At 67.2% G+C, this 41,383-nt stretch carries 37 protein-coding genes, 2 rRNA genes and 1 pseudogene (2 of these 40 cut by a window edge); 22 read left to right on the forward strand and 18 right to left on the reverse strand.

Features of this window, described 5'->3' with window-relative positions:
* The 3 genes in view from aceK to ACAM58_RS23485 are tightly spaced (at most 41 nt apart) and all read right to left on the reverse strand, a layout consistent with a single transcriptional unit that may run on beyond the window.
* Positions 1-1,121, reverse strand: the 5' portion of a protein-coding gene (gene aceK, locus ACAM58_RS23475) for a bifunctional isocitrate dehydrogenase kinase/phosphatase (protein ID WP_027730152.1). Its footprint begins 700 nt before the window's first position; only the first 1,121 of its 1,821 coding nucleotides appear in the window; the start codon lies at positions 1,119-1,121; the stop codon falls past the left edge of the window.
* 4 nt (positions 1,122-1,125) lie between these two features.
* Complete coding sequence (gene can, locus ACAM58_RS23480; RefSeq protein ID WP_278875245.1) at positions 1,126-1,893, reverse strand: carbonate dehydratase; 768 nt, start codon at positions 1,891-1,893, stop codon at positions 1,126-1,128.
* 41 nt (positions 1,894-1,934) lie between these two features.
* Positions 1,935-2,333, reverse strand: coding sequence for a MerR family DNA-binding transcriptional regulator (locus ACAM58_RS23485; RefSeq protein WP_015867496.1), 399 nt, complete (start codon positions 2,331-2,333; stop codon positions 1,935-1,937).
* 122 nt (positions 2,334-2,455) lie between these two features.
* Here ACAM58_RS23485 and ACAM58_RS23490 point away from each other — a divergent pair, with 122 nt between their 5' ends.
* The 4 genes from ACAM58_RS23490 (at position 2,456) to ACAM58_RS23505 (ending at position 6,607) form a co-directional block, all read left to right on the forward strand.
* Positions 2,456-3,535: an MBL fold metallo-hydrolase gene (locus ACAM58_RS23490; protein WP_018907067.1), complete on the forward strand. Its 1,080-nt coding sequence runs from the start codon at positions 2,456-2,458 to the stop codon at positions 3,533-3,535.
* A 9-nt stretch (positions 3,536-3,544) separates the two neighbouring features.
* Entirely contained in the window at positions 3,545-4,855 is a 1,311-nt protein-coding gene (locus ACAM58_RS23495) for a leucine-rich repeat-containing protein kinase family protein (protein WP_369663661.1), read from the forward strand.
* Positions 4,852-5,769, forward strand: a complete 918-nt coding sequence (locus ACAM58_RS23500; RefSeq protein WP_369663662.1) for a pseudouridine synthase — start codon at positions 4,852-4,854, stop codon at positions 5,767-5,769. Before ACAM58_RS23495 ends, ACAM58_RS23500 begins: the two co-directional genes overlap by 4 nt.
* Before the next feature lie 67 nt (positions 5,770-5,836).
* Positions 5,837-6,607: an SDR family oxidoreductase gene (locus ACAM58_RS23505; protein WP_015867500.1), complete on the forward strand. Its 771-nt coding sequence runs from the start codon at positions 5,837-5,839 to the stop codon at positions 6,605-6,607.
* Positions 6,608-7,209: 602 nt separating this feature from the next.
* On the opposite strand, the gene ACAM58_RS23510 is transcribed toward ACAM58_RS23505, so the two are convergent.
* From ACAM58_RS23510 to glyQ, 5 genes and pseudogenes are all read right to left on the reverse strand, one after another.
* Positions 7,210-8,166, reverse strand: a complete 957-nt coding sequence (locus ACAM58_RS23510) for a M48 family metallopeptidase (RefSeq protein WP_369664510.1) — start codon at positions 8,164-8,166, stop codon at positions 7,210-7,212.
* Positions 8,167-8,213: 47 nt separating this feature from the next.
* A complete protein-coding gene (locus tag ACAM58_RS23515; protein ID WP_369663663.1) occupies positions 8,214-8,990 on the reverse strand; it encodes a lysophospholipid acyltransferase family protein in 777 nt (258 codons plus the stop codon).
* The gene (gmhB, locus tag ACAM58_RS23520; protein ID WP_015867503.1) at positions 8,990-9,583 is read right to left on the reverse strand and encodes a D-glycero-beta-D-manno-heptose 1,7-bisphosphate 7-phosphatase; all 594 of its coding nucleotides are present in this window, start codon (positions 9,581-9,583) and stop codon (positions 8,990-8,992) included. The genes ACAM58_RS23515 and gmhB overlap by 1 nt, the downstream gene beginning before the upstream one ends.
* A gap of 22 nt (positions 9,584-9,605) precedes the next feature.
* Positions 9,606-11,743, reverse strand: a pseudogene (gene glyS / locus ACAM58_RS23525) (glycine--tRNA ligase subunit beta).
* A gap of 3 nt (positions 11,744-11,746) precedes the next feature.
* Positions 11,747-12,652 carry a glycine--tRNA ligase subunit alpha gene (glyQ, locus tag ACAM58_RS23530; RefSeq protein ID WP_018907073.1) on the reverse strand — a complete coding sequence of 302 codons (906 nt, stop codon included), beginning with the start codon at positions 12,650-12,652 and terminating at the stop codon, positions 11,747-11,749.
* A 249-nt stretch (positions 12,653-12,901) separates the two neighbouring features.
* Here glyQ and ACAM58_RS23535 point away from each other — a divergent pair, with 249 nt between their 5' ends.
* The 3 genes from ACAM58_RS23535 to ACAM58_RS23545 are packed head-to-tail and all read left to right on the forward strand — an operon-like array spanning position 12,902 to position 15,517.
* A complete protein-coding gene (locus ACAM58_RS23535) occupies positions 12,902-13,867 on the forward strand; it encodes a diacylglycerol kinase family protein (protein WP_278880988.1) in 966 nt (321 codons plus the stop codon).
* Positions 13,864-14,688 carry a metallophosphoesterase gene (locus ACAM58_RS23540; protein WP_369663664.1) on the forward strand — a complete coding sequence of 275 codons (825 nt, stop codon included), beginning with the start codon at positions 13,864-13,866 and terminating at the stop codon, positions 14,686-14,688. The genes ACAM58_RS23535 and ACAM58_RS23540 overlap by 4 nt, the downstream gene beginning before the upstream one ends.
* Positions 14,689-14,698: 10 nt before the next feature.
* Positions 14,699-15,517 carry a phosphatase PAP2 family protein gene (locus ACAM58_RS23545; RefSeq protein WP_278879997.1) on the forward strand — a complete coding sequence of 273 codons (819 nt, stop codon included), beginning with the start codon at positions 14,699-14,701 and terminating at the stop codon, positions 15,515-15,517.
* 6 nt (positions 15,518-15,523) lie between these two features.
* On the opposite strand, the gene ACAM58_RS23550 is transcribed toward ACAM58_RS23545, so the two are convergent.
* Positions 15,524-16,594 carry an asparaginase gene (locus tag ACAM58_RS23550; RefSeq protein ID WP_015867509.1) on the reverse strand — a complete coding sequence of 357 codons (1,071 nt, stop codon included), beginning with the start codon at positions 16,592-16,594 and terminating at the stop codon, positions 15,524-15,526.
* Positions 16,595-16,745: 151 nt separating this feature from the next.
* On the opposite strand from ACAM58_RS23550, the gene ACAM58_RS23555 reads away from it, so the two are divergent.
* Positions 16,746-17,429, forward strand: a complete 684-nt coding sequence (locus ACAM58_RS23555) for a TetR family transcriptional regulator C-terminal domain-containing protein (RefSeq protein ID WP_015867510.1) — start codon at positions 16,746-16,748, stop codon at positions 17,427-17,429.
* 13 nt (positions 17,430-17,442) lie between these two features.
* Here the strand turns inward: ACAM58_RS23555 and ACAM58_RS23560 are convergent, their stop codons facing one another.
* On the reverse strand, positions 17,443-18,162 hold the full coding sequence (locus ACAM58_RS23560) for a carbonic anhydrase (RefSeq protein ID WP_015867511.1): 720 nt from the start codon (positions 18,160-18,162) through the stop codon (positions 17,443-17,445).
* Positions 18,163-18,283: 121 nt separating this feature from the next.
* On the opposite strand from ACAM58_RS23560, the gene ACAM58_RS23565 reads away from it, so the two are divergent.
* Positions 18,284-19,141 carry a hypothetical protein gene (locus ACAM58_RS23565; RefSeq protein WP_369663665.1) on the forward strand — a complete coding sequence of 286 codons (858 nt, stop codon included), beginning with the start codon at positions 18,284-18,286 and terminating at the stop codon, positions 19,139-19,141.
* An 18-nt stretch (positions 19,142-19,159) separates the two neighbouring features.
* On the opposite strand, the gene ACAM58_RS23570 is transcribed toward ACAM58_RS23565, so the two are convergent.
* Complete coding sequence (locus ACAM58_RS23570) at positions 19,160-20,104, reverse strand: LysR family transcriptional regulator (RefSeq protein ID WP_369663666.1); 945 nt, start codon at positions 20,102-20,104, stop codon at positions 19,160-19,162.
* Positions 20,105-20,214: 110 nt separating this feature from the next.
* Between ACAM58_RS23570 and ACAM58_RS23575 the strand changes: the two genes are divergently transcribed.
* Entirely contained in the window at positions 20,215-21,438 is a 1,224-nt protein-coding gene (locus ACAM58_RS23575; protein WP_369663667.1) for an MFS transporter, read from the forward strand.
* A gap of 7 nt (positions 21,439-21,445) precedes the next feature.
* Here ACAM58_RS23575 and ACAM58_RS23580 read toward each other — a convergent pair whose 3' ends face one another.
* Positions 21,446-21,733 carry a hypothetical protein gene (locus ACAM58_RS23580; RefSeq protein ID WP_369663668.1) on the reverse strand — a complete coding sequence of 96 codons (288 nt, stop codon included), beginning with the start codon at positions 21,731-21,733 and terminating at the stop codon, positions 21,446-21,448.
* A 162-nt stretch (positions 21,734-21,895) separates the two neighbouring features.
* Between ACAM58_RS23580 and ACAM58_RS23585 the strand changes: the two genes are divergently transcribed.
* The 7 genes from ACAM58_RS23585 to ACAM58_RS23615 all read left to right on the forward strand — a co-directional run bounded on the left by ACAM58_RS23585 (position 21,896) and on the right by ACAM58_RS23615 (position 28,719).
* Positions 21,896-22,483 carry an NAD(P)H-dependent oxidoreductase gene (locus ACAM58_RS23585; protein WP_062367290.1) on the forward strand — a complete coding sequence of 196 codons (588 nt, stop codon included), beginning with the start codon at positions 21,896-21,898 and terminating at the stop codon, positions 22,481-22,483.
* Complete coding sequence (locus ACAM58_RS23590; RefSeq protein WP_369663669.1) at positions 22,480-23,754, forward strand: amidohydrolase family protein; 1,275 nt, start codon at positions 22,480-22,482, stop codon at positions 23,752-23,754. Before ACAM58_RS23585 ends, ACAM58_RS23590 begins: the two co-directional genes overlap by 4 nt.
* Before the next feature lie 16 nt (positions 23,755-23,770).
* Positions 23,771-24,634 (forward strand): creatininase family protein, encoded by an 864-nt coding sequence (locus ACAM58_RS23595; protein ID WP_015867518.1) that lies wholly within the window; start codon positions 23,771-23,773, stop codon positions 24,632-24,634.
* Between the two features lie 73 nt (positions 24,635-24,707).
* Positions 24,708-25,694 carry an ABC transporter substrate-binding protein gene (locus ACAM58_RS23600; protein ID WP_015867519.1) on the forward strand — a complete coding sequence of 329 codons (987 nt, stop codon included), beginning with the start codon at positions 24,708-24,710 and terminating at the stop codon, positions 25,692-25,694.
* An 11-nt stretch (positions 25,695-25,705) separates the two neighbouring features.
* Positions 25,706-26,536: an ABC transporter ATP-binding protein gene (locus ACAM58_RS23605; RefSeq protein WP_369663670.1), complete on the forward strand. Its 831-nt coding sequence runs from the start codon at positions 25,706-25,708 to the stop codon at positions 26,534-26,536.
* On the forward strand, positions 26,533-27,336 hold the full coding sequence (locus ACAM58_RS23610; protein ID WP_015867521.1) for an ABC transporter permease: 804 nt from the start codon (positions 26,533-26,535) through the stop codon (positions 27,334-27,336). The genes ACAM58_RS23605 and ACAM58_RS23610 overlap by 4 nt, the downstream gene beginning before the upstream one ends.
* Positions 27,337-27,345: 9 nt before the next feature.
* Positions 27,346-28,719: an FAD-binding oxidoreductase gene (locus ACAM58_RS23615; RefSeq protein ID WP_369663671.1), complete on the forward strand. Its 1,374-nt coding sequence runs from the start codon at positions 27,346-27,348 to the stop codon at positions 28,717-28,719.
* 20 nt (positions 28,720-28,739) lie between these two features.
* Here the strand turns inward: ACAM58_RS23615 and lnt are convergent, their stop codons facing one another.
* From lnt to ACAM58_RS23635, 4 genes are all read right to left on the reverse strand, one after another.
* Positions 28,740-30,329 (reverse strand): apolipoprotein N-acyltransferase, encoded by a 1,590-nt coding sequence (lnt, locus tag ACAM58_RS23620; protein ID WP_369663672.1) that lies wholly within the window; start codon positions 30,327-30,329, stop codon positions 28,740-28,742.
* Positions 30,329-31,207: an HlyC/CorC family transporter gene (locus tag ACAM58_RS23625; protein ID WP_015867524.1), complete on the reverse strand. Its 879-nt coding sequence runs from the start codon at positions 31,205-31,207 to the stop codon at positions 30,329-30,331. Before ACAM58_RS23625 ends, lnt begins: the two co-directional genes overlap by 1 nt.
* Before the next feature lie 89 nt (positions 31,208-31,296).
* Positions 31,297-32,025 (reverse strand): GNAT family N-acetyltransferase, encoded by a 729-nt coding sequence (locus ACAM58_RS23630; RefSeq protein ID WP_015867525.1) that lies wholly within the window; start codon positions 32,023-32,025, stop codon positions 31,297-31,299.
* 109 nt (positions 32,026-32,134) lie between these two features.
* Positions 32,135-32,608: an Lrp/AsnC family transcriptional regulator gene (locus ACAM58_RS23635; protein ID WP_015867526.1), complete on the reverse strand. Its 474-nt coding sequence runs from the start codon at positions 32,606-32,608 to the stop codon at positions 32,135-32,137.
* A gap of 154 nt (positions 32,609-32,762) precedes the next feature.
* Here ACAM58_RS23635 and hppD point away from each other — a divergent pair, with 154 nt between their 5' ends.
* From hppD to ACAM58_RS23660, 5 genes are all read left to right on the forward strand, one after another.
* The gene (hppD, locus tag ACAM58_RS23640; protein ID WP_369663673.1) at positions 32,763-33,890 is read left to right on the forward strand and encodes a 4-hydroxyphenylpyruvate dioxygenase; all 1,128 of its coding nucleotides are present in this window, start codon (positions 32,763-32,765) and stop codon (positions 33,888-33,890) included.
* A gap of 28 nt (positions 33,891-33,918) precedes the next feature.
* Complete coding sequence (locus tag ACAM58_RS23645) at positions 33,919-34,719, forward strand: transporter substrate-binding domain-containing protein (protein ID WP_015867528.1); 801 nt, start codon at positions 33,919-33,921, stop codon at positions 34,717-34,719.
* Positions 34,720-34,736: 17 nt separating this feature from the next.
* Positions 34,737-35,615, forward strand: a complete 879-nt coding sequence (gene phhA, locus ACAM58_RS23650) for a phenylalanine 4-monooxygenase (RefSeq protein ID WP_015867529.1) — start codon at positions 34,737-34,739, stop codon at positions 35,613-35,615.
* A gap of 143 nt (positions 35,616-35,758) precedes the next feature.
* A complete protein-coding gene (locus tag ACAM58_RS23655) occupies positions 35,759-37,450 on the forward strand; it encodes an AMP-binding protein (RefSeq protein ID WP_015867530.1) in 1,692 nt (563 codons plus the stop codon).
* Positions 37,451-38,380, forward strand: a complete 930-nt coding sequence (locus ACAM58_RS23660) for an MBL fold metallo-hydrolase (RefSeq protein ID WP_015867531.1) — start codon at positions 37,451-37,453, stop codon at positions 38,378-38,380.
* Positions 38,381-38,489: 109 nt separating this feature from the next.
* Here ACAM58_RS23660 and rrf read toward each other — a convergent pair.
* Positions 38,490-38,602 (reverse strand): 5S ribosomal RNA (rrf, locus tag ACAM58_RS23665).
* Positions 38,603-38,730: 128 nt separating this feature from the next.
* Positions 38,731-41,383, reverse strand: a 23S ribosomal RNA gene (locus ACAM58_RS23670) (it continues 220 nt past the right edge of the window).

Raw genomic sequence — 41,383 nt, forward strand, 5'->3', positions numbered from 1 at the left:
CCCACGCGGTCATGCTGCTTCACGAGCATGTACTTGCCCTTGATCTGCTCGCGCGTGGTGTCCTTCTGCGGCGGATAGAAGTCCTTGATGACCTTGAACACGAACGGGAACGACGGCAGGTCGAACACCAGCATGACCATGCCCTTGATGCCGGGCGCGATGCGGAAGCGGTCGCTCGAGTAGTTCAGGTGCGAGAGGAAGTCGCGGTAGAACAGCGTCTTGCCCTGCTTGGCAAGGCCCAGCGCGTTGTAGATTTCGGCGCGCGGCTTGCGCGGCATGAGCGAGCGCAGGAACTGCACGCAGGCCGAGGGCACTTCCATGTCGACCATGAAGTAGGCGCGCGCAAAGCTGAAGAGCATCTGCAGATCGTCCTCGCCGAAGAGCGCCGCGTCCACGTAGAACTTGCCATGGCTGTCGTGCAGGATCGGCAGCGAGAACGGGAGCTCGACGAAGCCGTTCATGATCTTGCCGACCACGTAGGCGCCCTTGTTGCGGTAGAACAGCCCCGAGAGCACCTGCAGCTGGAAGTTGGCGCGCAGCTTCACCTGGTGGAAGCGCCCCATGATGGCGTGCGCCACGCGCTCGGCATCGCGCCGCTTGTTGGCAAAGCCGCCCTGCAGGCCGTAGTCGTCCAGCATCTGCTCGATGGTGTCGGCCAGCGTGTCGTGCGAGGGGTAGTAGGGCCTGTACGTGGGCGCGCCGCGCGGCTCGATGTACTCGGTGCTGATGGCCGGGCGAACGAAGATGAAGTCGTTCTGGAAGTAGGCCCGGTGCAGGATCTTCGTGGTCACCGAATTGAAGAAGCTCTCGGCCAGTTCGGGCTGGTGGTGGTCCACCAGCAGGCCGATGAAGTGCAGCTTGACCTGGTGCCACACCTCCATCGGCTGGTCGCCGGCCTTGAACTCTTTCTCGAGCCGGGCCACGGCCTCGTTCACGCGCATGTCGTAGAACTCGATGCGCTCGCGCTGCGCGCGCTGCTGGCCATGCCAGTCGGCCGTTTCGAAGCGGTGCTTGGCACGCGCCGACTCGGCGCGGAACAGCGTGTAGTGGCGATTGAACCCGTCGATCATCGCCTTGGCGATGTCGTAGGCCAGCGGTGAGTCGAGACGCTGCGGGAACATGGGTTCAGCCGGTTTTCGTTCCGGTGCTCTCGATGGCCTGGGCAACGGCCGCGGCGGCATCGATGCCTTCGGTCCCGTCGGCCCCGGCCTGCGCCGACGGCGAGGCTCCCGCGGGCTTGCTCCACTTGTAGCGGATGCGCTGCACCGCGGCCTTGTAGACCGCGTCGAGCGGCCTGGCGCCATCGACGTTCAGGCCCAGGTCCTGCAGCAGGCCGTCGTGCACGCCGAAGGTCCAGCCGTGGATCTTGACCTTCTGGCCGCGGCCCCAGGCATCGACCATGACGGTGCTGACGGCCACGTTGACCACCTGCTCGGCCACGTTGAGCTCGCACAGCGCATCGACGCGCACGTCCTCGGGCAGGGAATCGAGCATCACGGCGTGGCGGTCGCGCACGTCCTGGATGTGGCGGATCCAGTTGTCGGCCAGGCCGATGCGCTTGCCGCTGAGCGCCGCCTTCACGCCGGCGCAGCCGTAGTGGCCCACCACCATGATGTGCTCGACCTTCAGGTGCTCGACCGCGAACTGGATCGCCGAGAGCGCGTTGAGGTCGGAGTGCACCACGATGTTGGCGACGTTGCGGTGCACGAACACCTCGCCCGGCTCCAGGCCGGTGATCTGGTTGGCGGGCACGCGGCTGTCGGAGCAGCCGATCCACATGTAGCGCGGCGTCTGCTGCTTCACCAGGCTGGTGAAGAAGCCGGGCCGGTCGCGTTCCATCTGTGCGGACCAGGCACGGTTGTGGGCAAACAGGTCATCAAGATTGTCGGACATGGGCGTGATTGTCGATGAGTCGTGGTGGTTCGGTCGGGATCTCAGGCCGCTCTGGCCGCTTTCTGCGCCTTGGCCAGGGCCGCGCGGCCCTTTTTCTCGTGCTCGCGCACTTCCGCCAGGTTGGCCTGCAGCTCGGCCAGCTGCGCCTCGAGCTGGGCGCGGTGCGCACCCAGCACGCCGAGGAACTTCTGCAGCTGCGGCACGGTGTCGCGCGGGCTGTCGTACATGTCGAGAATGTCCCTGGCCTCGGTCAGGCTCAGGCCCAGGCGCTTGGCACGCAGCGTGAGCGTGAGCCGCGCCCGGTCGCGCGCGCTGTAGACGCGCTGCACGCCGGCGCGCTCGGGCGTGAGCAGCCCCATGTCTTCATAGAAGCGGATGGCGCGCGTCGTGAGGTCGAATTCCTTCGCGAGCTGGCTGATGGTGAAGGTTTGCGCGGACATTGGACTGGGATCTGCCGAAAAAAGCCGTCTGGAGGGGCGTTGCCGTGGCGACAGCAGGATGGCCCCGCTCTGCCTACAATGATGCCCTCAACCCATGACGTTTACGTAAACGTCAATCTTACATGAACCTCCTCGAACGCGAACTCCACTACCCCCTGGGCGACACCCTGCCCGCCCCCGGCGAAGCACTGGAAGTCGCGCCGGGCGTGCGATGGATCCGCATGCGGCTGCCGTTCGCGCTCGACCACATCAACCTCTGGCTGCTGCGCGACAGCCTCGACGGCGTCGAGGGCTGGACCGTGGTCGACTGCTGCATCGCGCACGACGAAGCCCGCGCGCAGTGGGAGCAGGTGTTCGAAACGCAGCTGCAGGGCCTGCCGATACTGCGCGTGATCGTCACCCACATGCACCCCGACCACATCGGCCTGGCCGAATGGCTGTGCACGCGCTGGAACGCGCCGCTGTGGATCAGCTCGACCGACTACCACGTGGCGCGCGTGCTGAGCACCGCCGGCGACACGCTGGCGGGCGGCGACGCGGCGGCGCGCTTCTTCGCCTCGCACGGCCTCGTCGACCCCGAGGCGGTGGCCAAGATCCGCGCCCGCACCAACTACTACGCCAACATGGTGCCCTCCGTGCCCGACCGCTTCACGCGAATGATGGACGGCGACACCGTGGCCATCAACGGCCACGCCTGGCGCTGCATCAGCGGCTACGGCCATGCGCCCGAGCACATCGCGCTGTACTGCGACGATCTCAAGCTGCTGCTGGGCGGCGACATGATGCTGCCGCGCATCTCGACCAACGTGAGCGTGCATGCAGGCGAGCCCGAAGCCAATTCGCTGCGGCTCTTCCTGGACAGCATCGACAAGTTCAAGGCGCTGCCGGCCGACACGCTGGGCCTGCCCTCGCACGGCAAGCCGTTCACGGGCATTCACCGCCGCGTCGACCAGCTGCAGGAGCACCACCGCGACCGCCTGGCCGAACTGCTCGAAGCCTGCACCGCGCGCCCGCTGACCGCGGCCGAGGGCCTGCCGATCCTGTTCAAGCGCGAACTCGATCTGCACCAGATGACTTTCGCCATGGGCGAGACCGTGGCGCACCTGCACCTGCTGTGGTTCGCGGGCCAGGTCCGGCGCGAGCTCGGCGAGGACGGCATCTACCGCTTCGGACCCCGCAGCGCGACGGCCCGGGCACTTTAGACTCGGTGGATGGACACGCTGGCTGAGCTGCGCGCGGGCCGGCTGGCAGGCGCAAGACGAATCGATCTCTCGTGCGGACTCACCGAGTTTCCGCGCGAGATCTTCGACCTGGCCGATTCGCTCGAGACACTGAACCTCTCCGGCAATGCGCTCGACGCATTGCCCGACGACCTCGGCCGGCTGCACCGCCTGCGCGTGCTGTTCTGCTCCGACAACCGCTTCACGCAGCTGCCCGAATCCATCGGCCAGTGCCAGGCGCTGGAGATGGTCGGATTCAAGGCCAACCGCATCCGCACCGTGCCTGCCGCCGCGCTGCGGCTGCCGGCGCTGCGCTGGCTGATCCTCACGGACAACCAGATCGAGACCCTGCCCGAGGCGCTGGGCCAATGCACCGCCATGCAGAAGCTCATGCTGGCCGGCAACCGGCTGCGTGCGCTGCCGGAATCGCTGGCGGCCTGCGGCCGGCTCGAGCTGCTGCGCATTTCGGCCAACAACTTCGAGGCGCTGCCCGCATGGCTGCTGGCGCTGCCGCGCCTGTCGTGGCTCGCGGGTGCAGGCAACCCCTTTGACATGCAGGCCGAGCAGGCAGCCATCGCCGCGCAGTCGGTGCCGCATGTCGACTGGCGCGACCTGGCGCTGGGACAAAAGCTCGGCGAAGGCGCATCGGGCGTCATCCACCAGGCGGTGCTGGGCCCCGCGTCGCGGCCGGTGGCGGTCAAGCTGTTCAAGGGCGCGGTCACCAGCGACGGCTGGCCGCACAGCGAGATGGCCGCCAGCATCGCGGCCGGCGCGCATCCGACACTGATCGCCGCACAAGGCCGGATCGATGGACATCCGGATGGCACCCAGGGCCTGGTCATGGCGCTGGTGGATCCGTCTTTCCGCACGCTCGCCGGCCCGCCGAGCCTCGCGTCCTGCACGCGCGACGTCTATGCGGCCGATGCGCAGTGGACTTCCGCCGTGGCCTTGCGCATTGCCCGCGACATCGCGTCCGCCATGCGGCACCTGCATGCGCGCGGCATGCTGCACGGCGACCTCTACGCGCACAACATCCTCTGGAACGCGCAAGGCGGCGGACTGCTCGGCGATTTCGGTGCGGCCTGGATGACGGGCGCACTCGACGCGATGCAAGCGCTGGCACTGCAGCGGCTGGAGATGCGCGCCTTCGGCTGCCTGCTGGAAGAACTGCTCGAGCGCTGCAGCGATGCACTGCCGCAGGCCGTGGTCGTGCTGAAGGATCGCTGCCTGCAGGCCGATGCGTCCGCGCGGCCCTCGTTCGCCGAGGCCTTGGCGCTGCTCCAGGGCGAGCTCTCGCCATGACGGGCCAGCGCCAGCGCCTGCCCCTGCCCACGCGCGACGGCGTCGGCCCGAGCTGCGTCGGCCTTCCGCAAGGCGCATGGCCCACCATCGCCGAGTTCCTGATCGAACGCTTTCCGGCAATCACGCGCGAGGCCTGGCTGGCCCGCATGGAAGCCCGCGACGTGGTCGACGAGCACGGCGTCCCCGTGACCGCGCAGCGCCGCTACCAGGCGCCATTGCGCGTGTACTACTACCGCACGCTCGATGCCGAGGTGCGCATCCCCTTCGACGAGCAGGTGCTGTTCCAGGACGACCAGCTCGTTGTGGCGGACAAGCCTCCGTTCCTGCCCGTGACCCCCACCGGCAAGTACCTGCAGGAAAGCCTGCTGGTGCGGCTCAAGCGCAAGCTGAAGCTCGACGACCTGGTGCCGCTGCACCGCATCGACCGCAGCACCGCGGGGCTGGTGCTCTTTTCAGTGCGTCCCGAAACGCGCGGCGCCTACCAGGCCATGTTCCCCGAGCGCCGCATCGACAAGCACTACGAGGCCGTGGTGCCGTGGCAGCCGGGCGTGTCGTCGGTGCCCGGCACCTACCGCAGCCGGCTGGTCGACGACGACCACTTCATGCGTGTGAAGGAAGAGGCCGGCGAGCCCAATTCGGAAACGCGCATCGCGCTGCGGAAGACGGCGGGCGGGCACGCCCTGCTGGAGCTTTCGCCGGTCACCGGCCGCAAGCACCAGCTGCGGGTGCACTGCATGGCGCTGGGCATGCCGATCGTCAACGATCCGTTCTACCCTACGCTGCTGCCGCCCGACAGCGACGACTTCGACAAGCCATTGCAGCTGCTGGCCAAGTCGGTGGCGTTCCAGGACCCGGTGAGCGGCGAGCTGCGCAGCTTCACGAGCCCGCGCAGCCTGGCGCTGCCGCCAAGGTGACGCCCTGCGCGCACGCCGCGCACTAAGCTCGTTTCCTGAAATCTTTCATTCAGGAGACACCTGCACCATGGACACCACCCAACTCTTCTCGCTGAAGGGCCGCAGCGCCTTGATCACCGGCGGCTCGCGCGGCATCGGCCGCATGATTGCCGAGGGCTTCCTGGCCCAGGGCGCGCGCGTGTACATCTCCGCCCGCAAGGCCGCGGCCTGCGACCAGGCCGCCAAGGAGCTTTCGGCCTTCGGCCATTGCGTGTCGCTGCCGGCCGACGTGTCCACGCTGGAAGGCGCGCAGGCGCTGGTCGCTGCCTATGCGAAGCATGAAGACGCGCTCGACATTTTGGTCAACAACGCGGGCGCGGCCTGGGGTGCGCCGTACGACGAATTTCCCGAGAGCGGCTGGGACAAGGTGGTGGACCTGAACCTGAAGACGCCCTTCTTCCTGACCCAGGCGCTGACGCCGATGCTCAAGAAGGCGGCGACCGACCACCTCGCGAAGGTGATCAACATTGCGTCCATCGACGGCATCTCGGTGAATCCGCAGGAGACGTACTCCTATGCCGCAAGCAAGGCCGGCCTGATCCAGCTCACGCGGCGCATGGCGCTGCGGCTCGCGCAGGAGCGGATCGTGGTGAGCGCGATCGCGCCCGGAGCGTTTGCCTCGGACATGAACAAGCTCGCGCGCGACCATGGCGATGAAGTGAAGGAGCGGATTCCCGCGGGGCGCATCGGGGTGCCGGAGGACATGGCGGGGGCGGCCATTTATCTCGCCTCCCGGGCGGGGGACTATGTGATGGGGTCTACGCTGGTGGTGGATGGGGGGGTTACGCACGCTCGCTGATTTTTTTGAGGTGGGGGGCCGGGACTCGCCCCGGCGGGCGACTCACTTTCTTTTGCTTCGCCAAAAGAAAGTAAGCAAAGAAAAGGCGACCCTACTGTCTGCGTCCCTCCGCTTCGCTACGGGCAACCTGCGGTGCTCGATTACGGCGGGGGTCCGCAGAACTCGCTTCGCTCAAACAGCTGCGGCCCTGATCCCGCCTCCATCTGCGCTCCTCGGCGCATACAGAAGGGGTGGGAGCGGGCAGCCTTCGCTTCGCTCGGCCCCAATATCCAACAGCCAATAACAACAGCCCAACCACCGCGGCGCTGCGCGCCGCGGTGGCTTGGTGGCCGAGCGAAGCAAAGGCCCGTGTGGTTTGCTCTCCCCTCTGTATGCGCCGAGGAGCGCAGCGTTTCGCGGATCAGGGCTCGCAGCTGTTTGAGCCGAAGGCGAGTTCTGCGAGACCCCGCGAAACGCGAGCACCGCAGGTTGCCCCGTAGCGCAGCGAAGGGGTCGCAGACAGTGGGGTCGCCTTTTCTTTGCTTACTTTCTTTTGGCGAAGCAAAAGAAAGTGAGTCCGCCGCCGGGCGGAATCCCGGCCCCGGAAAACAAAAAAACAAACCTCAAGACCACCGAGGCACAGCCTCATCCTTGAGCTGCTGCCGCAGCAGGTCATAGTCCGGCACCACGCTCTCCACCGTATCCCAAAACCGCTGCGAGTGGTCCATCACCCGCAGGTGCGCCAGCTCATGCGCCACCACATAGTCGATCACCGGCAGGCGAAAGTGGATCAGCCGCCAGTTCAGCCGGATCGACCCATCCGCGCTCGCGCTTCCCCAGCGAGTCGCGGCATTCGACAGCGACAGCTTCTGCCACCGCACCCCGAGCCGGGGCGCGAAATGGTCGAGCCGCTCGATGAAAAGCCGGCGCGCCTGCCGCATGAGCCAGGCCTGGGCGGCATCGCGGATCTGCGAGGCCTCGGCGTTCTGCGCCACGGCCAGGCGCAAAGTGCGCGGGCCGGCGGCGTCATCGCTTGCATCGAGCGTGCCGCCGACGCTTGCAAAGCCGTGCTTCGGATCGAGGCGGATCACGACCGTCTCGCCCATGAAGGGAAACTCCGCGCCGTCCTTCCAGTCGATGCGCGTGGCCTCGACGCGTGCGTGGCGCTGCTGTGTCTCCAGCAGCTTGCGCAGGATCCAGCCGGCCTTCTCCTGGATGGCGGCATCGACGTCGCGCAGCGTGACCCAGCGCGGCGCGCGCACCGACAGGCCTTCGGCGCCGACCACGAAGCCGATGGTCTTGCGCTTGCCGCGCTTGAACTCGTAGGCCACGCGCGCCGACCCGAGCACCGCTTCGCGCGTGGCCTCAGGGTGCACGAAGCTTGCGAGCGCGAGCGTGTCGCGCAGCGGGACGGCGGGCTGCGCAGGACCAGCGTCCCCGGCCCTGCCTGTTGGCTGCGCATCGGCGACCGGGGGTGCGGGCACGGCCGGCGGCGCCGCCTTTTTCCGGACCTTCTTGCCGCGCGGCTCGCTCGGCTTGGCCGGCGCAAACTCGCTGCCCAACCCTTCGAACAGGTCCATCGTGAACTGAAGCAGTCCCCGCATCTCGGGTTCTTTCTTTTCTTCTACTACTTCAGCGCCTCTTGCGGCGCCTGCGGCAGCGGCAGGCTGTCGCGGTAGGCCTCGGGATCGAGCCGGCGCATCTCGGATTCGATCCAGGCCTCGACCTCGCGCATCAGCTCGTCGGGCTTGCGGCCCACGCTGGGAATGGCCGGGCCGATCGACACGTCGACCACGCCCGGGCGCTTGATGAAGGCCTTGCGCGGCCAGACCTTGGCCGAGGTGACGGCCACCGGGATCACCGGCACGCCGGTCTCGCATGCGAGGCGCGTGCCGCCGCTCTTGTAGGTGCCCTTCTGGCCGCGCGGAATGCGGGTGCCCTCGGGAAACATGATGATCCAGATGCCCTGCGCCAGCAGCTTGCGGCCCTGGTTCACGACCTTGTTGAAGGCCTGCGCGCGCTGGCTGCGGTCGATGTGGATCATGTCGAGCCGGGCCATCGCCCAGCCGAAGAAGGGCACGTAGATCAGTTCCTTCTTGAACACGAAGGCCAGCGGATGCGGCATCAGCGTGGGCATCAGGAAGGTCTCGAAGGTCGACTGGTGCTTCACCAGCAGGACCGCGCCGGCCAGCTTGTCGGCGGGCAGGTTTTCCATGCCGGTCACGCGCGTCTGGATGCCCAGCAGCACGCGCGCGCCGCGGATGGCCCAGCTGAGCCACTGCACCGCCATCCAGTAGAGCGGAATGCCGCGCTTCCAGAGCGAACTGACGCACATGATGATGCCCCAGGGCACCACGGTGACGAGCATCCACAGGGCATGGACAACGGAACGGATAAAAGCCATCAGACAGCCACCTGCAGTGCAGCCTGCGCTTCGCGCGCAAGCAAAAAGTCGACAAAGGCGGCGAGGTTCTCGTGAACCACGGTGTTCGCCGGGTATTCGGGAGGCAGCGGATCGACGCCGCGGCAGGCCGCGCCCATGCCGGTGAGCAGCAGGTGCGGCTCGCAGCCGGCGGCCGCGCCGGCCTGCAGGTCGCGCAGGCTGTCGCCCGCGGTGGGCACGTCCTTCAGGTCGATGCCGTAGCGGTCGGCAATCTGGCGGAACAGGCCCGGCGCGGGCTTGCGGCAATCGCAGCCCTCGTCGGGGCTGTGCGGGCAATAGAAGACCGCATCGACCCGCCCGCCCACGGCCGCGAGCATCTTGTGCATCTTGGCGTGCATGGCATTGAGCGAGGCCATGTCGAACAGCCCGCGGCCCAGGCCCGACTGGTTGGACGCGATCACCACATGCCAGCCCGCATGGTTGAGCCGGGCCACGGCCTCGAGCGCACCGGGCAGCGGCGTCCACTCGATGTCGCTCTTGACGAAGTCTTCGCGGTGCACGTTGATCGTGCCGTTGCGGTCGAGGATGACGAGTTTCATGGCAGTGCCGCCCATCGTGAGGTCGCCGGGGGGATGATCAAGCAGCCAGCCGCTCGAGCTGCGCCACGCGGTTCATCGCGGCGTGCAGCGACATCAGCAGGCCCAGCCGGTTCAGGCGCAGGTCGGCCTGCTCGGCATTGACCATCACGCCGTCGAAGAAGGCATCGACCGGCTCGCGCAGCGCGGCCAGGGTCTGCAGCGAGGCGGTGTAGTCGCCGGCATCGAACTGGGCGTTGGCCGCGGGCACGACCTCGGCCATGGCGGCATGCAGCGCCTTCTCGGCGGGCTCCTTCAGCAGCAGCTCGCTGACGTGCGCGTCGGCCTCGGGCGCCTTCTTGAGGATGTTGCCGATGCGCTTGTTGGCGGCGGCCAGCGCGGCGGCGGCGGGCAGTGCGGCAAAGGCGCGCACCGCCGCCAGCAGCTTGGGCACCTCGCCCAGGCGCTGCGGCCGCGGCGCCAGCACGGCGTCGACTTCCTGCGCGCTGGCGCCCTGCTCGCGCAGGCTGCCGGCCAGGCGGTCGAGGATGAAGTCCTGCAGCTCGGCCGTGGCCTTGCCGGTGTCGAAGCCGTCGATGTCCTTGAACTGCGCGGCGGCGTCCTGCAGCAGCGCGTCGAGCTTCAGCGGCAGGTCTTTCTCGATCAGCATGCGGATCACGCCGAGCGCATGGCGGCGCAGCGCGAAGGGATCGCGGTCGCCGGTGGGCAGGTTGCCGATGCCGAACATGCCGACCAGCGTCTCGAGCTTGTCGGCCAGCGCGACCACCAGGCCACGCTGTTGCGCGGCAGCTCGTCGCCGGCAAAGCGCGGCTTGTAGTGGTCTTCGATCGCGTCGGCCACTTCGGCAGCGAGGCCGTCGTGCAGCGCGTAGTAGCGGCCCATGGTGCCCTGCAGCTCCGGGAACTCGCCGACCATGTCGGTCACGAGGTCGGCCTTGGCCAGCTGCGCGGCCTGCACCGCATGCGCGACGAGCGCGGCGGCGCCGAGCTTTTCGGCGATGCCGCGCGCAATGCGCATCACGCGTTCGACGCGCTCGCCCTGGGTGCCGAGCTTGTTGTGATAGACCACCTTGCCCAGCGATTCGACGCGCGAGGCCAGCGACTTCTTGCGGTCCTGGTCGAAGAAGAACTTGGCGTCGGCCAGGCGCGGACGCACCACGCGCTCGTTGCCGCCGACCACCGCGCTCGCATCTTCCGGGCTGATGTTGCTGACCACCAGGAACTTGTTGGTGAGCCGGTTCGAGGCGTCGAGCAGCGGAAAGTACTTCTGGTTGGCCTTCATCGTGAGGATCAGGCACTCCTGCGGCACCTCGAGGAATTCGCGCTCGAAGCTGCAGACCAGCACGTTGGGCCGCTCGACCAGCGCGGTCACTTCGTCGAGCAGCGCGTCATCGTGGATGGGCACGGCAGCGCCGCCGACCCGCACGGCCGCGGCCGCGAGCTGGCGCGCGATCTCGGTGCGGCGCGCTTCGAAGCTCGCGATGACCGCGCCCTCGTCCTGCATCTGCAGCGCATAGCTGTTGGCGTCGCGCAGCACGACCGGATCGACGGCCGCCTCGAAGCGGTGGCCGTGGGTCTCGCGGCCGGCCTTCAGGCCGAGCGCCTCCACCGGCACCACGGCATCGCCATGCAGCGCCACCAAGCCATGCGCGGGGCGCACGAAGCTCACGCTGCTCCAGCCGGGCAGCTCGCAGCCGCTTTCGAGCTGGTAGCTCATCACCTTGGGAATCGGCAGCCTGGCAATGGCCTCGGCCAGCGCCTTCTGCAGGCCTTCGGCCAGCGTTGCGCCCTTGGCGGTGCTTTCGTAGAACAGCGCTTCGGCCTTGCCGTCCATCGCGCGCTTGAGGCCAGGCACGGCCGAGGCGTCGGCGCCCAGCGCGGCCAGGCGCTTCAGCAAGGCGGGCGTGGGCTGGCCCGAGGCGTCGAGCCCCACGGCCACGGGCATGAGCTTTTGCGAGACGGCCTTGTCGGCGGCGCGCTCGGCCACGTGCGTGAGGTGCGCAGCGAGGCGGCGCGGCGACGCGTAGGCCGTGAGCACCGAGGCGGGCTCGGCGAGCCCCTGGGCCACGAGCTGGTCGCGCAGCACGCCGGCGAAGGCATCGCCGAGTTTCTTCAACGCCTTGGGCGGCAGCTCTTCGACGAAGAGTTCGACCAACAGGTTCTTTTGCACGCTCGTCATCGCTCAGGCCGCCTTCTTCGTGATTTGTGCAACCCACTCGCGAGGCGCCATCGGAAAACCGAGCCGCTCGCGGCTCTCGTAGTAGCTCTGCGCCACGCTGCGCGCGAGGTTGCGGATGCGGCCGATGTAGGCCGCGCGCTCCGTTACGCTGATGGCGCCGCGCGCGTCGAGCAGGTTGAAGCTGTGCGCGGCCTTGAGCACCTGCTCGTAGGCCGGCAGCGCGAGCTGCTCGGTCATGAGGTGCTTGGCCTGCTTCTCGTGCGCCGCGAAGGCGGTGAACAAAAACTCGGCGTCGCTGTGCTCGAAGTTGTAGGTCGACTGCTCGACCTCGTTCTGCTTGTAGACGTCGCCGTAGCTCAGGCCGTCGGTCCAGGTGAGGTTGTAGACGTTGTCCACGCCCTGCAGGTACATGGCCAGGCGCTCCAGGCCGTAGGTGATCTCGCCGGTGATGGGCTTGCAGTCGATGCCGCCGACCTGCTGGAAATAGGTGAACTGCGTCACCTCCATGCCGTTGAGCCAGACCTCCCAGCCCAGGCCCCAGGCGCCGAGCGTGGGATTCTCCCAGTCGTCTTCGACGAAGCGGATGTCGTTTTTCTTCAAGTCGAAGCCCAGCGCCTCGAGGCTGCCGAGGTACAGCTCCAGGATGTTGCTGGGCGCCGGCTTGAGCACCACCTGGTACTGGTAGTAGTGCTGCAGGCGGTTGGGGTTCTCGCCGTAGCGGCCGTCCTTGGGGCGGCGGCTGGGCTGCACGTAGGCGGCCTTCCAGGGCTCGGGGCCGAGTGCGCGCAGGAAGGTGGCGGTGTGCGAGGTGCCCGCGCCCACTTCCATGTCGTAGGGTTGCAGCAGCGCACAGCCCTTGTCGGCCCAGTACGACTGCAGTTTGAGAATGATTTGCTGGAAGGTCAACATGAAGCAGGCCGGCGTGACCGGGCGTTGGACGGTAGCGCGATGAAGCACCGCGAAAGCAGACGATTTTACGGGCGGAGGGCCGCTCTCCCACAGCAAGCCGGCATGCCGGCCGCCTGCGCGGACCGGCCGGCCGTGCGACAACCGCGGGTCAGGGGCGCGCACCGCGCTTTTCCCGGGCTTCCTGCCCCCCGCGCCCGAACTTTCGCAGCCCGCCGGGCTCTTCCCCTCCTTTTTCCGATTTCCATCGACATGCAGCCGTCTCCCCTCGGTCCGAACTCCCCCTTGTTCGTCGTTCTCAACGCCGGCTCCGGCAGCGCGGACGCCGCCGAAACCCGCGAAATCATCGAGCAAGGCTGCGCCGCGGCCGGCCGCAGGCTGCGCATCTTCCTGGTCGACGAACGCACGACGGTGCAGGCGCTGGCGCGCGAGGCGGTGGAGCGCGCCCGCGCCGTGGACGGCGTGGTGGTGGCCGCGGGCGGCGACGGCACCCTCAACACGGTGGCGCGGGCCACGCTCGGCAGCGGGCTGGCCTTCGGCGTGCTGCCGCAGGGCACCTTCAACTATTTCAGCCGCGCCCACGGCATTCCGCGCGACACGGCGCAGGCGCTGCAGGTGCTGCTGGACGAGCAGCCGCGGCCGGTGCAGGTGGGGCTGGTCAACGACCGCATCTTCCTGGTGAATGCCAGCATGGGCCTGTATGCCGAACTGCTGGAGGAACGCGAAAGCTACAAGGTGCGCTACGGCCGCAGCCGCTGGGTCGCTTTCTTTGCCGGCCTGCTCACCGTGATGCGCGGCCACCGGCACTGGAACCTGCGCATCGCCTCGCACGGGGTGGAGCGCGACATCCGCACGACCACGCTTTTCGTGGGCAACAACCCGCTGCAGCTGCTGCAGGTGGGCATCGAGCATGCCGATGCACCCGAGAACGGCCAGCTGGCCGCCGTGGCGCTGAAGCCGATGGGCGTGCTGGCGATGCCCGGCCTGCTGGTGCGCGGCGCGCTCGGCCGGCTGGGGAACGCCGACGAGGTGCTGAGCTTTCCGTTCGAGTCGATGACGGTGAAGGCCGGCCGCCTGCATCCGCCGCGCCGCGTGAAGGTGGCCACCGACGGCGAGATCGCCTGGGCCGAGATGCCGCTGCTGTTCCGGGTCTCGCCCGAACCGCTGTGGCTGGTACGGCCCGACGTCGCGCCCGAGCTGGAGGCCGCCAAGCAATGAGCTGCCTGCTGCAGATCTCCGACACGCATTTCGGCACCGAGCAGCCCGAGGTGATGGCTGCGCTCGAGCGGCTCGCGCAGGCCCTGGCGCCGCAGGTGGTGGTGCTCTCGGGCGACATCACGCAGCGCGCCACGCGCAGGCAGTTCGCGGCCGCACGCACCTTCGTCGATCGTCTGGCCGCACCGGCCGTGGTGGCCATTCCGGGCAACCACGACATTCCGCTGTTCCAGCTGGGGGCGCGCCTGTTCTCGCCTTATGGGCGCTACGCCGGCGCCTTCGGCACCGACCTGGAGCCGGTGTTCGAGTCCGCCGACTGGCTGGTGGTGGCGGTCAACACCACGCGCTGGTGGCGGCATGCGGACGGCGAGGTCTCGCCGGCGCAGATCGAGCGGGTGGCAGCGCGGCTGGCGGGCGCCCTGCCTTCGCAACTGTGCGTGGTGGTCACGCACCAGCCCGTGATGGTGACGCGGCAGGAAGACATGCGAAACCGGCTGCACGGGCGCGAAGCCGCCGTCGCGCGCTGGTGCGCAGCCGGCGCGGACCTGATCCTGGGCGGCCACATCCACCTGCCGTTCGTGCGTTCGCTGCACGGTGCATACGCCGGCTGCCCGCGCACCGCATGGGCGGTGCAGGCCGGCACGGCGGTGTCTTCGCGCGTGCGCGCGGGCCATCCCAATTCGGTGAACGTGCTGCGCCTGGGCGCGCCGGAAGACGGCCGCGTGTGCCAGGCCGAGCGCTGGGACCATTCGGCCGCCGACAAGGCCTTCGTGTGCGCCAAGGTTTTGCAGCTTCCGCTTGCCAGCGCCAGGGCGCCCGCTTAGGGTGCGCCGCATGCCGATGGAAGCCCCTGCACTCGTCCTTCTCGCCCGCCAGCTGGGCGAGCATTCGCTGGCCTGGTTCGCCGGCGCCTTCGCCGTCTCGGTGCTCGGCGCCGGCCTGGCCTGCCAGGCGCTGCAGCGGCGGCGCCTCAGGAGATCGCCGGCCGATGAGCCCGACGAACCGCGGCTGGCCGCCGGGCTGGCCATCGGCTTCCTGTGGATCCTCGGGGCGGCCAGCCTGGTGGCATACATCGCATCGAAGCTCGGCGACGGGCGCCTGCTGGGCCTGGCCGACCAGGCGCTGGCCGATGCCATCGGCGAGCACCTGCCGTGGGCGGCGCTGGTGGCTTTCAGCTGGCTCACGCACCTGGGCGATGCCGAACTGCTGGCGCCGGTGTGCGTGGTGGTGGCGCTGCTGCTGTGGCGCCGCGCGCACCACGGCCTGGCGCTGGGCTGGGTCATGGCGCTCGGCGGCATCGTGCTGCTGAACCCGGCGCTCAAGCGCATCTTCGCGCGCGCGCGGCCGCTGCACGACCACGGGCTGGCGCTGGAGACGAGCTACAGCTTCCCGAGCGGCCACAGCGCGGGCGCGATCGTGAGCTACGGCATGCTGATGTACTTGGCGCTGCGCCTGCTACCGGCGCGCTGGCATGTGCCGGCGGCCATGGCGGCGGCCGCCGCCATCGTCACCATCGCGTGCAGCCGCGTGTTCTTGCAGGTGCATTTCGCAAGCGACGTGGCGGCCGGCCTGCTGACCGGCCTGGCCTGGCTGCTCGTGTGCGTGGGCAGCCTCGAATACGCGCGGCACCGCAAGCGCCGCGCCGCGCGCTAGGGCGGGTCAATACTCCCAGAAGATGCGCTGGAGCTCTTTGGTGTCGCTGGTCTTGGTCAGCGCCACCATCGCCAGGATGCGCGCCTTCTGCGGACGCAGGTCGTGCGCCACCACCCAGTCGTACTTGTCGTCGGGCTGCTCGGCATTGCGGATCACGAAGCCGTCGGGCACGCGCGAGCTGCGGATGATGATTGCGCCGTCGGTGCGCGCCTTCTGCAGGTTGGGCACGATGCGGTTGGCCACCGAGCCGTTGCCCGTGCCGCCGTGGATGATTGCCTTCACGCCGCTCTTGGCCAGCGCGTCGATGGCGATGGACGAGACGCCCTCGTAGCCCATCGCGATCTCGACCGGCGGCAGCGCGGTGATGGCGTCGATGTCGAACTCCGAACTCATGGTGTGGCGCTTGACCGGCGCGCGGAACCAGTAGTTCTTGCCCTCGACCACCATGCCGAGCGGGCCCCACTGGCTCGAGAAGGCGCTGGTCTTGATGTTGACGTTCTTGCTCACGTCGCGGCCGCTGTCGATGTTGTCGTTCATCGTCACGAGCACGCCCTTGCCCGCCGCGTCCTTGCTGCCGGCCACGCTGACGGCGTCGTACAGGTTGAGCGCACCGTCGGCGGAAAGGGCCGTGCCCGGGCGCATCGAGCCGACCACCACGATCGGCTTGCTGGTGTGCACGGTGAGCGTGAGGAAGTAGGCGGTTTCCTCGAGCGTGTCGGTGCCGTGGGTAATGACGATGCCGTCCACGTCCGCCTGCTTCGACAGCGCCGAGACGCGCTTGGCCAGCGTCAGCAGGTTGTCGTTGGTGAGGCTTTCGGAAGCGACCTGGAACACCTGCTCGCCGCGCACGTTGGCGATCTTGGAGAGCTCGGGCAGGCCGGCGATCAGCTTCTCGACGCCGACCTTGGCGGCCGCGTAGGTGGCGCTGTTGACGGCCGAGGCGCCGGCGCCCGCGATGGTGCCGCCGGTGGCCAGGATCACCACATTGGGCAACGCCTGCTGGGCTTGCGCCAGGGCGCTGGCCGCGAGCAGTGCGGCACCGGCCGCGAAGGCGCGGAAACGGGGGGAAAGGTACATGAAGGAACTCCTTTGTTGGGACGAAATTCTGGAAGCGGCGAGAAGATACATGAACCGTGCCCGCATGCCCTGCGCTTCCATGCCGGCATGGCATGCGGCCATGCGCCAAGGATTACCATCGCCGGGCGCACCGCCGCATATCCGCCATGCCATGAACGCCGATCCCGCCGCCCTGTCCCCCAGCACCGCCCAGGAAATGCCCGCCCCCGACGGCCCGCTGTCGCGCGCGCGGCCGGGGCGCGAACGCATCATGGCGGCGATCCGCACCGCGGCCGTGGCCGAGTTCAGCCTGCATGGCCTCAAGGGCACCTCCACCCAGGCCATTGCCGCGCGCGCCGGCCTCACCAAGCCCCAGCTGCACTACTACATCGCCGGCAAGGAAGAGCTCTACGAAGAGCTGCTGATGCAGGTGCTGCATGCCTGGAAGGTGGTGTTCTCGTTCGAGGACGCCAGCGACCCGGCCACCGTGCTGGGCGACTACATCCGCAAGAAGCTCGACCACGCCTTCGACAACCCCGAGATCTCGCGCATCTTCACGCGCGAAGTGCTCGACGGCGGCCGCAACCTCGACCGCTACTGGCCCAACGCGCAGGCCTGGACGCAGAAGAAGGTCGACATCATCAACGGCTGGATCGCGCGCGGGCAGATGCGTCCGCTCGATGCGCGCCTGCTCCTGATGCACATCTGGGCCATGACCCAGAGCTACGCCGACTACGCGATCCAGACGCGCGTGATGCTCGGCCTGCCGCCCGATGCGCCGATCGACCGCGAGCCGATCGCGCGCGAGCTGGTGGCCTTCGTGCTGGGCGGCTGCGGCATCGGCAGCCAAGCCTAGCCGCGGGCCTTCGTCAGACCATGCTGACCCGGCCGGTCGCCAGGTCGTAGATTCCGCCGACCACCTTGACCGCGCCGCTCGCGGCCATGCCGCCGAGGATGGGCGCCGACGTGGCCAGGCGCGCGACGCTCTGGCGCACGTTCTGCTCGGTCGCCGCCTGCAGCAGCGAGGCGGGCTCGCGGCGCGACGCGGCTTCCACGGCCGGGCGGATCGACGCGACCAGCCCCGGCAGGTGCCCGGGCAGCACGGCGTTTTCCTGCAGCACCTTGATGGTGGCCGAGATGGCGCCGCAGTTGCTGTGGCCGAGCACCATGATGAGCGGCACGTCGAGGAACTTGGCCGCGTATTCCATGCTGGCGATGCCATCGTCGTTGACGAAGTTGCCGGCCAGCCGCACCACGAAAAGATCGCCCGGGCCCTGGTCGAAGGCCAGTTCGGGCGCCACGCGCGAATCGGCGCAGGCAAGGATCGCCGCGAACGGCTTCTGGCCCGAGGTGCGCGCCACGCGGCCCACGCTGAAATCGCGCTGCGTCTGCCGGCCCTGCGAATAGCGCAGATTGCCCTGCACCAGCCGCTGGAGCGCGGCATCGCCGCCGATGCGGTTGTCGGGCAGCGGCGTGTCGGCCGCGAACGCATCGGCGCCGGACGCCAGGGCGGCCAAAGCGGCCGCGCCGCCCAGCAGCCGGCGGCGCGAGGTTGCCGGCAGCGCGGCGGAAGATTGGCAGTCACACATGAGGAACTCCGTTCTTGGTGGTTGTCGAGTTCGCCGGGTCTCCCGGCAGGAATGCCGGGCTTTCGCACTGGCGCGCGAATTGTTACGCTATGTATCGAGAACATCAAAGTCCAAACATTGCATGGATTTCCTGCCGCCGCCCGAGCTGGCGCTTTCGATCTCCTACGAAGCCCGCGCCCAAGCCGTGGCGCTCTATTGCGACGCGATCGTGCGCATGCACTGGGGCGAGCGGCTCATCAACAAGATCTTCGGCCGCGCGATGCAGTCGCACGCCGCGGGCCGCATCGTGGTGCAGCACTACCGCTGGAAGGAAGAGGGCGCCGAGCGCCCCACGCTGGCGCTGCTGCAGCGCCACGCGAGCCGCGGCACGCGCACGCTGGCCAGCTTCGTCGCCGTGCTGCGGCTCACGGGCATGGTGGCGGCCGAGGCCGATCCCGGCGACCGCCGCGTGCGCTACCTGGTGCCGCAGGAGCGGCTGATTGCCGGCCTGCGCGCCTGGATCGCCCACCACCTGCGCTGCTGCGAGGCGCTCGGCCTGCTGGGCGCCGGCCATGCCGACAGGCTGGCGGACGACGTCGCCTTTTTCTCGGCCTTCGTGAGCCGCGCCGGCACCATCCTGGACCAGGTGGCGCTGCACCGCGGCCGCTTCGGCGGCTGGAGCTGGTTCGACGAGCGCGACGGCGGCGGCCGGGTCGCGATGCTGCTGCTGCGCGACCACTTCAAGGCCAACCCGGTGGCAGGCTCGCCCCCGGCGGCCTTCCCGCTGCGCGCACGCGAACTCGCCGAGGGACTGGGCCTGTCGCACTCGCACGTGCGCGGCATGCTGAAGGAGGCGACGGAGGCGGGCCACCTGGCGCATGACGCGGGACGCGCGCAGCTGCGGCTCACGCCGCGCTTCCTGGACGAAGCGACGAGCTGGCTGCTGCACTTCCTGTCGTGGTTCGCCGATACCGCGCATGCGGCGCGGCGGGCCGGCTGAGGCCGCCGCCGGCCGCGCTCAGGCCGCGCCCGTCTCCCAGGTGCGGCCTGCCGGATCGGCCAGCGCGAGCCGCATGGTCTCGATGAAGCGGCGCAGGCGCGCCGGCTGGAAGCGCGACGGCGGATAGATCAGGTACACCGGCAGCGGCGCCACATGCCATTGCGGCACCAGCTGCACCAGCCGGCCGGCGGCAATGTCCTCGTTCACCAGCCAGGCCGAGGCCATGCAGGCACCCAGGCCCATGCGCGCCGCGCTTTGCAGCGCATAGAGGCTGTCGGTGCTCATGCGCGGGCGGATCGGCACGCGCGCGACCTCGCCGCTCGGGCGGTGCGTGAGCAGCACCTCATTGCGATAGAAGGTGCGCAGCGCGAGCCACGGCAGCTCGGCCAGCTCCGACGGATGCGCAGGCAGTGCGCGCCCAGCCAGCACCGAGGGCGCAGCGACCACCACGCGCGGCACTTCCGAGAGCTTGAGCGCCACCGCCAGGGTGTCGGTCACCTCGCCGACCTGGATCGCGCAGTCGACGCCTTCGGCGATGAAGTCGGGCCGGCGGTCGTTCAGCAGCCATTCGACCGACACGCGCGGATAGGCCCGGAGGTAGTCGGCCAGCGGACCGACCAGCAGCAACTGGCCGAGCGCATGCGGCGCCACCACGCGCAGCGTGCCCTCGGGCTCGTCGCCCACACCGCGCAGGTCGGCCTCGAAGGCGTGCCAGTCGGCGAGCAGCTCCCGGGCGCGCTCGTAGCAGCGCTCGCCATCCTCGGTGAGCTTCATGGCGTGCGTGGACCGGCGCAGGAGCCGCACGCCCAGCGAGCGCTCCAGCGCCTGCAGGCGGCGGCTCACGGTGGGCTGCGTCGCACCCATCTGGAGCGCGGCGGCCGAAAGGCTGCCGGCCTCGACGATATGGACGAAGGTCTGCATCAGTTCGATGCGGTCGGCGGCGGGAGAGGAGAGAGTCGACATGGCTTGCTTTATTCGCTTGGCGTATAGGCATTGTGCGATTCTCGAGACTACCAAGCTATACCGTGAGCGTGCACATTTCAGTCATCGCTCGATATTCAAGGGTTAACACCATGTCTTCCATTCAAAATATGCATGCAGCGGCTGGTGCCGTGCCGGAGGGGCGCAGCCTGCCGGGATCGCTGGTGCTGCTGCTGGCCACGGGTGCGGGCCTGTCGGTGGCGTCGCTCTACTACGCCCAGCCGATGCTCGGCGTGCTGGGCGCGGACATCGGCGCCTCGCCCCGCTCGGTGGGGCTCATTCCCACGCTCACGCAGCTGGGCTACGCACTCGGCATCCTGCTGCTGGCGCCGCTGGGCGACCGCTTCGACCGGCGCCGCATCGTGCTGGCGAAGGCGGCCGCGCTGTGCGCCGCGCTGCTGGTGGCCGGCGCCGCGCCGTCGATCGGCGTGCTGCTCGCGGCCAGCCTGGCGATCGGCCTGGCGGCGACCATGGCGCAGGACATCGTGCCCGCGGCCGCCACGCTGGCACCCGAGGCCTCGCGCGGCAAGACGGTGGGCACGGTGATGACCGGGCTGCTGCTCGGCATCCTGCTGTCGCGCGTGGTGAGCGGTTTCGTGGCCGAGCACTTCGGCTGGCGCGCGATGTTCATCGCGGCCGCGGCCAGCATCGCGCTGATCGGCGCGGCCGCCTGGCGCGGGCTGCCGCGCTTCCGGCCCACCACGCACCTGGCCTACGCCGCGCTGCTCGGCTCCCTGGGCACGCTGTGGTCGCGCCACCGCATGCTGCGCCGCGCCGCGCTGGCCCAGGCGCTGCTGGCGGTGGGATTCAGCGCGTTCTGGTCGACGCTGGCCGTGATGCTGCATGGCGCCCCCTTCCACCTGGGCAGCGCGGCGGCGGGCGCCTTCGGCCTGGCCGGCGCGGCCGGCGCGCTGGCGGCGCCGCTGGCCGGCCGGCTGGCCGACCGCCGCGGGCCCGAGCTGGTGACGCGGCTGGGCGCCGGGCTGGCGGTGCTGTCGTTCGCGGCCATGGGCCTGGCACCGCTGATGGCGCCGCAGGCGCAGCTCTGGCTGCTGGCGCTGGCCGCAGTCGGCTTCGACCTGGGCATGCAGGCGGCGCTGATCGCGCACCAGACCATCGTCTACGGCATCGAGCCCGGTGCGCGCAGCCGCCTCAATGCGGTGCTGTTCACCAGCATGTTCATCGGCATGGCGGCCGGCTCGGCGCTGGGCGCGCTGGCGCTCGCGCAATGGGGCTGGGCCGGCGTGACCGGGCTGGCGACCGCCACGGCCGCCGCGGCGCTGGCGGTGCGGCTCTGGCCGCGCAAGGCCAGGTAGCGGCGGCTCACCTTGAGCCCGCTGCGCAGCACGGCTTGAATTCGACGGTGGGGCCGAAGGCAGTGTCGATGACCCGGGTATGCGATTCCGCCTGCAGGTCTTCTCCGCCGCCGCCACCGGCCGCCGCGGCGCCGATGCGCCGCACTTCCTCGGACTGCGCCTCGTCGAGCGGCGCCTTGCCATGGGCGCGCGGCAGCATGACGTAGACGGCGAAGAGCGCGGCGTTCACGACGAGCGCCAGCGCGATCACCTTCTCGTAGACGGAAGAAATGCTCTGTGCATGGCGCGGTTGCATATGGCTCTCCTGCGCATCGGTGCGCACTGGCGGTAAACATAGGCGATCGGCGCCGCCGCGTCCTCCGAAGCAATGACGGCCCCCGAGCCCCACTCCGGTGCATTCGGACTGGCACGTCGCTTGCATAACCTGACCACTTGCTCTGATTAAGCGGTCAAATTCATGCGCGTGCTCGTCGTCTACTGCCATCCGGTCGAAACCAGCTTCCACGCCGCCCTGCACCAGGAGGTGCTGAAGAACCTGCGCGCGGCCGGGCACGAGGTGGACGACTGCGACCTGTACGCCGAGGGCTTCAACCCGGTGCTCTCGCGCGAGGAGCGGCTCGGCTACCACGAGGTGCCGGGCAACCAGCTGCCGCTCAAGCCCTATGTGGAGCGGCTGCGGTGGGCCGAGGGCATCGTGTTCTGCTTTCCGACCTGGTGCTTCGGCCTGCCGGCGATGCTCAAGGGCTACTTCGACCGGCTCTTCATGCCCGGCGTGGCCTTCGACATCAGCGATCCGGCCAACGTGAAGCCGATGCTCACGCACATCAAGCGCATCAGCGCCGTGGTCACCTACGGGCGGCCGCGCTGGATGGCCTGGTACATGGGCGACCCGCCGCGCAAGATCGTCACGCGCTACATGCTGCGGCTCACGGGCCGCCGCGCCCGCGTGGACTACCACGCCCACTACCACATGAACGTGGCGACCGAGCCCCAGCTCAAGCGCTTCATGGCACGGGTCGGCGCCGCGATGGCGCGTTTCGCATGAAGGCGCCCGCGCTGCTCGGCAATGCGCGCCTGCCGCGCTGGCTGCTGCCGGCCGGCTGGCCAGAGCGCGACGGCGTGCCGGTGCTGGCGCGCATCGCGCTCGAGGCCGGCCGCGTGCAGTCGGTGCGGCCCGCTTCCGGCCCGGACGAGCCCCACCCCGAAGCATGGGACCTGGCCGGCACGCTGGTGCTGCCGGGCTTCGTCGACGCCCACACGCACCTGGACAAGGCCTTCACGCTGCCGCGCATGAAAAAGGTGCAGCCCGGCCTGCTCGGCGCCATCGACGCGATGCTGGCCGACCGCGTGCACTGGAGCCCCGCCGACGTGCACGAGCGCGCCGCGCGCGGCCTGCAGTGGGCCTGGGAATGCGGCACCACGCATGTGCGCACGCATGTCGACTGGTGGGAGCCCGACACGGTGCCGCTGGCCTGGCCCGTGATGGCCGAGCTCGCGCAGGAATGGGCCGGCAAGGTGCGGCTGGAGCAGGTCAGCCTCATCAAGCTGCCGCTGTTCGAGGACGCCGCGCAGGCCCTGCGGCTTGCCAAGCAGGTGAAGGCCACCGGGCCGCATGCGCTGCTTGGCGGCTTCGTGCATTCCACCAACTGGAGCGAGAACGCGCTGCGCAACCTGCTGGTGGCGGCGCAGGCCTGCGACCTCGACGTCGACCTGCACGTCGATGAAGAACTGAATGCGTCGGCGGTCGGCCTGCAGGCCACCGCGCGCATCCTGCGCGAGATCGGCTTCGAAGGCCGCGTGGTCTGCGGCCACGTCTGTGCGCTGGCCGCGCAGCCCGAAGCCCAGGCCTTCGCTACGCTCGATGCCGTCGCACGCGCGCCGATCACCATCGTCTCGCTGCCCGCCACCAACCTGCTGCTGCAGGACGCGGTGACGGGCCGCACGCCGCGCCTGCGCGGCCTCACGCTGGTGAAGGAAGCGCGCGAACGCGGCATTCCGCTGCTGTTCGCGAGCGACAACGTGCAGGACCCGTTCTGCCGCCTCGGCAGCTTCGACCCGGTCGAGGCGCTGGGCACGGCCGCGCTCGTCGCCCAACTGCCCGATCCCTTCGACGACTGGTCGCAGGCGCTGTGCCGCGGCGACTGGCTGCAGCGCGCCCCCGCCACGGCGGCGCCCACGCTGGTGGGCGCCAAGGCCGACCTCGTGCTGTTCACCCAGGCCGACCGCCATGGCTGGCCTTCGCGCAGCGCCACCCGCGTGGTGCTGCGCGAGGGCCGCGTCACGCATGGCGATGCGGCGCCCTTCCTTCCCCGCTGACGAACAAAGGACCCCCATGCTCCACGGCTACATCCCGCCCCACCGCTTCCTGCCCTACCTGAGCTGGACCGAAATCGCGGCACTGCCCGACCGCGAGAACACCGTCATCGTGCTGCCCTGCGGCGCCATCGAGCAGCACGGCCCGCACCTGCCGTGCTCGGTCGACAGCGTGATCGCCTCGGGCGTGATGGGCAAGGCGCTCGAGAAGCTGCCGGCCGAGGTGCGCGCCTTCGCGCTGCCCACCATCACCTACGGCAAGTCGGAAGAGCATTTGCACTTTCCCGGCACCATGACGCTCACCGGCACCACGCTCTTGTCGACCGTGACCGAGATCGGCGAGTCGGTCTACCGCGCCGGCTTTCGCAAGCTGCTGTTCGCCAATGGCCATGGCGGCCAGCCGCAGGTGCTGGAGATGGCGGCGCGCGAGCTGCGGCTGCGCCATGGCGACTTCGTGGTGGTGCCGCATGGCGTGTCGCGCCTGCCGAACGCATCGAGCAGGCAGATCAGCGAGCAGGAAAAGAAGCTCTCGATGCACGCCGGCCATTCCGAGACCGCGCTGATGCTCGCGCTGGCGCCCGACACCGTGCACATGGAGCGCGCGGCCGCCAACTTTCCGCCGCCGTTCCCGATCAAGCTGCTGTCGGCCGATGGCCGCCCGGCCTGCGCCTGGACCGCGCGCGACTTCGGCCCGAGCGGCGTGATCGGCGACCCGACCAGCGCCACGCGCGAACAGGGCCAGGAGATCCTGGACACGCTGTCCGACAGCTGGGTGCAGGCGCTGACCGAGCTGCATGCGCTGCGCTGGGTGGTGCGCGAGGAAGCCACCTGGGAGCGCGGCCACCAGCAGGGCTTCATCCAGCAGTCCTTCGAGGCCGCCTGAGGCGCGCTACTTGCATCCGCTTCATCGCTTTTTTTCCAACCCTTCCTTCACCAGCCTTCGAGAGGTTCCCACCATGCGCTCCTTTGCTCTTTCCATGGCCGGCGCCGCCGCGCTCGCACTGTTCGCCGCGGCCGCACCGGCCCAGGCGCAAGACAAGTTCACCTACATGACCAACTGGTATGCGCAGGCCGAGCATGGCGGCTTCTACCAGGCGGTGGCGCTGGGCATCTACAAGAAGCACGGCCTGGACGTGACCATCAAGATGGGCGGCCCGCAGGTCAACATCACGCAGATGATGGCCGCGGGCCAGGCCGACTGCATCATGGGTTCGAGCGACATCCAGATGATGCAGGTGCGCGAAGGTGGCGTGCCGGTGGTCAACGTGGCGGCCTTCTTCCAGAAGGATCCGCAGGTGCTGATCGCGCACGACGACGTCAAGAAGTTCGAGGACCTCAAGGGCAAGACGCTGCTGATCGGCGCGCAGGCCAACCGCGGCTACTGGCCCTGGCTCAAGGCCAGGTTCGGCCTCAAGGACGAACAGACGCGCCCCTACACCTTCAACATCCAGCCCTTCGTGGCCGACCCGAACGCCGCGCAGCAGGGCTACCTGACCTCGGAGCCCTACGCGATCCAGAAGGCCGGCGTGAAGAGCACCGTGCTGATGTTCAGCGACCACGGCTTCCCGGCCTACGCCACCACGGTGTCGTGCATGGAAAAGACCGTGAAGGACCGCAGCAAGCAGGTGGAAGCCTTCGTGAAGGCCTCGGCCGAAGGCTGGAAGAGCTACCTCGCCGATCCGGCGCCCGCGAATGCGCTGATCAAGAAGGACAACCCCAACATGACCGACGACCAGCTGGCCTACAGCGTGGCCAAGCTCAAGGAAATGGGCATGGTCACCGGCGGCGATGCGGCCAAGCTCGGCATCGGCGTGATCACCGATGCGCGTTCCAAGGCGAGCTACGACTTCCTCGTGGGCGCCAAGCTGCTCGACCCGGCAAAGGTGGAACTCGCCAAGACCTACACCACCGAGTTCGTCAAGGACGCCAAGGTTTTGCCCTGAGCCATCCACCCATGAACCGCATCGAACCCCACACCCTCGCGCCGCCCGCGGCGCCTGCCGTGCCCGCGGTGGAAGTGCTCTCGGCCGAGAAGACCTACCCCAACGGCACGCAGGCGCTGCTGCCGGTGGACCTGTCGATCGCCGAAGGCGAATTCGTCACGCTGCTCGGGCCTTCGGGCTGCGGCAAGAGCACGCTGCTCAAGATGGTGGCGGGCATGCTCGAGCCGAGCGACGGGCGGCTGCTGGTGTGGCGCAAGCCGGTGGCGGAGATCCACAGCTGCCCGCACAAGCTGTCCTTCGTGTTCCAGTCGGCCACGCTGATGCCGTGGGCCAGCGTGCGCACCAACGTTCGGCTGCCGCTTGACCTGGCCGACGTGCCGCGCAAGGAGGCCGACGCGCGGGTGATGGAGTCGCTCGCACTGGTGGGGCTCGAGAAGTTTGCCGATGCACTGCCGCGCGCGCTCTCGGGCGGCATGCAGATGCGCGTGTCGATCGCGCGCGGCCTCGTCACGCAGCCCGACCTGCTGCTGATGGACGAGCCCTTCGGCGCGCTCGACGAGATCACGCGCCACAAGCTCGACGCCGACCTGCTCGACCTCTGGCGCAAGAAGAAGCTCACGGTGATCTTCGTGACGCATTCGATCCACGAGGCGGTGTTCCTGTCGACCCGCGTGGTGATGATGGCCGCGCGGCCGGGCCGCGTGGTGGAGCAGTTCCACATCGACGAGCCCTACCCGCGCACACCCGACTTCATGGTGACGCCGGAATTCGCGCGCCACGCCAGGCGCCTGCAGGACAGCCTGCTGCGCGCGAGCCAGGGCGACGAGGAGCACGCACGATGAAAAGCCCGCCCCTCCTGAGCCAGCCGCGCGTGCAGCGCGTGCTCTATCCCCTGCTCATCGGCGTGGTGCTGGTCGCGCTGTGGCAATGGATGGTGGTGGCCATGGAACTGCCACCCTACCTGGTGCCCTCGCCCTTCCTCATGGTGCAGACGCTCGTGACCGACTGGGCGCCGCTCGGCAGCGCGCTCCTGGTCACGCTCAAGATCACGCTGCTGTCGTTCCTGCTGGCCACCGTGGCCGGGGTGCTGATCTCGTTCCTGTTCGTGCAGAGCAAGCGCATCGAGACCGCGCTCTTTCCGTATGCGGTGCTGCTGCAGGTGACGCCCATCGTGGCGGTGGCGCCGCTCATCATCATCTGGGTGAAGAACCCGGTGGCGGCCATGACGGTGTGCGCCGCGCTGGTGGCGCTGTTCCCGATCATCAGCAACACCACGCTCGGCCTGCGCAGCATCGACCCCGACCTGCAGAGCTACTTCAAGCTCAACCGCGCGACGCGCTGGCAGCAGCTGGTGCGGCTGCGCATCCCGAGCGCGCTGCCGTACTTCTTTGGCGGGCTGCGCATCTCGAGCGGCCTGGCGCTGATCGGCGCGGTGGTGGCCGAATTCGTGGCCGGCACCGGCGGCTCCGGCGCGGGCCTGGCCTACCAGATCCTCCAGGCCGGCTTCCAGCTGAACATCCCGCGCATGTTCGCGGCCCTGCTCCTGATCTCCCTGACCGGCGTCGCGCTCTTCGTGCTGATGGCCTGGCTCACCAAGCTGGCGCTGGGCTCGTGGCACGCGAGCGAACTTTCCCAGGATTGAACCTTGACCATGACCGCCTCCATTTCCGCCATCGAAGAGCTGCGGCTCGAACTGCCCGGCCTCGACTGGATCACCGACGAGGGCCGCGTCACGCGCCTGTCGCAGGACTTCTCGTGGTTCAGCCCCGTGCTGAACCGACAGTTGAAGGACAAGCGCGCCGACGTGGCCGTGCGTCCGCGCACCGAGGACGAGATCCGCGCCGTGGTCGGTGCCTGCGCGCGCCGCGGCGTGCCGATCACGCTGCGCGGCAGCGGCACCGGCAACTACGGCCAGACCACGCCGCTCGCGGGTGGCGTGGTGCTCGACATGACCGGCTACAACGCCTTCCTGTGGATGCAGCCCGGCGTGGCCCGCGCGCAGGCCGGCATCCGCCTGGGCGAGCTCGAGAAGCAGACCAAGCCCTCGGGCCAGGAGATGCGCAGCATGCCTTCCACCTACCGCAGCGCCACGCTCGGCGGCCTGTTCGGCGGCGGCTTCGGCGGCGTGGGCTCCATCAACTACGGGCCGCTGGGCGCGCCCGGCAATGTGCTGGGCATCCGCGCGATGACCATCGAGCCCGAGCCGCAGGTGATCGAGTTGCGCGGCGCCGAGGCCATGCGCATGCACCACCTCTGGGGCACCAACGGGCTGGTGCTGGAGCTGGAAATCGCACTGGCGCCGGCGCATCCCTGGCTCGAGACGCTGGTGACTTTCGACAGCTTCGCGGATGCATTGCACTTCGCCGACAAGCTCGCGAATGCGCCCGGCATCGTGAAGCGGGAGATCGCCTTCTTCGCCGCGCCGATCTCGGACCACCTGGCACAACTCGCGGCGCACCTGCCCAAGGGCTGCCACACGGTGCTGTCGCTGGTGGCCGAGTCCTGCGAGCCGGCCATGCTGCAGCTGGCCGAGGCGCACGGCGGCACCGTGAGCTACCGCAGGACCGCGGCCGAGGTGCAAAAGAGCAACCGCACGCTGATGGAGTTCACCTGGAACCACACCACGCTGCATGCGCTCAAGGTCGATCCGACGCTCACCTACCTGCAGAGCGGCTTCGTGCCGGGCCGGCACGTCGAGCAGATCATCGAGATGGAGCAGCTGCTGGGCGGCGAGGTGATGATGCACACCGAGTTCATCCGCAACGTGGCCGGTCTCATGACCTGCAGCGGGCTGCAGCTGGTGCGCTTCAGCACCGAGGAGCGTCTCGCGGAGATCATCGGCATCCACCGCGCGCGCGGCGTGCACATCAACAACCCGCACGTGAACATCGTGGAGGACGGCAAGGCGGGCGGGCCGCTGCCGCCCGAGGTCATCGAGATGAAGAAGCGCTTCGACCCGATGGGCCTGCTGAACCCGGGCAAGCTGCGCGACTGGCCCGTGAAGGCGGTGCCGGCGGAGGTCTGACGACGACGGGCGCCGCCGGGTCAGCCCTGGCGGCGGCGCAGCACGAAGGCGATGGCCACGATGGCGATCGCCGCAATCCACAGCGGCCACAGCCCGAAGTGCGCGACCCAGCGCGCAAAGGGGGTGAGCCCCGTGCGGCCTTCGACCGAGGCTTCGAGCACGCCGCGCGTGAGCCGCGGCAGCTGGTGCGTGACGCGGCCTTCGGCATCGATGACCACCGTGGCGCCGGTGTTGGTGGCCCGCACCATCGGCCGCGCGAATTCGAGCGAGCGCATGCGCGAGATGGCCAGGTGCTGGTCGATGGCCACCGAGTCGCCGAACCACGCGATGTTGCTCACGTTGAGCAGGATGGTCGGCGCCGTGGCCTCGTCCTTGAAGTTGGCGCCGATCTCGTCGCCGAACAGGTCTTCGTAGCAGATGTTCGGCGCAATGCGCTGGCCCTGCCAGGCAAAGGGCGCCTGCGCCAGGCCGCCGCGCGCGAAGTCGCCGAGCGGGATGTTCATCATGCGGATGAACCAGCGAAAGCCCGGCGGAATGAATTCGCCGAACGGAACCAGGTGGTGCTTGCTGTAGCGGTAGGGCTGCGCCGCACCGGGCTGGAAGCCGAGCACCGCGTTGCTGTAGGTGCCCTGGCCGCCCAGCGGCAGGCCGACGATGGCCGCCTGCGTGCCCTGGCTGTAGCGCGCCTGGATCGCCTCCAGGTAGCCCTCGGGCAGTTGCTGCGGCAGCAGCGGCAGTGCGGTTTCGGGGGTCACCACGAGCGAGGCCTTGGCATCGCGCAGCTGCTCTCCGTACCAGCGCAGCGCCAGGTCGATGCCGCCGCCCGGAATGAATTTTTCGTCCTGCGGGATGTTGCCCTGCAGCAGCGCGAGCTGCAGCTTGCCGCTCGAACCCCTGGCGCCCTGCGCGTCGCCGGGCAGCGGTGCCACGAGGTGCGGCGCGGCGAATGCAGCGGCGACCAGCACCAGGGCCTGCGCGAGCGCGATGCTGCGCGCGGGCCGGGTCAGCGCCACCAGCGCGGCCACCAGCGCAGCCACTGCGCCGATGCCGTACACGCCGATCCACGGCGCCCAGGCCGCCAGTGGCCCCTCGACGTGCGCATAGCCGCCCGCGCCCCAGGGAAAGCCGGTGAACCAGCTGCCGCGCACGAGCTCGGCCAGCGTCCACAGCGCGGCGAACACCAGCGCGCCGGCCACCGGCCCGCGCGGCCCGCGAACGACGAACCAGGCGCAGGCCACCGCGTAATAGAGCCCGAGCGCGGCCGCGAGCGAGAGCACCGCAATGGCCGCGAGCGGCGCCGGCAGCCCGCCGTAGGTGTGCATCGAAATGAAGAGCCACCAGAAGCTGCCGGTGAGCCAGGCGGTCGAGAAAAGCCAGCCATGCAGCCCGGCGCGGCGCCAGCCCGCACCCTCGGCGCGCAGCCAGTCCAGCAGTCCGACGAGCACCGCCAGCGAAACAAGCTGCAGCCACCACAGCGGCCGGCCGTTCGCGGGCCAGGCAATGGCCGCGGCCTGCGCAAGGCCCGCGAAGGCAAAGGCCAGCAGGCGCAGCAGGCCCACGGCGGAAAAGGCGGGAGACGTGCGGAGCGTGGCCGCTGCCGGCAGCGGCATCAGTCGGCCGCGTCGCTGCCGCGGGCCGGGGACACCTTGAACCAGCGCACGGCCCCGCCCTTGGTGTGCAGCACCACGAAGTCGAAGCCGCCGATCGCGTGGTGCTCGCCGCGCTTGGGCACGTGCCCCATCTCGTGCGCGATGAGCCCGCCGATGGTGTCGAAGTCTTCGCTCAGCTGCTCCTCGTCGAAGACGATGCCGAAGGCCTCGGCCACGCGTTCGATCGGCGTGTCGCCCGAGACGCGGTAGGTGTGGTCGGCCAGGCCGAAGATGTCGCCCTCGTCCTCGGCGATGTCGAATTCGTCCTCGATCTCGCCGACGATCTGCTCGAGCACGTCCTCGATGGTGATGAGGCCGGCCACGCGGCCGAACTCGTCGATCACGATCGCCAGGTGGTTGCGGTTGCCGCGGAACTCGCGCAGCAGGTCGTTCAGTCCCTTGCTCTCGGGGATGAATGTCGCGGGCCGCAGCAGCGCGCGGATGTTGAGCCCCGGCGCGCGCTGCAGCTTGAGCAGGTCTTTCGCGAGCAGGATGCCGATGATGTTTTCCTTCTCGCCCTCGTACACCGGGAAGCGCGAGTGCGCGGTGTCGATGACCAGGTGCAGCAGCGCGTCGAAGGGCGCGTCGATGTTCACCAGGTCCATGCGCGGGGCCGCGACCATCACGTCGCCGGCCGTCATGTCGGCCATGCGCAGCACGCCCTCGAGCATGACGCGCGATTCGGCGCCGATCACCTCGTTGTCCTCGGCGTCCGCGAGGGTTTCGATCAACTCGTCGCGCGAGTCGGGACCGGGGTGGATGAATTCGGCCAGCTTCTGGAGAAAGCCGCGCTTGTCTTCCCGTTCGACGGGTGCGCGTTCAGGGTGAGGGTCGGCCACTGCGGGAGGCGTAGTTGAAGAGATACAAGGATACCGGATTGCGCGTGACAGGCTCTACCGCGTGGCCGCCAGGGGCGCTTTTCAGGTATTCAGGGGGCAGACTTGCTGCGCGCGTCCCGCATGCCGCTGCGCACTTCCTGCAGGCTGGCCAGGAAGGCCCAGAACTGCTTGGCGCGGGTCTTGAGGTGGTAGTCGACCGCTGCGTACTGCTCGAGCGCGATCTCGCTCATGCGGCTGTCGAAGGTGGCGCTCGGCAGCTGCAGGTGGGCTTCGGATTCCGAGCCGCTGCGCACCACGGTGGCGCCGGCGTTGCGGGCGATCTTCAGCATGGCGGCGTTTTCGCTCAGCGCATGGATGAAGAGCATGCCCACGCCTTCGTTGCGCGCCACGACCACGGCCCGCTCGAACAGCCGCGCGCCGTAGCCGCGGCCCCGCGCATGCGCCGCCACCGACACGCCGAATTCGGCGCAGTCGCTGTGCTGCGCGTCCGGCGCGAACGCGAGGTGGGCCATCGCGATCAGGTCGAGCCGGCGGTTGTAGATGCCGAAGAGCTCGTCGCGCTCGAAGTCGAGCCCGTCGACGTAGCGCTGCACCTGCTCGTCGCCCGCGGCGTAGCCGAAGCGCAGGTAGCGGTCGTGCGGCGTGAGCGCCAGCAGGTGCTGGGCGATGCGGTCGCGCTCGCGCGGGCCGATCGAGCGGATCGGCACCATGACGGGTTGCGGCGCAGAGGCTGCGCGCGGTTGCGCCTCAACCATCGGCGCCTTCAGGAAAGAGCCGAGGCCGAGAGACGCCTTCAGGAGGGTCTTGGCGGTAAGCATGGCTCAAATATAAGGGTTTTCCCTTAAACACCAAGCCTGCAGGGGTACTTTCGGGCGACATTTGTGAATCAATACCAGAGAGCGTGTCGTTCACGCAACCATCAGCTGGCTAAACCGGCACGGCTGTTGTGGCCTTGACACGGTCGAGCACGAAGCTGGTCTTGCAATCCTCCACGCTGGGGTGCTTGAGCAGGGTGTCCATGATGAAACGGCTGTAATGCCCCATGTCGGCGACCACCACGCGCAGCAGGTAGTCCATCTCGCCGGTGAGCGCCGCGCACTCGACCACTTCGGGCCAGGTCTGGACGCTGGCGCGGAACAGGTCCATGGGGTTGCGCTTGTGGGTTTCGGTGTGCTTTTCGAGGCGCACATTGAGGTAGGCGGTCAGCCCCAGGCCGATGACTTCGGGGCGCACGAGCGCGACGTAGCGGTCGATGACGCCGCTTTCCTCCAGCCGCTTGACGCGCCGCAGCACGGCGCTCGGGGAAAGGCTGACCTGCTCGGCGATCTGGTCGTAGGTGGCGCGCCCGTCTGCTTGCAGCGTGCGCAGAATGAGCCTGTCGATCTTGTCTAATGCTTCCATGGCGGCATTTTCGCAGTTTTACTGCGCCACGCATCTCCTCGGCGCCCAATAACGCTGAAAACGTGAGTGGCATCCGCTCTACAGTGCAGCACTGGTCGTTCTCGCCCACCCGTTCGCTATTTCCTTCATTCGAACCCCACTTCTGGAGACCCCCATGAGCCACACCGACGCGCCCCCCTTCACGCCCTGGGAGAACCCCATGGGAACCGACGGCTTCGAATTCATCGAATACGCGGCGCCGGATCCGGTCGCGATGGGCAAGGTGTTCGAGCGCATGGGCTTCAAGGCCGTGGCGCGGCACCGCCACAAGAACGTGCTGCTGTACCGCCAGGGCACGATCAATTTCATCGTCAACGCCGAGCCCGACTCCTTCGCGCAGCGCTTTGCGCGCGAACACGGCCCGAGCGTCTGCGCCATCGCCTTCCGCGTGCAGGACGCCAAGCAGGCCAACGAACGCGCGATCTCGCTCGGCGCATGGGGCTTTGCCGACAAGGCGGGTCCGGGCGAATTGAACATTCCCGCCATCAAGGGCATCGGCGACAGCCTGATCTACCTGGTCGACCGCTGGCCCGGCAAGAACGGCGCGAAGCCGGGCGACATCGGCAACATCGGCTTCTACGACGTCGACTTCGAACCGCTGCCGGGCGTGGCCTCGCAGGATGCGCTGGCGCCCAAGGGCAACGGCCTGACCTACATCGACCACCTCACGCACAACGTGTACCGCGGCCGCATGAACGTCTGGGCCGGCTTCTACGAGAAGCTCTTCAACTTCCGCGAGATCAAGTACTTCGACATCGAAGGCCAGGTCACGGGCGTGAAGAGCAAGGCCATGACCAGCCCTTGCGGCAAGATCCGCATCCCCATCAATGAAGAGGGCAAGGAGCAGGCCGGCCAGATCCAGGAGTACCTGGACATGTACCGCGGCGAAGGCATCCAGCACATCGCGATGGGCTCGGACAACCTGTACGAGACCGTCGACGCGCTGCGCGCCAACGGCGTCACCCTGCTCGACACCATCGACACCTACTACGAGCTGGTCGACAAGCGCATTCCCGGCCATGGCGAAAGCGTGGCCGAGCTGCAGAAGCGCAAGATCCTGATCGACGGCAAGAAGGACGCGCTGCTGCTGCAGATCTTCAGCGAGAACCAGCTCGGCCCGATCTTCTTCGAGTTCATCCAGCGCAAGGGCGACGACGGTTTCGGCAACGGCAACTTCAAGGCGCTGTTCGAAAGCATCGAGCTCGACCAGATGCGCCGCGGCGTGCTGTCGGCCGCAAAATAAGCGCCTTTTTCACTGGCCAGGAGCCTCCATGCGCAGCACGTTCTCGATCGGCTTGACCCTCACTGCGGCAACCGCCGCTGTTCTTCTTTCGGGCTGCGCCATGGCGCCGGCCGCCCCGGCGGGCGGCTCGCACCTCGACGCGGTGCAGAAGGCGGCGGTGCTGCGCATCTGCACGCCGGGCGACTACAAGCCCTTCAGCTTCCAGAAGGCCGACGGCGCGTTCGAGGGCATCGACGTCGATCTCATGGCGGGCTTCAGCGCCAGCCTCGGCGCCAAGCCCGAATGGGTCAAGACCACCTGGGCCAACCTGCTGCCCGACCTCGGCGCCGGCAAGTGCGACATCGCCGTGGGCGGCGTTTCCGTGACCACCGACCGGCAAAAGCGCGCCTTCTTCAGCGCGCCCTACATGGTGAACGGCAAGGCGCCCATTGCGCGCTGCGCCGACGTTGCCAAGTACCAGAGCGTGGCCGACATCGACAAGCCTTCCACCCGCGTGATCTTCAATCCGGGCGGCAGCAACGAGCGCTTTGCGCGCGCCAACTTCAAGCAGGCCAAGCTCACGCTGCACGGCGAGAACGTGACGATCTTCGACGAGATCCTTGCCAACCGCGCCGACGTGTTCGTGACCGAATCCGCCGAAGCCATCACGCAGCAGAAGCTCAAGCCGGGCCTGTGCGCGATCAACCCCGACAAGCCGCTGCAATACGGCGAAATGGCCTGGATGCTGCCGCGCGACGACGTGGCCTTCAAGGCCTACGTCGACCAATGGCTGCACCTGCAGCAAGCCGGCGGCGACTTCCAGCGCGTGATGGACCGCTGGCTCAAATAAACCGAAAGAGCATTCCCATGGACACCCCTGCAGCAGCCGCTGTCGTCACGCCCGCCGTCTACGGCGCTTCGGACCGTCCGCCGCGCGGCGACTACTCGCGCGGCGGGGCGGTGCTTGCCGACTACACCTGCCCGCAGGACTGGGCCAGCTACACGCCGGCCGACCACGAGACCTACCAGCGGCTCTACGAACGCCAGGCCGCGCAGCTGCCGGGCCTCGCCTGCGACGCATTCATCAAGGCGCTGCCGCTGCTGGGCGTGAAGGACCGCATCCCTCGCTTCGAGGAGATCAACGAGCGGCTGCACCGCGCCACCGGCTGGGAAATCGTGGCGGTGCCGGGGCTGATTCCCGAGCTGCCGTTCTTCACCTTGCTCGCAAACCGCAAGTTTCCGGTGACCGACTGGATCCGCAAGCCCGAGGAGTTCAACTACATCGTCGAGCCCGACGTGTTCCACGACCTGTTCGGCCATGTGCCGATGCTGTTCGACCCGGTCTTTGCCGACTACGTGCAGCGCTATGGCCAGGGAGGCATCAAGGCGCATGAGCTCGGCGCGGGCGAGAAGCTCGCGCGGCTGTACTGGTACACGGTCGAGTTCGGCCTGATCCGCCAGCCCGACGGCCTGCGAGCCTACGGCGCCGGCATCCTGAGTTCCGTCGGCGAACTGCAGCACGCCGTGCGCAGCGACGAGCCGCACCGGCTGCCGCTCGACCTGCTGCGCACCATGCGCACGAGCTACAAGATCGACACCTACCAGAGCAACTACTTCGTGATCGAGAGCTTCGCGCAGCTCTTCGACCTCACGGCTCCCGACTTCACGCCGCTCTACCAGGCGCTCGACGCCCTGCCCGACATTCCGGCCGGGGTGCTGCTGCCGGGCGAGTCCGGCCGGGCCTGAACGCTCCTTTCGAAGTGATTGCGGCGGCATGCATGCGCTGCGGTTCACTATCGCGTGCGCGACAGCGCATGCCCTGCTCCTAGGACAAGCCCGCTGGCGGCCAGATGTGTCTGGCTCCCACAATCCGCGCAAAAGGAGCTTGCATGCAGACATCCGCGCGACAGAACTATCCGGCCGGCGTGCCGCACGAGATCGACCCCGGGCAGTACCGGTCCCTGCCCCACATGTTCGACGAGGCCTTCGCCCGCTATGCCGATCGGCCGTTCTCGGTTTGCATGGAGCGCTGGATGTCGTATGGCGAGCTCGACACGCTGTCGAAGGCCCTGGGCGCGTGGCTGCAATCGCTGGGCCTCGAGCCCGGCGCGCGGGTCGCCATCATGCTGCCCAACGTGCCCCAGTTCGCGGTCACGATGTGCGGCGTGCTGCGCGCCGGCTACACCTGCGTCAACGTCAATCCGCTCTACACGGCGCGCGAGCTCGAGCACCAGCTCAAGGATTCGGGCGCCACGGCCATCGTCATCCTCGAGAACTTCGCCGCGACGCTGGAACAGGTGATCGAGCGCACGCCCGTGAAGCACGTGGTCATCACTTCGATGGGCGACCTGCTCGGCGGACTCTATGGCGCCTGGATCACGGTGGCGGTCCGCCACCTGGCGAAGATGGTTCCGCCGTACAAGCTGCCGCTGGGCAACGGCCGCAGCGTCACGCCGTTTTCCAAGGTCATCGAAGAAGGGCGCGGGCGCGCGCTGGCGCCGGACCAGAGCACGCTCGATTCGATCGCGTTCCTGCAATACACCGGCGGCACCACGGGTTTGTCCAAGGGCGCGGTGCTGACCCACCGCAACATCGTCGCGGCCACGCTGCAGGCGGAGGCCTGGTTCACGCCGGCGCTGTCGCGGGCGGGCGACCTGGCCAAGGTCAACAGCATCGCGGCGCTGCCGCTCTATCACATCTTCGCGCTCACGCTTTGCCTCCTGGTCATCCGCCAGGGCTCGCACATGACGCTGATTCCCAATCCGCGCGATTTCGGCAAGTTCATTGCGGTGCTCAAGAAGCGGCCCTTCCACATGCTGCCGGCGGTGAACACGCTCTTCAATGCGCTCTTGATGCACCCCGGGTTCAAGTCGATCGATTTCTCCACGCTGTTCGTTTCGCAGGCGGGCGGAATGGCCGCCTCCGAAGGCACGGCACGGCGCTGGTTCGAGGCCACCGGCTGCCCGATGATCGAAGGCTGGGGCATGAGCGAGACCTGCGCGATCGGCACCAACAACCCGGTGTCGAACACCAGCTTCACCGGCACCATCGGCTTGCCGCTGCCCAGCATCGAGATCGCCATCAAGGACGACGAAGGCAACTCCCTGCCCGTCGGCACGCCGGGCGAGCTCTGCATCAAGGGGCCCAACGTCATGACCGGCTACTACAACCAGCCCGCCGAGACCGCCGCTGCCTTCACGCCCGATGGCTTCATGCGCACCGGCGACATCGCCGTCATGCAAGAGGATGGTTACAGCCGCATCGTCGACCGCAAGAAGGACATGATCCTGGTGAGCGGCTTCAACGTCTTTCCGAACGAACTGGAGAACGTCATTTCGCTGTGTCCCGGCGTCGTCGAGTGCGCGGCTGTCGGTGTGCCCGACGAAAAGCAGGGCGAGGCGATCAAGGTTTTTGTCGTGCGCAAGGATGCGGCGCTCACCGAGGAAGCCGTGCTGCAATACTGCAATGGACAGCTCACCGGCTACAAGCGGCCCAAGCACATCGAATTCCGCGACTCGCTGCCGAAGACCAATGTCGGGAAGATCCTGCGGCGCGAGTTGCGCACCAGCGCGGGCGCCTGAATGAACGATCGCGCCGCGGCCGGGCTGCCGGCGAATCTGGTGGTCTTCGAGCGCGGCTGGCTGTCGTCGAACAACATCCTGTTCACCGGGGCCGGCGAGACCACGCTGGTCGACACCGGGTACTGCACGCATGCCGATCAGACACTGGCACTGGTCGAATCGGCACTGGGCGGCCGGCCACTCGACCGCATCGTGAATACGCATCTGCACAGCGACCATTGCGGCGGCAACGCGGCGCTGCAGCAGCGCTACCCGGCGGTCCGGACAGACATTCCGCCCGGCGAGGCGGCGTTGGTGGAGCGGTGGGATGAGCGCGGGCTGAGTTTTCTTGCGACGGGACAGACCTGCCCGCGGTTCCGGTTCACCGGCCTCTTGCGGCCCGGGACCGAATGCATGCTCGGCGGCATCCCGTGGCAGGTGCATGGCGCGCCTGGCCATGATCCCCACTCGATCATCCTCTTCGATCCCGCTTCACGGACGCTGATCTCGGCGGACGCCCTGTGGGAAAGCGGCTTCGGCGTCGCCTTTCCCGAACTCGTGGGCGAACCGTCATTCGGCGATCTGGCTGTGACGCTGGATCGGATCGAGGCGCTGGGGCCGCTGCAGGTGATCCCGGGCCATGGTTCGGTCTTTGGCGATGTCGGCAAAGCCTTGGCCACGGCGCGCCGCCGGCTCGAGGGTCTTCAGCGCGACCCCGTGAAGCATGCGCGGCACGCCATCAAGGTGCTGATGAAGTTCAAGCTGCTGGAGGTGCAGTCCATTGCCCTTGACGACTGGAAAGCCTGGGTCCGCAGCACGTCGTATGTGGATATCGTTCGTTCGCGCTTCTTTGCCGACGTGGAATTGGAGCAACTGGCCGGGGACGTCTTGCACGAACTGATCGGCGCAGGTGCGGCGGAGATGGACTCCTCGGGCATCCGCAATATCTGATCTTTGTCTGCTGGAATAAAAAAAGCGCGCCACCGAAAGATGACGCGCTTTTTAAAGCTGCAAAGAAAAAAGCCCAACACACCGTGTTGGGCTTTTCCTGGCTGTAAGAGCCTGACGATGACCTACTTTCACACGGGAACCCGCACTATCATCGGCGCTGACGCGTTTCACTGTCCTGTTCGGGATGGGAAGGAGTGGTACCACGTCGCTATGGTCATCAGGCATAACTTGTTGTCGTGCTGATCACATGATCAACACAACGAATTCATAGAGTTTGGAATCAGCTTTTGGCGAATTATTTTGAATGCGTCAACTTGGCATAACACCTTGATCTGATTGATCAAAGTTATAGGGTCAAGCCGCACGAGCAATTAGTATCAGTTAGCTTAACGCATTACTGCGCTTCCACACCTGACCTATCAACGTCCTGGTCTTGAACGACTCTTTAGGGGGCTCAAGGCCCCGGCAGATCTCATCTTGAAACGAGTTTCCCGCTTAGATGCTTTCAGCGGTTATCTCTTCCACACTTAGCTACTCGGCAATGCCACTGGCGTGACAACCGATACACCAGAGGTGTGTCCACTCCGGTCCTCTCGTACTAGGAGCAGGCTTCCTCAAATCTGCAGCGCCCACGGAAGATAGGGACCAAACTGTCTCACGACGTTTTAAACCCAGCTCACGTACCTCTTTAAATGGCGAACAGCCATACCCTTGGGACCGGCTACAGCCCCAGGATGAGATGAGCCGACATCGAGGTGCCAAACACCGCCGTCGATATGAACTCTTGGGCGGTATCAGCCTGTTATCCCCAGAGTACCTTTTATCCGTTGAGCGATGGCCCTTCCATACAGAACCACCGGATCACTATGTCCTGCTTTCGCATCTGCTCGACTTGTCAGTCTCGCAGTTAAGCACGCTTATGCCATTGCACTATCGTCACGATGTCCGACCGTAACTAGCGTACCTTCGAACTCCTCCGTTACGCTTTGGGAGGAGACCGCCCCAGTCAAACTGCCTACCATGCACTGTCCCCGATCCAGATAATGGACCTAGGTTAGAACCTCAAACACACCAGGGTGGTATTTCAACGTTGGCTCCACAAGATCTAGCGACCCTGCTTCAAAGCCTCCCACCTATCCTACACAGATCTGTTCAAAGTCCAATACAAAGCTACAGTAAAGGTTCATGGGGTCTTTCCGTCTTTCCGCGGGGAGATTGCATCATCACAAACATTTCAACTTCGCTGAGTCTCAGGAGGAGACAGTGTGGCCATCGTTACGCCATTCGTGCAGGTCGGAACTTACCCGACAAGGAATTTCGCTACCTTAGGACCGTTATAGTTACGGCCGCCGTTTACTGGGACTTCAATCAAGAGCTTGCACCCCATCATTTAATCTTCCAGCACCGGGCAGGCGTCACACCCTATACGTCCACTTTCGTGTTTGCAGAGTGCTGTGTTTTTAATAAACAGTCGCAGCCACCGATTTTTTGCAACCCATTCATGCTTCGTTGTTCACTACACACTAATAGGGCACACCTTCTTCCGAAGTTACGGTGTCAATTTGCCGAGTTCCTTCTCCTGAGTTCTCTCAAGCGCCTTAGAATACTCATCTCGCGCACCAGTGTCGGTTTGCGGTACGGTCGTATATAGCTGAAGCTTAGTGGCTTTTCCTGGAACCTCGTTCAGTCACTTCACGGACAAGTCCGCTCGATCGTTGGCCTCGGTATATGTGCACCGGATTTGCCTAATGCACGCCTACATCCAACTAAACCGGGATATCCAACACCCGGATGACCTATTAAGATCCGTCCCCACATCGCACTATATAACGGTACAGGAATATTGACCTGTTTCCCATCAGCTACGCATCTCTGCCTCGCCTTAGGGGCCGACTCACTCTACGCCGATGAACGTTGCGTAGAAAACCTTGCGCTTACGGCGAGGGGGCTTTTCACCCCCTTTAACGCTACTCATGTCAGCATTCGCACTTCTGATACCTCCAGCACGCTTTACAACGCACCTTCACAGGCTTACAGAACGCTCTCCTACCACTTGCAATAAATTGCAAATCCGCAGCTTCGGTAACTGGCTTAGCCCCGTTACATCTTCCGCGCAGGACGACTCGATCAGTGAGCTATTACGCTTTCTTTAAATGATGGCTGCTTCTAAGCCAACATCCTGACTGTTTTAGCCTTCCCACTTCGTTTCCCACTTAGCCAATTTTAGGGACCTTAGCTGGCGGTCTGGGTTGTTTCCCTCTTGAGTCCGGACGTTAGCACCCGGTGCTCTGTCTCCCAAGCTGTACTCATCGGTATTCGGAGTTTGCCTTGGTTTGGTAAGTCGCCATGACCCCCTAGCCAAAACAGTGCTCTACCCCCGATGGTAATACTTGAGGCACTACCTAAATAGTTTTCGGAGAGAACCAGCTATTTCCAAGTTTGTTTAGCCTTTCACCCCTATCCACAGCTCATCCGCTAGTTTTGCAACACTAGTCGGTTCGGACCTCCAGTACCTGTTACGGCACCTTCATCCTGGCCATGGATAGATCACTTGGTTTCGGGTCTACACCCAGCGACTGATCGCCCTATTCGGACTCGATTTCTCTACGGCTTCCCTATTCGGTTAACCTTGCCACTGAATGTAAGTCGCTGACCCATTATACAAAAGGTACGCAGTCACCCCTTACGAGGCTCCTACTTTTTGTAAGCACGCGGTTTCAGGATCTATTTCACTCCCCTCCCGGGGTTCTTTTCGCCTTTCCCTCACGGTACTAGTTCACTATCGGTCGATGATGAGTATTTAGCCTTGGAGGATGGTCCCCCCATATTCAGACAGGATTTCTCGTGTCCCGCCCTACTTGTCGTTAGCTCAGTACCACACAGGTCATTTCACGTACGGGGCTATCACCCGCTATGGCCAGTCTTTCCAAACTGTTCCGTTATGTCTTGTGCTATCACTAACAGGCTTCTCCGATTTCGCTCGCCACTACTTTCGGAATCTCG

The sequence above is a fragment of the Variovorax sp. V116 genome, assembly GCF_041154435.1.
Classification (GTDB): domain Bacteria; phylum Pseudomonadota; class Gammaproteobacteria; order Burkholderiales; family Burkholderiaceae_C; genus Variovorax; species Variovorax paradoxus.

Coding starts and splice junctions, on each gene's coding strand:
- gmhB (WP_015867503.1), bottom strand. CDS start 9,583: ATGGGCGGCACTGCCATGAAACTCGTCATCCTCGACCGCAACGGCACG.
- can (WP_278875245.1), bottom strand. CDS start 1,893: ATGTCCGACAATCTTGATGACCTGTTTGCCCACAACCGTGCCTGGTCC.
- ACAM58_RS23580 (WP_369663668.1), bottom strand. CDS start 21,733: ATGCAACCGCGCCATGCACAGAGCATTTCTTCCGTCTACGAGAAGGTG.
- ACAM58_RS23485 (WP_015867496.1), bottom strand. CDS start 2,333: ATGTCCGCGCAAACCTTCACCATCAGCCAGCTCGCGAAGGAATTCGAC.
- ACAM58_RS23565 (WP_369663665.1), top strand. CDS start 18,284: ATGGATTTCCTGCCGCCGCCCGAGCTGGCGCTTTCGATCTCCTACGAA.
- ACAM58_RS23550 (WP_015867509.1), bottom strand. CDS start 16,594: ATGTACCTTTCCCCCCGTTTCCGCGCCTTCGCGGCCGGTGCCGCACTG.
- ACAM58_RS23615 (WP_369663671.1), top strand. CDS start 27,346: ATGACCGCCTCCATTTCCGCCATCGAAGAGCTGCGGCTCGAACTGCCC.
- ACAM58_RS23495 (WP_369663661.1), top strand. CDS start 3,545: ATGGACACGCTGGCTGAGCTGCGCGCGGGCCGGCTGGCAGGCGCAAGA.
- ACAM58_RS23610 (WP_015867521.1), top strand. CDS start 26,533: ATGAAAAGCCCGCCCCTCCTGAGCCAGCCGCGCGTGCAGCGCGTGCTC.
- ACAM58_RS23630 (WP_015867525.1), bottom strand. CDS start 32,025: ATGCTTACCGCCAAGACCCTCCTGAAGGCGTCTCTCGGCCTCGGCTCT.
- ACAM58_RS23570 (WP_369663666.1), bottom strand. CDS start 20,104: ATGTCGACTCTCTCCTCTCCCGCCGCCGACCGCATCGAACTGATGCAG.
- lnt (WP_369663672.1), bottom strand. CDS start 30,329: ATGCCGCTGCCGGCAGCGGCCACGCTCCGCACGTCTCCCGCCTTTTCC.
- ACAM58_RS23635 (WP_015867526.1), bottom strand. CDS start 32,608: ATGGAAGCATTAGACAAGATCGACAGGCTCATTCTGCGCACGCTGCAA.
- ACAM58_RS23560 (WP_015867511.1), bottom strand. CDS start 18,162: ATGTGTGACTGCCAATCTTCCGCCGCGCTGCCGGCAACCTCGCGCCGC.
- ACAM58_RS23515 (WP_369663663.1), bottom strand. CDS start 8,990: ATGGCTTTTATCCGTTCCGTTGTCCATGCCCTGTGGATGCTCGTCACC.
- ACAM58_RS23500 (WP_369663662.1), top strand. CDS start 4,852: ATGACGGGCCAGCGCCAGCGCCTGCCCCTGCCCACGCGCGACGGCGTC.
- ACAM58_RS23535 (WP_278880988.1), top strand. CDS start 12,902: ATGCAGCCGTCTCCCCTCGGTCCGAACTCCCCCTTGTTCGTCGTTCTC.
- ACAM58_RS23655 (WP_015867530.1), top strand. CDS start 35,759: ATGCAGACATCCGCGCGACAGAACTATCCGGCCGGCGTGCCGCACGAG.
- ACAM58_RS23545 (WP_278879997.1), top strand. CDS start 14,699: ATGCCGATGGAAGCCCCTGCACTCGTCCTTCTCGCCCGCCAGCTGGGC.
- ACAM58_RS23555 (WP_015867510.1), top strand. CDS start 16,746: ATGAACGCCGATCCCGCCGCCCTGTCCCCCAGCACCGCCCAGGAAATG.
- hppD (WP_369663673.1), top strand. CDS start 32,763: ATGAGCCACACCGACGCGCCCCCCTTCACGCCCTGGGAGAACCCCATG.
- ACAM58_RS23600 (WP_015867519.1), top strand. CDS start 24,708: ATGCGCTCCTTTGCTCTTTCCATGGCCGGCGCCGCCGCGCTCGCACTG.
- ACAM58_RS23505 (WP_015867500.1), top strand. CDS start 5,837: ATGGACACCACCCAACTCTTCTCGCTGAAGGGCCGCAGCGCCTTGATC.
- ACAM58_RS23540 (WP_369663664.1), top strand. CDS start 13,864: ATGAGCTGCCTGCTGCAGATCTCCGACACGCATTTCGGCACCGAGCAG.
- ACAM58_RS23490 (WP_018907067.1), top strand. CDS start 2,456: ATGAACCTCCTCGAACGCGAACTCCACTACCCCCTGGGCGACACCCTG.
- ACAM58_RS23645 (WP_015867528.1), top strand. CDS start 33,919: ATGCGCAGCACGTTCTCGATCGGCTTGACCCTCACTGCGGCAACCGCC.
- glyQ (WP_018907073.1), bottom strand. CDS start 12,652: ATGTTGACCTTCCAGCAAATCATTCTCAAACTGCAGTCGTACTGGGCC.
- ACAM58_RS23595 (WP_015867518.1), top strand. CDS start 23,771: ATGCTCCACGGCTACATCCCGCCCCACCGCTTCCTGCCCTACCTGAGC.
- ACAM58_RS23605 (WP_369663670.1), top strand. CDS start 25,706: ATGAACCGCATCGAACCCCACACCCTCGCGCCGCCCGCGGCGCCTGCC.
- ACAM58_RS23585 (WP_062367290.1), top strand. CDS start 21,896: ATGCGCGTGCTCGTCGTCTACTGCCATCCGGTCGAAACCAGCTTCCAC.
- ACAM58_RS23510 (WP_369664510.1), bottom strand. CDS start 8,166: ATGGACCTGTTCGAAGGGTTGGGCAGCGAGTTTGCGCCGGCCAAGCCG.
- ACAM58_RS23575 (WP_369663667.1), top strand. CDS start 20,215: ATGTCTTCCATTCAAAATATGCATGCAGCGGCTGGTGCCGTGCCGGAG.
- ACAM58_RS23590 (WP_369663669.1), top strand. CDS start 22,480: ATGAAGGCGCCCGCGCTGCTCGGCAATGCGCGCCTGCCGCGCTGGCTG.
- phhA (WP_015867529.1), top strand. CDS start 34,737: ATGGACACCCCTGCAGCAGCCGCTGTCGTCACGCCCGCCGTCTACGGC.
- ACAM58_RS23660 (WP_015867531.1), top strand. CDS start 37,451: ATGAACGATCGCGCCGCGGCCGGGCTGCCGGCGAATCTGGTGGTCTTC.